We start from the raw sequence: 57,671 nt of genomic DNA, 5'->3' as shown, positions 1-57,671 counted from the left end.
TGAAGCGCTGCAGATCGCGTTGATGAGAAAACTCAACGATAATGTCAGCGCTACTCGTGTTGCTCATGGTGGCGTTGCTCGCACCACTGGCTTCGGCAATACGCTCGAGGAGTGGGGTTACCTGTCGACGCCGCTTCGCAAGCCGAGTGTGAAACGCCTTGGTGCTTTTCCGGACGGTGCCATCAGTCAGTAGGTGCGCGATCGCGTGTTGGGTAACTGTCGATACCGGCATTCCTAGCACTTCCCGGGTCTCTTGCACCGAGGAAAACGTATCCGGTGTGGTGACGATGTAGCCGGCGGAAAGCTGCTTGTGCAGCAGCGTTGTGAAAGTACCGAGCGTGAGCACGCTGCCTGAGTTCGGTAGAGCGCTCAGTGTCGGTTGGGGAGCGGTTCGGTAGCGCAGTTCTGTGTTGAAGTCATCCTCGATGAGCAACGTACCCGTTGCCGATGCCCATTCGAGTAACTCAACGCGTCGGCGTACTGTCATGACACCGCCAAACGGCGGCACGTGGGCTGGCGTGATGAGCAGTGCGTCGATGTCGCACGGAAGCTGCGAGACTAAGACGCCTTCGTCGTCACATTGGCAGGGCACCGTCGCATGGCCTGCGAGAGCGATCACGGAACGAAGCCCGCTGGACTCCGAAGTTTCAACACCAACTCGGACGCTGTTGCCAATAGACATCAGCGTGAGCAGCAGTCCTTCGCGGGTCCCCCCGGTGACGATGACCTCCTCCGGAGCAACGTGAAGCCCACGAGCTACTCGCAGGTGCTCGGCGATTGCAGTCCGTAGTTTCGGCTCGCCTTGTGGGTCGGCCTGTTTCGGCACGCAATATGAGGCTTCGCGCCATGCACGGTGCCAGGCTGCTGGCCGGATCATGCCGTCGATACCTGATGTTGGGACCAGCGAAAGTACTGCAGGTGTTGACGCCTCGTTGGATGCTCTTTGCCTCTGTTGTATCGACTGCTTCGGTACTCGGAGCTCAGGATGAATCCTTGTTGGTGCTCCCTGCGTGGTATCCAGATAGCCTTCGCTGATGAGCTGATCGAACGCGCTGACCACGGTCCCACGCGATACGCCGAGTTGGGTAGCAAGCTCGCGGGTAGATGCGATGGTGTCTCCGGGTCGCAGTGTGCCTTCGGCAACCGCGGTTCGGATTTGCGCTGCGATTTGAGCAGGAAGTGAAAGTGATGCGTTACGCGAGACTGGAAAGAACATATTCACCAACTGGTACAAAATATTGCCATAAAACTGGACCTCGTAATCGTCCAGATCGTACCGCATGATGGAACCCATGACTGATTTTTCGAAACATGCAGAGTTGACCAACAGCTTGCGCGGCGGCGTCATCATGGACGTCGTGACCGCAGAGCAGGCGAAGATTGCGGAGAATGCCGGCGCCGTTGCCGTCATGGCACTTGAGCGAGTCCCGGCAGACATCCGTGCCCAGGGAGGGGTGGCGCGTATGTCCGACCCCGACCTCATCGAAGAGATCCTCGACGCGGTGGAAATCCCAGTCATGGCAAAGGCCCGCATCGGACACACGGTCGAGGCCGCGATCTTGGAGCATCTCAAAATCGATTACATCGATGAGTCCGAGGTGCTCAGCCCAGCTGACTATGTCAACCACATCGATAAGAACGCGTTCAACACCCCCTTCGTGTGCGGTGCGACAAACTTGGGTGAAGCACTTCGCCGCATCAATGAAGGCGCGTCCATGATTCGTTCCAAAGGCGAGGCTGGTACTGGTGATGTCTCCGAGGCCACGAAACATATCCGCACTATCAAAGCCCAAATCGCACAGCTGCAGGCTACGGTAGCGTCTAACCCAGATGAGCTCTACGTCGCGGCGAAAGAGCTGCAAGCCCCATATGATCTGGTGAAGTACGTTGCTGAACACGGCGAGCTTCCCGTTGCCCTGTTCACCGCTGGTGGCGTTGCAACACCGGCTGACGCAGCTCTGATGATGCAGCTTGGCGCTGACGGCGTCTTCGTCGGCTCGGGCATCTTTAAGTCCGAGCATCCAGAGAAGCGCGCGGAAGCTGTCGTTCGTGCAACCCGCAACTGGCAAGACATCGCCGAAGTCACAGCAGCTTCACGCGGCCTTGGCGAGGCAATGGTTGGCATTAACGTCAGCGATCTGCCTGCGCCGCATCGCTTGGCTGAGCGCGGCTGGTAAATGCCAGCACGGGAGGTAGCGTCGCGGTACAGTCGTGAGCCATGGGACGTTTCATGGGAACAGAAACTGAGTATGGCATCACGACTCCGAGCGACCCGACGCTCAGCCCGCTCATAACCTCGACGCATGCCGTCGTGGCGTACGCTGCGATGCATACGAGTGCTCGAAGCCGATGGGACTACGCAGAGGAACACCCGCTGAAGGATACTCGCGGATACGACCTCCAACGCTATCGGACGGTTCCTGTTGTCGACCCAAACGCGATTGGCGTGGCTAATGTGGTGACTACTAACGGTGCTCGGTATTACGTCGACCACGGCCATCCTGAATACTCCTCCCCGGAAGTTGATAACGCCTGGGACGCCATGCTGTACGACGCCGCTGGTGATCTCTACTTGCGGCAGTCCATGGACGACATCCGCGATCTCTGGGACGAAGGTATTTCGGTGCTTGACGGCGCTGCACCATGCCCACCCATTAAGTTCTACAAGAACAACGTCGATGGCAAGGGCCAGTCGTACGGCAGTCACGAAAACTACCAGTACTCACGCCATACTGACTTCGCAGCGGTGGTAGAGGGGCTCATTCCGTTCTTCGTCACTCGGCAGGTCATCATTGGCGCCGGACGAGTTGGCATCGGGCGCGAAAGTGAACATGCCGGTTTCCAGATTTCACAGCGCGCAGACTACTTCGAGCAGGAAATCTCACTCGAAACGACACTGAACCGAGGCATCATCAACACGCGCGACGAACCACACGCTGACGCTACACAGTTTCGACGCCTCCACGTCATCATCGGTGACGCCAACATGAGCCAGTACTCCAACTTCTTGAAGATGGGCATGACCAAACTCGTGCTCGACGCAATCGAAGCTGGAGTGGACTTCTCGGACCTCACCATCCAGGACCCGGTTGCTGAGCTGCAACGCATCTCCCACGACCCAACGTGCACACACAAACTACTTCTTGCCAACGGTAGGCGCTGCACAGCAATCGAGGTGCTTCGGGAAATCCGAGATCGGGTGCAGGGGCTGCCAAACGAAGGGGACGTCGATAAGCGAGTGCTCGCTCTTTGGGCTGAAGTGCTCGATGATCTCGCAGTCGACCCACTGCGCACCGCGGATCGCCTTGATTGGACGGCCAAGTGGGCGCTTGTGCGCTCGTTCATGGACCGAGGAGTAGCCGCGGACGACCCAAAGTTGAAAATGATCGACATCCAGTACGCTGACATAGATCCTGCGAAATCGCTGTATAACGCACTCGTCCGAAAAGGATCGATACGGACGCTAGTAGGCGATGAGGAGATTGCTCACGCAGCAAAGAACCCGCCGAGAAACTCCCGCGCGTACTTCCGTGGCAAGGTAACCGAAAAGTTTGGGGAAGAGATCGCGGCATCGAGTTGGCAGTCCATCGTTTTCAGGATTGAGGATCGAATGGTCCGCGTGCCGCTCGACGATGTCAATGGCTGGACGTATGAGCAAACTGCCCAAATCATCAACCGCGCTACAACGGCATCGGAGCTGCTAAACGCGCTAGGGTATAAGCATGTCTAAGCAGCAACAAATGTTCGGTGGAGGAGACACCCCGGAACCGCAGAATGAAGAAGGCAACAGCGCCCAAGCCCAGGTCAAGGTGACAGGCACTGACGATTTACTCGATGAGATTGATGCCTTGCTTGACACGAACGCTGAGGAGTTTGTGCGCTCATTCGTTCAAAAAGGTGGCCAATGAGTTCCGAACACCCTGCGCTGTATGCGCGCCGAATCATGGGGGTAGAGACGGAGTTTGGGCTCGCCGCCTACGCACATGGGCAATCCATCCTTGGCCCGGAAGAGCTTTCGCGCTACTTGTTCCGGCCGGTAGTTTCGCGCTATCGGTCGTCGAATATCTTCACCCAGAATGGCTCTCGGCTCTATCTCGACGTAGGTGCGCACCCTGAAATCGCGACGCCAGAGTGCGACTCACTGATGCAGCTCTTGCAATACGACAAGGCTGGCGAGATGCTCTACCACCAGCTTGCGCTGCATGCAGAGGAAGCCCTTGCACAGGAGGGGACTCCGGCCCAGGTGTACCTGTTTAAGAACAACGTCGACTCACAGGGCAACTCTTACGGTGCACACGAGAATTATCTAGTGAGTCGAGAAATCGTCCTGAAGTCATTCAGCAAGCAGCTCCTGCCTTTTTTGATTACGAGACAGCTAATATGCGGCGCAGGAATGATCAATAAGGGCAAGTTTGTGCTGTCCCAGCGCGCCGACCAGGTGTGGGAAGGGGTTTCATCTGCCACCACGCGCACGCGTCCCATTATTAACACTCGAGATGAGCCACACGGAGATTCTCATCGATTCCGCCGAATGCACGTCATCGTCGGTGACTCCAACATGTCGGAAACTACGTTCGCGCTCAAGGTAGGCGCGACGCAGCTGGTCATTGAGATGCTCGAGGCTGGCTTCCCGATGCCGAACGTGGAGCTCGAAGATCCGATCAAGCATATTCGAGCGATTGCGCTCGACCCGACTGGCCAAACGCTCCTTACTTGTAAAGATGGTTCAACTGTTACAGCACTCGCGGTGCAGCAACAGATTCTTGACGCCGCCACAAAATGGCTGACACAACGGCCAGACGAGGGAACCTCAAACGAGGAACTCGGTCGGGTAGTGGAGCTATGGCAAAGAGTGCTGACTGCAATCGAGACGCAGGATTTCTCTGCGGTTGACACAGAGATCGACTGGGTGATCAAACACAAGCTCTTAGAGCAAGTTCGTGAAAAACTAGACACGGACTGGTCACATCCGAAATTGGCACAGATTGATTTGACCTATCACGACATCAACCCGGAGCGTGGTCTGTTCTACCTGCTGCAACGCAAAGGCCTCGCGGCGCGTTGGACTACCCACGCGGACATTCGAATGGCTGCTGAGCAGCCTCCTGCCACGACTCGCGCCGCGCTGCGGGGCAGGTTCCTCTCAGCTGCTCGGGACTACAACGCGGAGCACAACGTCGACTGGGTGCACCTGAAAGTAAACCGTCCAGAGCCTCGAACGCTCAAGCTTCTCGATCCCTTCGAAACCGAGAACGCTGACGTCGACGCCTTGATCCAATACATCGTGGACAACCACCAACAGGAGCATCATGACGCGTAGTGATGTAATGACTTCCCGGCAGCTGAACTTGGCGTTCGCGTTACTGGGGTCACCGCGTCCGAGGACACAGCAGTGGATTGCCAAGCACGTCGACGGATACGCTGATCGAACTCCAGAGGCCCTGGAAAAACTGATTAAGCGCGACGTCGACGACCTTCGCCGTGTTGGCGTGCCCGCAGAAACTCGAGCAGGCGAGGCATGGATCGAACACGATAAATATGAACTCGAGCCGCTCAACCTCACTGTTGAGGAGGCAACGGCGCTCGGCCTAGTAGTTGATCTCAGCCAGGCGGGACGCCTAGGCGCGTTTGCGCGATCCGGTTGGACAAAGATCGCGGCATCTGGCGTTACCAGGATGTTTGATAGTCCAACCATTGCGTTCGTCGACAACGACATCATCAACCTCGACCCTGATGTACTCAAGGCGGCCTTGGCTTGCGCACGCACCAAGACCCGCATGACGTTCGATTTTCAGCCAGCTCCAGGTGCGTCGATCCAGCGCCGAACGTTCGACCCTTGGAGCGTCGTACCTCTCAATAACAAGACTTACCTTGTTGGTTGGGACTGCGATCGCGGCCAGGAGCGCGTCTTCAGACTGATGAAGGTGAGCAACATCAGGAAGTCGAAGAATCAGACATCGTTTCACGACGCCACCAAGGACCCGCGTGACGTACTTCAGAACGTACTTCGTGGCCCGCTTGTCGATGCCGTGGTGGAAATTTCAGCTGGTGTAGGCGAGGAGCTATCACTGCAAGGAGAGCGCTCAGAAGGCTCTGCAGCGGGTCTGGACCGGATAGCTGTCAGTGGGGTCGAACGCGACTGGCTCGTGCGCACTCTCGCGAGCCTTGCTCCGCATGTGCGCTCAATTACGCCGCCCGATATCCACGAAGAGGTATCTGCGCTCTTGCGCAAACAGCTTCGAGGACAGGAACGAGTTGAAGCATGAAGCAAAACACTGCAGTCGAACGCCAGGTGCGTCTGGCACGGCTTTTAAACCTGTTGTCATACCTGTCGCAGCACCCAGATCGTTCACCAATGGAAATAGCGCGGGACATCGGAACTGACGCGGAACAGGTGAAAAGCGACTTGGCGATGCTCCATTTGTCGGGAGTTGGCAATGGCCCCGGGGAGATGATTGATCTCAAACATTCGTGGACCGAGGTGACCGTCATTGACGACCAAGGTTTGAGTCGGCCCTTGCGTCTCACACCAACCGAGGCAAACACATTGTTACTACTGCTCGACTCATTCGAGACCATGCCAGGCCTGCTCGACCAAGCGGCGCTGAGTTCTGCAGCAGAGAAGTTGCGAGCTGTAGTTGGCAGTACCTCCGTGCTTGACGCGGATGGGGAACAAAGCGATCAAGAATCCATCCTGGGGATACTTCAAAGTGGTTTGCAGCAGGGCGTCCAAGTGCAGGTGACATACTTTTCGCCTTCCTCCGATACGCTTCGTGAGCGCCAGTTGACCGGTATTCGGTTCTTTCACCAAGGTGGTCACACCTATTTCACGGCGCTGGATGAAGGAGAGGAGAAGAGCTTCCGAACTGACCGTATTCGTGAAGCTCAGTTGACCGAAGTTCCAGCCGACCGTTCTGCGGTAGGCAAAACGTTCGACGGCTCCGACCCATTTGGCTTCGACTCTGAAAACATCGCTAACCTACTCGTATCTTCCGATGCGACATGGCTTGCGGACTACTGGGAAATCGAAATCGGTGATGCCTATGATGACGGACGGATTGAGGCAACCATGGTCTACGGGTCCGCGGACTGGCTTATCCGTTTCTGCCTTAGCCAAGGAGACCGCATCGAACTCATCGGTCCGCCAGAGCTGGCTGATGAGGCACGCCGTCGTGCGTTTTCCGGCTTAGAGGCATTAGAATAGCGGAGGACTCTACCCAAGCAGTGTGAAAGGAATCCAATGCCGAATTTAGGTTGGATGGAAATCCTCATTATTTTGGCCATCGTGCTGTTATTGTTCGGGGCAAACAAGCTTCCCGACTTGGCACGTTCGATGGGTCGCTCCGCCCGTATCTTCAAGTCTGAAGTCAAGGAGCTGCGCAACGACGACGAGACGCAAGCTACTCCGCAGCAGCCTGCGCAGAGCCAGGAACCTAAAGAAATCGCTCCTCCATCGAATCCACAGCAGCAAACAGGCCCTAACGCTCAGCAAAGCTTTTGGGACGCGCCTGAGAACCAGCACCGCCAGTAGCGTTTGTTGTTAAGGAATTCTTGGAGGTCGTAGTTCAGTGGGGCAACAGCAAGTTCCGCCTGCACAAAAGGCAGGTCGTCGATTTCGTCGGAAGCCAAAGAATGCTACCGGCGAGATGACGCTCGTTGAACACCTGAAAGAGCTACGACGCCGCGTCATCGTCTCGCTCGTCGCAGTGTGCGTCGGCACCGTTGTGGGATTCATTTGGTATCAGTCTGCGCCTTTTCACTGGTACCCACTCGGCGAAATCATTCGAGGCCCGTACTGCAACCTCCCGACTGAGCTTCGAGCAGACTTCACAGGTGATGGCAATTGTCGTCTCTTAGCGACGGGCCCCTTCGAAATGTTCATGCTGCGGCTGAAGGTAGGCGCGCTCGCTGGGCTCGTCATGGCATCACCAGTGTGGCTGACCCAAATTTGGCGATTCATCACGCCGGGGCTCCACAAGAATGAAAAACAGTACACATTCACGTTTGTGACGCTTGCGGTACTGCTCTTCGTGGCCGGGGCGATGCTTGCGTACTTTGTTTTGGACAAAGGACTGTACTTCCTGATGACGATGGGCAGCGAGGTGCAGATTGGCGCACTGTCTGGTGGAAGCTACTATAACTTTTTGCTCGGGCTCATCGTCGTCTTTGGTGTGAGCTTCGAAGTCCCCCTCATCATCGTGATGCTCAACGTCGCGGGCATCATTCGTTATGAACAGGTAAAGGATAAGCGCCGGATCATCATCGTTGGGATCTTTATCTTTGCGGCGTTTATGACACCCGGCCAGGACCCGTTCTCGATGGTCGCGCTGGCGCTCTCCATCACACTCCTCGTCGAGTGCGCATTCCAGTTCTGCAGGATCAATGACAAGCGCCACGCCAGGAACAGACCGGACTGGCTCGACTTCGACGACGACGAGTCCTCAGGACCTATCGACGCAGCTTCGCCCATCGAAAAGGCAGCACCGATTGGTAACGTAGCGGCCGTAGAGAAGCCAAAGCCCGTGCACACGTTTACCGAGGATCCCTTCAACGACGTACTGTAGGGGCATGTCCGCTTCCTCTGACTCGTTTCTCGCACAGTTTCAAGCCTCGAAGGATTTTCCGCTCGACCCATTCCAAATTGAAGCTTGCCAGGCACTCGAAGACGATCGGGGCGTGCTCGTCTGCGCCCCAACGGGATCCGGGAAAACCGTAGTCGGTGAGTTCGCCGTTGCGCTGGCGCTCTCGCGAGGCACAAAGTGCTTTTACACCACACCAATTAAGGCGCTGAGCAATCAGAAGTACCACGACTTCGTCGCTGCATACGGCGAAGAATCCGTTGGACTGCTGACAGGCGACGTGAGCATCAACGGTTCGGCGGACATCGTCGTGATGACGACAGAGGTACTCCGAAACATGGTGTACGCGGAAGCACCTCGCCTGGACCGACTAACCCACGTGGTAATGGATGAAATCCACTTCCTCGCAGACCCGGAACGTGGACCTGTTTGGGAGGAGATCATTCTCAACTTGGACGACTCCGTCCAGATCGTTGGGCTTTCGGCGACTGTGTCGAACTCGGAAGAGTTCGGTGAATGGCTCAACACTGTTCGTGGCGATACGACCGTGATTGTTTCCGAAGACCGTCCGGTTCCGTTAAGTCAGTACATGATGGTTGGCAAGAAGGTCCTTCCATTGTTCGAACCTGCCAACCCATCCTCCGAGCCCGAACTTAACAGGGCTTTGGCGCATCAGATCGCCCGTATCGAGTCTCGAACGACGGAAGAAGGCGCGGACGACTTTCATGAAGGTCGCGGGTTCCGTGCCCGCTCGAGTGGACGTCGCCATGGGAGGACGCGCCAACAAGACCGCTACCGTCCGGTTGGGCGGCCGGAAGTTGTCGAGGTGCTCGATGGGCTAGAGATGCTTCCGGCAATTGTGTTCATCTTCTCTCGAGCGGGATGCGATGGCGCTCTCTACCAATGCCTCCGTTCGCGGAAGGAACTCACGACAGAAGAGGAACGTGCACGTGCCGCCGAGATCATCGACGCGGGTGTTGAAGGCATCCCGGAAGAGGATCTCAAAGTACTGAACTACCGGCAGCTTCGCAGCGCGTGGCTGAGGGGGTTCGCATCGCACCACGCAGGGCTATTACCCGCGTTCAAGCACATCGTCGAGCAGTTATTTGTGGAAGGGCTCGTCCGGGTGGTCTTTGCGACCGAAACGCTGGCCCTGGGCATCAACATGCCGGCCCGAACCGTCGTGCTGGAGAAGTTAGTCAAGTTCAACGGCGAGGGCCACGTAGACCTCACACCAGGGCAGTACACCCAGCTCACGGGGCGCGCCGGTCGGCGAGGGATCGATGTGCTCGGCAACGCTGTTGTGCAGTGGGCGCCAGCGATGGACCCGCAGTATGTAGCTGGATTGGCGTCGACAAGAACGTATCCACTCATTTCACCATTTGCTCCCGGCTACAACATGGCTATCAACATGCTTGCCATGAATGGTTTCGACGACTCCATTCGACTTATCGAGCAGTCATTTGCTCAGTTCCAAACCGACCGATCCGTGGTTGGCGAGGTGAGGGACCTAGAGCGGCTGGAAGGCAAAGTTGCTCGACTTCGCGCCCAATTATCCCGCGATATCTCTTCGTACGCGCCACCATCAGATCACGCGATTGAGGACCTGTTGGAGTACTTGGACATCCGACATGCTCTCAGCGTGGAGGAGAAGAAAGCACGCAGAGACGTGCTCGACAACCGGCACACCGAGGTCGCCCGCGTGCTGGCCCGACTGGAAGTCGGCGAGATCATCGCGCTTCCTGGTAAACGTCAACCGGAGCTCGCGGTCGTGGTTCAGCCCGCCGGCAGACACGACGATCCGCGCCCCTGGGTCACCACCGAGCGTGGCTGGTCGAGCCGCATCAACGCTGATTTTTTCAAGAACACTCCACTCGTCGTAGGGCGAATGAAAGTTCCACGGCATACGCGGGACCAACCACGCAAATTTGCGAAAAAGATCGCAAGCCAGCTCCGCCACGCTCCGGTGCATGCACCAAAGCGACTGCGTGAGAAGGCCCGGTATCGAACTCCAAAATCCGTCACCAAACTTCGCGAGCAACTTCATGCGCACCCCGTCCACTCATGGCCGGCCACGGACCGCGAAATGCTGGCCCGAGTAGGCGAGAAGCTTGCCCGTGAGCAGCGCGCACTTGACCGGCTGAGCAGGCAAGTAGACAACGCCACCGACACACTTGGCAGAACATTCGAGCGCCTGATCGGGCTGCTGCAAGAACTCGACTACGTGGAGCTCGTGGAAGGAGAATTCCAAGTCACTGATGAGGGCGAGCGTTTAGCAAAGCTGCACAATGTTTCGGACCTCCTCGTTGCGCAGTGCCTAAAACGCGGGATCTGGGACGAGTTGGACCCCGCCGAGCTCGCCGGTGTCGCGTCGATGGTCGTGTTTGAGAACCGCCGTACCACGGGAGGCTCCCCGGAGGCCGCTACAGAGCCAATGGCCCACGCAATGAATGAAACGATGCGTGTGTACGGCGAACTCGTTTCCGATGAGCAGCGCCACAATCTTCCACTCACCAGAATGCCAGACCCACATTTCTCACTCGCGTTGCACCAATGGACCGCCGGCGCACCGCTTGGGTACGCGCTTGCAGCCGCGGCAGAATCTGGCGCGGAACTGACCGCGGGCGACTTTGTCCGATGGTGCCGGCAGGTGATCGACCTGCTAGAACAGGTGAAGAAGGTCGGCTACAGCGATGAGATTCGCAACAATGCGAACCGCGCGATAGAAGCTATTCGACGCGGTGTAGTGGCAATCGGGAACTAGTGCGAGTACTAGTGCGCCTACGATGGGCGTATGACTTTCTTCGGAAGCGATACATTTGAACGTCGACGCGCAGCAGCCTGCAAATTTCTTGTGGCAAATCACCTGCGCGCCGTGATCATCGGCCCTGGTCCGGAATTTGAATACCTGACCGGTACACAAATCGATACGCACGAGAGGCTCTCCGCTATCGTGCTCACCGATGAAGGAAACGCTACCGTTGTCCTCCCCAGCACCGACGCTGGCTCCTTCCCCTCAGACGACCCGGCGCTCATCCCCATTGGGTGGCGCGATGGCGAAGACCCCTATGAAATAGTTTATAAACTCATCGCATCGCCTGCCGACAGCGCAACGCCTCCGATCGTTGGCCTGGGCAGCACGCTCACCGCGGATCACGTGCTGGCTTTGCAGCGATACCCATTCAAGACCTGTCTTGCGCAGGACGCATTGTCTAGTCTGTTTATGGTCAAGGATGATGACGAGATTGCGCAATTGGCTCAGGCCGCCGAAGCAATCGACCGCGTTCATGCCCTCGTTCCCTCGCTACTTACCCCAGGTATTACCGAGCGCACTGTGGCCGACGCACTGCACACGGCGATCCTGGAGGAGCACACTGCAGTAGACTTCATCATCGTTGGTTCTGGCCCCAACGGCGCAAACCCTCATCACGACTTCTCCGATCGAATCATTGAAGCAGGGGACATCGTCGTCGTCGATATCGGAGGGACGATCGCGAGCGGCTACCACTCCGACTGCACGCGAACGTATCTTGTCGAAGGAGCACCGGGTAGCCAAGAGCAGCTCGATGCCTACGAAGTGCTTTTGCAAGCGCAACAGGCAGCTTGCGACGCCGCTCGGCCTGGAATGCGAGCAGAAGAGCTCGACGCGGTTGCGAGGAACATTATCTCCGAGCACGGATACGGCGAGTGGTTTACGCACCGAATCGGGCACGGCATTGGGTTGGCTGGCCACGAACCGCCGTTCCTGGTCACCGGCAATGATCTCGTCCTAGATGAAGGAATGGTCTTTTCCATCGAACCAGGAATTTACAAACCAGACAGCTGGGGAATGCGTATCGAGGACATAGTGCATCTTCAGGCAGACGGTGCACACGCTCTGAACACCAGGCCAAAGACCTTGCAGCCCCACCCGCGAGACACTCCGAGGATCTAGGAAAGCACGTACATGGAGTTCGGCTTAACTCTTCGCACACTGCTGCCGCTTAGCGTTGACCTCACGCATTCACATCCGCTCACAGATGCGGAGTACGGCAAAGCAACTTGGGCAGTCGGCGCTCGTCCTGGCACACTGCTGCAAGCAACGCCGATTCGTCCTATAGGGCTGCAGTACAGGCTCAATCGTGCCAACGCATTCAGAATTGAATACACCACGACCGACGAGCGGGAACGCGTGATGTCTGCTACCGGCGCGGTGTTCCTCAGCAAGCGTCCCTGGCACGGCAATGGACAGCGTCCAACCGTCGCGTTCGCCCCGTCCACCCAAGGCGTTGCCCCGGCATGTGACCCTTCTTACTCCTGCACTGTGGGACTTCGACTTCGACGTAAACCACTGGACCTTATCGCTGCCTACGAGCAGCCTGCGATCAACATGTTGCTCGCCGCGGGAGCGAATGTCGTGTTGACGGACTATCCACGAGATCCCGAAGACAATGTGCAGCTCTATTGCTTCCACCGCGCAGCAGCCCACGCACTCGCCGATGCAGTTCGCGCCAGCGTAGGCCTAGGCTGCAGCGTCGAAAAGCTTGGTCTCTGGGGTTTTTCTCAGGGCGGGGGCGCCGCAGCTTCATGGTTAGAGCAACCCGAGTACGCGCCAGAACTACATCTGCGCGCCGCAGTCGTCGGAGCACCACCTGCAGATCTACTTGCGATGCTCGACCGCATCGATGGGACGCTTCCGTCCATCATGATTCTTTACGCAGTCGCCGCCCTTCTAGCATCCGACCCAGAGATCACGGAAGAACTGATGCCCCACCTCAGCCCCGTTGGTATGTCCGCTGTCATCCTCGACGCGAACATCTGCGCAGTGGGCGCGGTCCTCCGCCATGCTTGGGCAAGCACCGTACACTGGACGGCCGCAGGTATCCCAATGTCGACGCTCCTCGAGGATCTTCCGAAAACAGCCGCAGCGCTCGACGATCACGCATTAGGAACTCGTACACCACTCGATATCCCACTCAGACTGTGGGGCAGTAAGCACGACGACATCGTCCCGTGGCAAGTGGTCGCCGAACTAGGGGAGAAGTGGGGTAGACCGGTTCAAAAGCGTAAACTTCCAAAGCTTCCGGGAAGAACTGGCATCAATCACTTCGCCCCATACTTCCAGCACCTCCGAAAGGACGTCCTGTGGCTATTAAGCCAGCTAGAATCCTCAGGCAAGTAACCGTGTAGTCCGGCTAAGATGGTCGGCATGCCAATCTACATTTTGACGTATTTCCTCGTAGAAGCGCTGGCGTTTTTCCTTGTCGCGAAGTCAATCGGCGTTGGCTGGGCTTTGCTGGCAATCTTCGCGCTGATGGTGCTAGGCGGTGCACTGGCGACGCTCACGCTCCGCGGCGAACTCGCAAAGGCGGCACGTGGCAAAACATCTGTAGGGAAGCTAGCAGGCGACTCTGCGCTTCTCATGGTTGGCTGGGCTTTTTGCATTATCCCGGGCTTCGTTTCTTCAATCCTGGGGTTCTTCTTGGTCTTCAGCCCTACTCGCTCGATACTCCGAAACCACCTTTCACGCTCTCTGCGGCAACGCGTGGAAAATGTTGGAATCAGGATGTACGAATCGACGCCGATGTCCCGAAACTCCGCTTCCTACGGCTCGTTCACGCGGCCAACTCCTGAGCGTGGGGCCAGCGACGATGAGCACCCCGTCATTGACACGGATGAAATTGAAGACTGGCTCTACGAAGAGCACAAACGCCGATCAGAAGGTGGGGAAGAGGGACCACGGTCGTGAATGCGTCACTCCGACTTGTCCTCGCGGTACTTTCCGGCGTTGCGGTTGCGTTCTCCTATGAGCCGTTCGGGTACTGGTTCCTCGCAGTACTCGGCGTTGGTGCGTTCTACCTCGCTCTGATGCCGTGGCAACGTTTTGCTACAGCAGTGAAGCCATCGCCAAGTACAGCATTTGGCTGCTTGCTCGGGTTTGCCCATGCCGCCACGTGCTACTTGATCCTCCTGCCCTGGATCGGAGCATTCGTCGGCGCGATGCCCTACGTGGCGCTCGCTATCACGCTGGCGCTCTCAGCGCTTATCACTGGCGCGGTTGGCGTCCGCATTGCCCGTTGTCAGTATGGGTTCCTTGCTTTTCCATTTGTGTATATCGCGGTGGAGTTCCTCCGCTCGTCGCTTCCATTCGGCGGATTTTCCTGGGTCCGGCTGGCATGGGGGCAGGTCAATGGGCCTCTGGTGTGGCTATCTTCAATTGGTGGTCCAGCGCTAGTTTCTCTCGCCGCCTGTCTCGCTGGTGTAAGCCTCGTGACGTTTCTCATCACGCGTGGGAGAACCCGCAGGGTAGCTGCGTTAGGTTTCGCGCTCCCGATCGGGCTCGGAGGACTTATCAGCCCGAGTTTCGATGGCGAGGGGACAGAGGCTCAGACGGCACAGGGCAACTCCGTACTGGTCGCAGCGATTCAAGGCAATGTGCCGCGCCTCGGGCTTGACTTCAACGCTCAGCGCAGAGCCGTGTTACAAAATCACGTCGATGAAACTGTTCGCGCAGCGAATGATGCCCAAAAACAAGGTGAAAAGCTTGACCTCGTTATTTGGCCGGAGAACTCGTCGGACGTGAACCCGTTTCAAGATCCTTTGGCGGCGTCGTCAATCGAACGCGCTGTGAGCGCAGTAGAGGCACCGGTGCTGGTGGGGACGCTGACTCGCGACGAGGTCGGTGCGCGCAACACGATGGTCGTGTTTGACCCGGAAACAGGGCCAGGCGAGACGCATCATAAACGCTTTTTGCAGCCGTTTGGCGAGTACATGCCAATGCGCGACTTCTTCCGGAAAATCACGGACCTCGTGGACCTCGCCAGCGATTTCAAGCCCGGCAATGGCCCAGGTGTCGTCCACATGGGAGGCATCCCTGTTGGGGTTGCCACATGCTATGAAGTGGCAGAAGACCCGGCGTACCGGATGGCAATTAATAATGGTGCGCAAATTCTCGCTACACCGACGAACAACGCGACTTTCGGGTTTAGCGATATGACCTATCAGCAGCTGGCGATGAGCAGGCTGCGTGCCATTGAAACGGATAGGGCAGTAGTTGTTGCAGCTACTTCAGGTGTGTCAGCAATCGTGCACCCTGATGGAACGGTGAGCCAAGAAACTTCTATATTTGAAGCTAACCACCTGATTGAACGCCTGCCACTACATACAACGCGGACATTTGCTGTGCGTTTTGGGGACTACCTCGAGGCTGCGTTCGTTTGGCTTGGGTTCATGCTCATACTCGGTGCAGCAGTCCGCCGACCCAGGGAGTATGCTAGACAACATTTGAACAACGGCGAGAAACGTTGCTGGAAAAGGAGCAGCCACCGTGGCGAATTCGACATTAGTGATCATCCCGACGTACGACGAGATTGAGAATCTTCCCCTCATTGTTGGCCGGGTTTTCGATGCAAACGATGATGTAGACATCCTTATTGTCGACGACAATTCTCCTGACGGAACGGGGCAGAAGGCAGACGAACTGGCAGAAACGAACGATCGCCTGCACGTCCTGCACCGTGCTGGCAAGGAAGGGCTACTCGCCGCGTACCGCGACGGTTTCAACTGGGGACTCGAGCGTGACTATGAGGTTATCTGCCAGATGGACGCCGATGGCTCGCATGCACCTGAGGAGCTTCACCGCTTGTTGGAGGAGATCGAAAGCGGCGCAGACGTCGTAATCGGTTCGCGGTATGTGGACGGCGGGGAGGTTAAAAATTGGCCGAAGCAGCGCTACTTGCTTTCCAAGCTGGGAAACGCCTATGTTTCCCTTGCGCTGGGTGGCGATGTTCGCGACATGACCGCAGGTTACCGCGCTTTTCGACGCGAAGTCCTCGAGACCATCGATCTCCAGGAGTTGTCCAACAAGGGCTATATTTTCCAGGTCGATATGGCACACAAGGCCGAGCTTGCCGGTTTCGACGTTCGCGAAGTACCGATTACATTCGAGGACCGCACGTTGGGCGAATCTAAGCTAGACGCAAGCTTCGCGACAACTTCTCTCTGGGAAGTCACCAAGTGGGGTGCCACCGAAAAGTTTGGCACCGCACGGGAGATGGCGAAAGAGGGATTCCGAATGCTCAGCTACGAGGCCAAGCGCTCTAAAGCAAACGAGCTGCTGAGCAAGGCGAACGACCTGCCTCAGCTCGCGGGCAACGTCGTAGAGGTTGCCAAGGAATTCATCGCTTCGAAGCGTAAGTAACTTCGCGTTGACAGTTAGACGAAAGGCGAGAAGCTACAGAATATGTGGCCTCTCGCCTTCGGGCTATAACTAGCTCTTACTTCTTGTTTTCTGCTGCTTGTTCTTTCGCCAAGCGCGCAGCAGCGCGACGACGTTTCCGCAGCTGTTCAAGGCGCTCTTCAAGCAGCACGTCGAGCTCTTCGATAGTACGGCGTTCGCGAAGCATATCCCAGTGAGTACGGGGTGGCTTCGTCGGCTTCGACTCGACGCCTTCGCCTTCCATAAGGGTGCCGAGCTGGCCGTTCTTGCACATCCATTCCTCTGGAATCTCTGCATCATCTGCGAACGGCACTTCGAAAATCTCGCCGTTCGGAGTGCGGTATCGCGCTTGCTGCCGAGGCGCGAGATCATGGTCTCGGTCCGTCTCGTAGCTCACAGCGCCCATTCGACTTCCGCGAAGAACACGATCAGCCATACTCAATTGTCCCTTCTAAACACATTTAAATGCAGTCGCCCTATTATAACGTTCACCTTTTAGATTTTGTTCCCGCAGTATTGAACCGGACATGCATTCCGTTCAAGGTGTGTATTAGGCTGACCCGTATGCCAGAAAGTGATGTGTACGCGAAGAGCGAATCGCCTACGTGTCAGTGGTGTGGCAAAGAAATGGCTCGTCAGCAGGGAAGAGGACGCCGCCGAAAATATTGCAGCCAGTCATGTAAGCAGCGCGCGTATGAACAGCGTAACTTTGTAGCCGGCACTGCGATTGATGAAGGGGCAGCCATCCTTAAACCGGAAACTGTGTCGATGCTCCGCGACAACCTTTTCGTTTTGCGTTGTACAGCGGAAGATATCCGGACAGCGGTGGATGAAGGTGCAAACCCGGATGAATTACGTAACATGTGTGACGAATTAATTGAATTAGCGCGAACAGTTGAGAAGTTGAGGTAAGTACCCATGAAGGAAGTGCAAGCTCCCAGCGACCGCAAGAAGAAGCTCTTGATGGTCATGGTTGCGGGAATTGCGGTGCTCGCGGTCCTAATCGCGATGATCCCATTGCTGCTCAACATGTTTGGTGGCGGTGGAGTCAAGACAGAAGGAATTGATACAGACCGACTTAAACCGGCGGACACTGACATCAACGGCGTTTGGAAAATCCAAAAGCGTCCTGGCGTCAACTCGACGTCCGTTGGGTTCACGTTCGATGAAGTTCTTCCTGGTGAAGCAAAAACAACCTCAGGATCGACGACAGGCGTTGAAGGCGAAGTACATATTGAGTCGGGTGTACTGCAATCTGGCGAAATCGTAGTCGACATGACGAATTTGACTACAGACAGCGATGTTCGAGACAACAACGTACGCCGGAAGATTCTTCACACGGATCAATACCCGACGTCAAGCTTCACGATCACCGAGCCGATTGATCTATCCAAGGTTCCATCAGACGGTTCCGCTGGAACCGTGAACGTGGTCGGAGACTTGACCATCCATGGCGAGACGAATCGCGTCACAGCACCTTTTGACGTAGCCCTGTCTGGCAGCCATCTCATCGTCGCGGGCGATGTACCGTTTGATAGAGCTGACTACGGCGTTGAGACGCCTGAATTTGTCGCAGCGAAGATTGCCGAGAGCGGGCTACTGAATATTCGCCTCAATATGACCAAGTAGACTGTCCAGAATTACCCGCCCAATTACGTCACGTTGCGTTATTGGGCGGGCTCGCTATCTATATGCAAAGTTGTGGAAATGTCCGATAATGTACATTATGTCAACTAAGGCACTTGACCCTTGCTTCTTATCGGCGCCCACCCCGGTGCTTCCGTACCAATACCGCCTGTGCCAGATCCAAGCCCCCTACTGATGCAACTGCTTCGCGAACCGCAAACTGCCAGAGCCATAGTCGGCGAAATACTTCGTCATAGCCATCGGCCGCAGCTTCACGGAGCCGCCCTTCAAACATTTGACGCTGCAAACGAATCGACAACCGAAGATGTTCCGGCGCACGGCTAATACTGATCGCTTGGAGATGCGTTTGCTGTTCAACTAGCTTCAGAAAATCGACTTCATATTGATACTCCATACCTGGCCATACATACGCACCAAGCACTTGAAGCGCACTCCGACACGCTCGGTTCACGGTTTTTGATTGCACGCGACGTGCCATCACCGATTGCACACCGATACGCCCGCCTGGAAGTAGCATGCGGTCCATCGCGCGAAGGTACTGCACTTTATCGCGTTTCGGGCATGATTCAAGCTGACTAAATGAAACGATTGCATCATACGGCCCATGCTGCTGGGCCCATTGGGCGTCACCAAGTTTGCCCACGGCAACGCGCACATCGTTCGCAGCGCCATTAAGAATGAGGTATTCCCGAAGATGAGCGGCACTGTCATGGCTAATTGCGAGAGTATCAACCACCACTCCGCGCCCTATCGCGGCCAGAGCCACAGCACCTCCCGAGTTCGGATACTCGAGCATTCTCGTACCGCGCCCTGCACCGACTAGGCCCAGCAACTGCTGAGCGCTCCGCGCCTGTATATCGCCCAAGTCGGCTCGATCCGCATCGAGCGGTGCTTCGTAGGTGGTCACATCGATATAGCGGCGCTTCGCGCCACGCTGTTTGGCACGCTGCTCCGGGTAGGACTTGGTCAGTTTGCGCTCGGTAGTTGCGACACCTGTAGCGAAATGACCCTGGAAAGCACTCACACGATCGCCCGAAAAGTGCTGTACGAGAGAACTCGGCAGCATCGCTCCAACAGTTTCCGGCCGTGGCTTCCACGATGTACGACGGGGTACGTAGCCCTGCCCCAGCAGCTTCGCAATGACTTCAACAAGTACATCCGATGAGGTCACTGACCACTCGCCTGCCATGTACCCCTCTGCCAGGCCTGTCCAGCCAGCAGCCGCGATTCGTTCAAAAAGCCGCTCATGGTTCACGAGAATGTCAGCGTCGTCACCAGAAAGCGTTACACCCGCGGCGTCACAGGCTCGAGCAAACTCGGCCTCGGCAAGCCTGGCGCGAGTTTTCAGAGCAAACCCATCCAACGGCTGCACTAGCCGTGGCCACTTTGTGGCGTCAACAGTGTGTAAATGCGTTGGTACTGGTTCAGGAATCGGCACGCTTCCCCACCTTACTTGGTCAAACTTTCAGCGGAGTTTTCGACGCTTCATCTCCAAAACCATACCGTTCTAACATTATGGGCGTACTATAAAGGGAAGAAAATTCAAACAGCTTTCCCAAGGAGCGACACTTTTATGACTCAGACACCATACCGCCCCGCTGGAAACCGCCATCACGTCGTGATCGTAGGTGCGGGGTTTGGTGGCATTAACGCTGCTCATGCACTCGCGGATGCAGACGTAGACATTACGATTATTAACCGCACAAACCACTTCATCTTCGCCCCTCTGCTCTATCAGGTAGCGACCGGTCTTCTGTCTGTCGGCGAAATTGCCTCTTCGGTTCGCCAGATTTTGGCAAGCCAGGACAACGTTCGCGTTGTGCGCGGCAATGTTGACGAGATCGATACCGCGAATCAGATCGTCACTGCTTCCGATGATGGTGCGTCGTCACAGTATGCCTACGACTCATTGATCCTCGCAGCGGGTGCAGGCCAGTCCTACTTCGGCAACGATCACTTTGCGGAGTTCGCACCTGGTTTGAAAACAGCCGATGACGCGCTCGAGGTGCGCGCGCGCATTCTTGATGCCTTCGAGAAAGCTGAGCTAGCTACTTCCGCTGAAGAACGCGAACGGCTGCTCACTTTTGTGCTCGTCGGCGCCGGTCCAACTGGTGTTGAGCTCGCTGGACAGATCGCCGAGTTGGCGCACCGCGCATTTGCTGGAGGCCAGTACTCGTTCTCACCAGATCAGACCAAGATCCTTCTTATCGACGGCATGCCACAGGTTCTGCCACCATTTGGAAAGCGTCTTGGCCGGAAGGCGCAGCGCGAGTTGGAGAAGGCAGGCGTTACTGTCATCTTGAATGCCATTGTGACTAACGTCGACGCTGAGAGCGTCACGTACAAGAACACCAAGACCGACGAAGAGACCACTGTCTACACTCCAACGAAGATTTGGTCTGCTGGTGTCCAGGCTTCCCCGCTGGGCAAGCAGGTCGCCGAGCAAGCTGGTGTAGAGGCTGAACGTAACGGCAAGGTGCCGGTGAACGCTGACCTGTCCGTTGGCGAACTGTCGAATGTATTCATCGTGGGCGACATGATGAGCCGCGACCGCTTGCCAGGCGTCGCTCAGGTTGCAATCCAGTCCGGTGAATATGTCGGAAAGATTTTGAAGGCACAGGTTGAAGACGAGATTACGCCGGAACAGCGCGAGCCATTCTCTTACTTTGACAAGGGATCGATGGCTATCGTCACTCGCTTTAACGCTGTCGTGAAGATGGGCAAGGTCGAAATCGCTGGATTCTTGGGTTGGTTGATGTGGCTCTACGTCCACGTCTCGTTCCTTACTGGATTGCGCAACCGGACTGTTACAGCGTTGACGTGGGTTTACAACGCTTTGAGCTCGAAGCGATACAACCTTCCGACTACACCAGGCCAACGCCACGCGAGCTCCGAAAACGCAGAGAACTAGGTGACTCTGCTGACGCGCCTCTCCCCTTTGTATGAGGTTGGAGAGGCGCGTTCGTGTTCCGTTCTCGAAGGGCGTAGTATCTCGAGCGTTGTTGTATCCCTCGCCCTTGATTGGCGCGACGCAGGTAGTAAAGGGGGCCACTATGCCACCAAGGATCCCGTTGTCGAGGAAGTCGTCGAAAAACACGCTTCAACCATCGCGCATACCGGTGAAGGTCCCTCTGGAACGCTCGATCGACTTTTGCAAAGTATTTGTCGACGGCAAGCGCGTCCCTGGCAACTATCGGATTCCACAGGCGCTGCAGGTCGCGCGGGAGCACGATAACGCGTTTGTGTGGGTCTCGTTGAAAGGTCCGACAGATGAGCAGATGACGAAGATCTCGTCGTTTTTCGACATTGACGATCTGATCGTTGACGACGTAGTCGATGCCCACCAGAGGCCAAAGGTTGAGCGCTACGATGAGCAGCTGTTCATGGTCGTGCGCTCGGTGTATTACCGCGACGATGAGGAGGTTGCGGATGCCCGTGAAATCATTTCCACTGGTGAAGTCCAAATTGTGACCGGTCCGAACTTTGCGATCACAATCCGGCACGGCGCACCACTGCCTGATTTGACTGGCAAACTAGAGAGCGAGGAGGAGCTTGCGGTGCTTGGCCCAAGTGCCGTCGCATGGGTGGTGTCCGACTACATCGTCGATAACTATTTGAAGGTCGCAGACAACCTGAGCCGCGACGTCGATGAGCTGGAAAACGAAGTGTTTACGCCTCGGCGAGACATTAACATTGACAAGATTTACAACTACAAACGTGAGATCTTGGAGATGCGCCACGCGATCGACCCACTTGCACCGGCGTTAAAGAATGGTTTGACCAACAACCGTGATCTGATGCGGAAAGCGCTCAGATCTTACTTCCGTGACGTGCAGGACAACGCGACGATCGTGAGTGACCACCTCTCAGGCTTCGATGAACGCCTTTCTTCTCTGCTTGACGCCTCGGTTGCGAAGGTTTCGATGCAACAGAACTCCGATATGCGTACGATATCTGCAGTAGTTGGTATGGCTGCGGCCCCGACCATGATTGCCGGTGTCTATGGCATGAATTTCGAGAACATGCCGGAATTGGCTTGGAAGTACTCCTACCCGGTGGTGCTCGGCATCATGATCCTGACCATGGCACTGATGTATTGGTGGTTCAGGAAGAACCGCTGGCTTTAGGGTACGAGGAGCTTCAGATTGGTCAGGGCCACTAACTTGCCTTCGTGATGCATTTCGATGCGCCAGAGGTGGGTTCGCCGCCCGACATGAACTGGGCGCGCGGATGCTTCGATTCGCCCGTCACGGACGCTTCGTAGGAGGTCGGTGTTGTTGTTCATGCCGACAGCAGGTCTGCCAGCTGTCGCCATCGCTGCAACGGAACCTACCGTTTCTGCGAGACCGGCATAGACTCCCCCGTTGACGATCCCAGCAGGCTGAAGATGCTGGGGTCCGACGTCTATATGTGCAGTTACGCACTCTGGGCTACACGCCGTGATCACCATGCCGATCGTGTTGGCGTAACCGTTGTTGTATTCGTTGAGGGTCCGCAATTCTTCCTCGTTGAGCTCGCGATCAACTTTTTCGAATAGAAAACTCATTCCGTTCTTTCCTCTCAGCAGCGTAGTATTGTCTGCATGACTACCACCGAGCATGATACGAATCAGTCCCAGACTCATCTCGCCCAGATCGGCGTTGTCGGTATGGCGGTGATGGGTTCGAACCTAGCACGTAATTTCGCCCGCAACGGACATACGGTTGCTATCTACAACCGGTCCCCTGAGAAGACTCGCGCCGTAATGGCCGAGCACGGGGATGAGGGCTCGTTTATCCCATCTGAAACGATTGAGGACTTTGTTGCCTCGCTGGAGCGTCCACGCCGTGCTGTCATCATGGTCCAGGCTGGCAAGGCTACGGATGCCGTGATCAATCAGCTCGTCGAAGCGATGGATGAGGGCGATATCATCATCGATGGCGGTAACTCGTTGTTCACCGATACGATCCGCCGTGAGAAAGAAGTCGCTGAAAAGGGGCGCCACTTCGTCGGCGCAGGTATCTCTGGCGGCGAGGAAGGTGCACTGCTTGGTCCTTCGATCATGCCTGGTGGTCCTGTCGAGTCATGGGAGGCGCTTGGCCCACTGCTTGAGGATATTGCCGCGAAAATCGACGGCGTTCCGTGCGTGACCCACATTGGCCCAAATGGTGCCGGACACTTCGTCAAGATGGTGCATAACGGCATCGAGTACGCCGACATGCAGGTCATCGGCGAGGCATACCATTTGCTTCGCTACGCAGCTGGGTTGGAGCCGGCGGAGATCGCTGAAATCTTCTCCGAGTGGAATGAGGGTGACCTGGATTCCTACCTGATCGAGATCACCGCTGAGGTACTGAAGCAAGTCGATGAGCAAACAGGCAAACCGTTTGTCGACGTCGTTGTGGACGCGGCTGGCCAGAAGGGCACGGGTCGCTGGACTGTGAAGGAGGCCCTAGACTTGGGCGTCCCAGTCACTGGCATCGGCGAAGCAGTGTTTGCTCGTGCGCTTTCTTCTTCTACTGCGCAACGCACCGCGGCCTTGGAAGCCAACCTCCCTAGTGGCGTAGAAGCTTCGTTCGCTGACCTTGGTCTGGACAAGGCGCAGTTCGTCGAGGATGTCCGACGTGCTCTGTACGCCTCAAAGCTCGTTGCGTACGCGCAAGGCTTTGATGAAATTGCTGCGGGTTCCGAGGAGTACGACTGGGGTCTGAAGCCTGGTGAGCTGGCGAAGATTTGGCGTGGTGGCTGCATTATCCGCGCGAAGTTCCTCGACCGCATCACGGAGGCGTATGAGAAAAACCCAGAGCTGCCATCACTGTTGCTCGACCCTTACTTCCGCAATGAGCTGGAGGGCGGCGTCATTGATGCGTGGCGTCGCGTCGTCATAACGGCTACGCAGCTCGGGCTTCCGGTTCCGGTATTCGCGTCCTCGCTCTCCTACTACGATTCCTTGCGCGCAGACCGCTTGCCTGCGGCGCTGATTCAGGGACAGCGTGATTTCTTCGGTGCGCACACCTACAAGCGCGTCGATATGGACGGCACGTTCCATATCGCGTGGTCTGGCGACCGCAAGGAGCTTCGTTACTAAGCGTGGCGATAGCACCTGACCGCAAAAAGGCACTAGGGTGTTTGCAATGAAAAGTTTTGCCGATCTCGGCCTTCCCCACCCCCTGGTGCGCGCGCTCAACGCAGAAGGAATTACTCGGCCGTTTCCAATTCAGGAAGCGGCTATTCCTGATGTCCTAGCAGGCAGAGACGTGCTTGGGCGTGGCCCGACCGGCTCCGGCAAGACTTTTACGTTTGGTTTGCCGATGTTGGCGCGTCTTAGTGGTGCGCCAAGTCAGCCTGGACGGCCCCGTGGACTTGTGCTCGCACCGACGCGTGAATTGGCAAGCCAGATTCAACAGCGATTGAACAGCCCTGCGAGCGCACAAGGCCTTCGCGTGCTGGATGTAGTTGGTGGCGTCAATATCAATACGCAGATCCGCGCTTTGGCGGCACCAGTCGACCTCTTGGTGGCGACACCGGGCCGTGCAGAGGATCTATTGCAGCGTGGCGTACTCGACTTTCGGGCTCTGGAAATCGTCACGCTTGATGAAGCCGACCAGATGGCCGACATGGGCTTCATGCCTCAAGTCATCAAGCTTGTCGACCGAGCGCCAAAGGATTCCCAGAAGTTACTGTTTTCTGCAACGCTCGATGGCGATGTACAGAGAATCGTTGACAGGTACATGCATAATCCGGTTACGCACTCCACAGCTCCAGCGAAGTCAGCTGTAAAGACCATGAAACACTTCGTCCTGTTGTGTGGCAGCCGCGAGTCGCGCAATGCTCGAGTGCTGGAAATCGCCGCACGCGAAGGCAAGACGATCATGTTTATGCGCACGAAGCATGGTGTGGACAGGCAGGTGAAGAAGCTTCGTCGCGCCGGAGTTCACGCGCAGGGAATTCACGGTGACAAAGGTCAAGGTGCTCGAACTCGCGCACTAGAGGGTTTCGCTGATGGTTCAACTCCAGTCTTAGTTGCGACGGACATCGCAGCACGCGGAATCGACGTTTCGGGAGTCTCACTCGTTGTCCACATCGACCCGCCTGCAGAACACAAGGCATACTTGCACCGCGCGGGGCGTACAGCGCGTGCGGGCACTGAGGGCAACGTTGTTACGTTGGTCATGGATGAACAGCGTAAGGAGGTTCGCTCGCTTCTCAACAAAGCTGGAGTGCGAGCGACCGAAGTCCGGGCGCAGGAGCTCACACCTGAGGTCGTTGAGATCACCGGAGCTCGGCAGCCGTCTGGGAAGCCCCTGCCACCGCCTGGTGGCCAGCCACCACATCAGCGAAAGAACCACAACGCAACCAGGCGTTCGAAACGCCCCAGTGCCAATGCTCAACGACGACGGTCGACGGGAAGGAGCGGTAGGCGTCGGACGCCTCGGTCATAGTCGATGGATATAGTCATTTCAATCTTTGCTCTTTTGGGCTTCATCTTGTTGACGGCCTCAACGGGCCTGTTCGTTGCAATCGAGTTTGCAATGACAGGACTCGAGCGCTCAACTATCGATGAGCACGTCCGGGAGGTCGGCGACCGCACGGCGAAAGCCGTCGCTCGAGACCACGCGAACCTTTCGTTCGTGTTGTCAGGCGCGCAACTCGGGATTACCGTGACGACGCTCGCAGCTGGCTTCCTCGCCGAGCCGGTGTTGGGCAAGTTCTTCACCCCCCTGCTTGAGCTCGTTGGTCTGAGTGAAGCGGCCTCAACGACAGTAGCGCTGATCCTTGCGTTGGCGATTGCGACATTGCTTTCGATGGTTTTTGGCGAACTTGTTCCAAAGAACATGGCGATTACGGATCCGCTGAAGACTGCCCGGGTCGTGGTACCTCCTGTGAATGCGTTTAATACCGCAGCTGGTTGGTTTATTAAGTGGCTCAATTCTTCGGCGAACTGGGTTGTGCGAAAACTCGGGATTGAGCCAGCAGATGAGCTAGCCTCCGCTCGTTCTGGCCAAGAGCTGGGTGCGGTGGTCCGAAACTCGATGGAGTCTGGAGACCTTGACGCAGATACCGCAGCGGTGATCGACAGATCGCTGCAGTTCGGAGAGACCACCGCCGAAGCCGTGATGACGCCACGTTCAACCATTAATGCGCTTGACGCTGAGGACACCGTAGCGGATTTGATTGCGTTTGCACGTGAGACAGGCCATTCGCGCTTCCCCGTCCGCCGTGGTGACTTGGACGACACAATAGGCGTGGTCCACATCAAAGACGCCTTTTCGGTAGATAAGAAGCAGCGTGCAACCACCAAGCTGTCAACGCTGGCCAAGCCAGTTCCGTTTATCCCCGGGACGCTTGACGGCGATGCGGTGCTCAACAGGGTTCGTTCCGCGGGCTCACAGGTAGTGCTGGTTGCGGATGAGTTCGGCGGAACGCAAGGTCTGGTCACGATTGAGGACGTAGTCGAGGAGATCCTCGGTGAGGTGTACGACGAGTACGACGACCGCGAATCCGAGCGGGACTTTTTACACGTCGGAACGTCGTGGGAGATTTCTGGTTTGGTGCGGCTCGATGAACTGCAGGAGGAGCTCGGTTATGTTGCACCCGAGGGGCCTTACGAAACTCTTGGAGGACTGATTATGTCAGCACTTGGACATATCCCGACAGTTGGCGACAAAGTAGTGCTCCCCTCCGGTACAGCTGATTTCCAGGAACAGTTTGAAACGGGCAGCGCTGGCCACTGGCTCGCAAGGGTTTCCACAATGGATGATCGCAGGATCGACAGGGCAATTTTGAGTCCGATTTCTCCAGAGGAAGCAATCGAGTTTCAGAGGAGGTCAGCACAGTGAATATTTGGGTAGCCTTCCTTCTCATTTTGGTCCTGCTGGCGCTCAACGCGTTCTTCGTTGCGTCCGAGTTCGCACTCGTGTCCTCCAGGCGCGATCGATTGGAGTCAATGCAGGCACAAGGCAAGACAAATGTTGCTGGCGTGCTGTACGCGACAGAACACCTCTCGATTTACCTCGCAGGTGCCCAACTGGGCATCACCATCGCGTCACTCGTGCTCGGTAAGGTCGCTGAGCCTGCCGTTGCACATTATGTTGAAGTTCCGTTTCTCGCGATGGGGTTGCCGGGTGAGTGGCTGCATCCTGTTTCCTTCGTGATTGCGCTGGCGTTCATCTCCTTCTTGCATATCTTGTTCGGCGAGATGGTGCCGAAGAACATTGCGATTGCCGGACCAGAGTCAACTGCTGTTTGGCTTACCCCCGCTATGACGCTTTGGATGAAGGCCACGGGGCCGTTTATTCGCTTCTTGAACTGGGTAGCGCGTAAGACGCTGGCTCTGTTTGGTATTGAACAGCGCGATGAGCTTTCATCCACTGTGGACCAGAAACAGCTGGCGAACATGATTCGTGAATCACGCGAAGAGGGTCTTCTTGACGCTGAGGAAACAGCTCGCCTTTCAAAGGCGCTGCGCTCTGAGTCGAGGAACCTCAAAGAGGTAATGATCCCGCTCGATCGTCTGACAACCATCCCCTTTTACCCTGAGGGCGTCGCGCTTTCGATAATCGAGCAAGCTGTACGTGAAACCGGATATTCGCGCTTCCCCGTTGCTAGGCCTTCCGGCATTCTCGTTGGATATATTCACGTGAAGGACATTTTGGACCTGATGGAGTCCGATGAGGATGATCCACTGGTACCGGTGAGCCGCATCCGCCCATTGATGGTGATTGATGGCTCTGAGTCGCTGGATAGTGCGCTGACGTCGCTGCACCGTCGCTCTGCACACATGGCTCAGGTCCGCGATCAAGGTCGCCTCGTTGGCGTACTTGCTCTTGAGGACGTCATTGAGGAGTACGTGGGCACGGTCGCAGACTGGACCCACGAGAATTCATGATTCGCACGTTCCTGGAGTCAGCCGAATACGAGGCTCGAATCGCGTCGCATGAGGAACGTGCGGCCGGATTCGTCGAGCCACACCTAGCTCGCCGTCGTCGCGCACAGAAGCACCCGGTGTGGGACTTCCTGTTCGACTACTACAGGTTCCGCCCCACACACCTTAAGAAGTGGCATCCTGGCGCAAATACAGTGCTTCTCGACGCCTCTACGCTTCCTCAAGCCTCATGGCGCAACTACCAAGTTGTAGACAGCAGGCACGTGTGTGCAGACATCGCGTCGTTTCTTGCGCACCGTGAACAAGACGTTCGGGAAATTGACGAACTACTTCGCGCGACAGCCTCTCGTTCGGCGCACTTTGACTGCTTCGGTTTGCATGAATGGGCAATGTTGTATCTCGAGGAACACCCTCGCCATGATCTTCCGCTTCGTCTCGGAGCAGACGGCACGAACTCAGTGGTTGAATCTCATCAGCTTCGATGCAGCCACTTCGACGCGTTTCGTTTCTTTACTCCCCCAGCTCGCCCCCTCAACGTTGTGGCGTTGCGGAGGGAAGACCAGGTATCGAGGGAACAACCAGGCTGTGTGCACGCCACCATGGATCTGTTTAAGTGGGCTTTGAAACTTGGCCCATTGGTCCCTGGCGAGCTCCTCCTTGACTGTTTCGAATTGGCCAAGGACGCGCGTCGCCTCGATATGGAGGCATCCCCGTACGACTGCCGGGAACTCGGCTTCGACATCGTTCCTGTGGAGACTACTGAGGGAAAAGCCATGTACGTGCAGCGCCAACGAGCGCTCAGCGCACGTGGAGAAGAATTACGCTCCCGGCTCGTCGCTCTCCTCGACGTAGTTCTAGGGCGATAGACTGTTTGACAACGCTAGACGGGTTGTACACGAAGTAAGGACGGTATTGGCATGGGCCGACATTCTGATGGCAAGAGTAACTATCGCTTGTCCGGTGGAGCGATCCTGGTCATTCTGGTCGCGCTCGCTGTGATTTTGAGTGCCATTTTGATGATGAAGCTGAAGCCAGAACAGTCCGATGATGCTTCTGAAGCACAGTGCGTGTCTGGAGAACTCTCACTGCCAGTAGCGTCTACGGAACGATCGGTCGGTGAAGCGATCGTAGCCGCGTACAACGAGTCGCACCGTGTTGTGCGGGACTACTGTATGCAGGCAGAGCTCGTCGATAAGGTCGAGGACGCAGCTATCCTTCTCGCTCCGGAAACCGCGAACCCAGACGCCGTACTTAGGAACGCAAAACGCTCGGCGGCGGTACCTGACCCACAGATTGTTTACGCGGCGCCTCTCGGCGTGGAGGGGCAAACTTCTACTGATCCAGCGACACTTAAGCTGGAGTCAGTGCGATTTGTGTTGCCTGAACGCTCGGATGCCTCTGTTGCTGTTGCGTCATTGCTTGCCAAAGATGAGGCAGGCGCCGTAGATGTCCTACAACAGCAGGCAGTGGAAGATATAGAGTCAATCCAAGATGAACAGAGTCTATACGCAGCAGCTATTGAACAAGCATCCGGTGACCGGGTTTTCACATCGCTAGATGCAGTTTTGAACTACGTCGGTATACCGCTGAACAGTACTGATAACGTCGATGAGAATAAGTCTCGCGCCGGGCAGGACCTCATGAAGTACGCGGCGTCAACGTTGAAAACTGATAGCAAATCACAGGTGGTTGATGTCCCTGATCAGGTTTGGTCCCAGGTGGCAGAAATTCCGGTCGATGAAACAGAAAAGGAACAGAAAGAAGTTGGTTCCGAAAACCAACAGCAAGCTCTGGACACGTTATTCCTGTACGATACGTCAGATGCGATGCAGCCTTTCAAGCCAGCAGTCGACACCGCGATACGCGATGCTGCATACCGTGTCACCGAATCTGGCCATCAAGTAGCGCTTTGGAACTACTCTTCCCCACTGAACCCTGGTGTAACGAAGGGTTGGCGCAGCAACATTGCTATGACCAGTGATGCCGAGGACGTCGCATACACCGCCAGCTTGCTTGGCACCGGTGGTGCTCCGCAGACTCGTGAAGCGCTCTTCGCTGCTGCCGATGCCATGCGTGAGCTCGATCGCGATATTCGCATCGTGTTGATTACCACCGGCACCGCCGATGATGATGGTTCACCACAGGCGGCAGCAGCACTGCAGGACCGGCTCGGTGAGCGAATCAAGCTTGACGTCGTTCGTGTAGGCGATAGCCCTGCAGATACGGCTGTGACAGATGTCGCATCCGTGGTGAAAGAGGCTCCATCCGCTGAGCAGGTCAGTGCCGCTCTGACCGCCGTTGTGGACTAACCACTTGCGCTAGACCCACAGCAGTACGAAAGGCTGCAGCCCCGCCGGGGAGTAAACGGCGGGGCTGCAGCCTTTCAGAACTCTCTAGGAAGACTTACGACGGCGACGATCTGCGAGTTCATCAAACCCGGCAGGCTGAGGGTCGTTGAGTTCGGGGTTGATGGTTTCTGCTGGGAAGTCAGCAATTGTGCCAGTCAGATCCTTCATAATCTGCGGGACCGCGATACCAAAGACACCCTGGCCGCCGCCGAGAAGGTCAATGACCTCCTCGTTGCTGCGGCACTCGTACACCGTTGCGCCATCAGAGACCAACGTGATCTCGGCGATGTCATTCACACCCCGGTTACGGAGCTTATCCACGGCTAGGCGAATGTTTTGCAGTGAGATCCCGGTATCCAAGAGACCTTTCACGATTTTCAGAACCAGAATGTCCTTGAAGGAGTAGAGGCGCTGGGAGCCGGAGCCCTTTGCGCCACGGATTGAAGGCTTCACCAAGTCAGTGCGCGCCCAGTAATCGAGCTGGCGGTACGTGATGCCTGCTACCTGGCATGCAATCGGAACTCGGTACCCCACTTCGTCAGAAGGCCCGATATCAAACAGCGTTTCCTGAACAGGCCCTTCCACTGCGGAAAGTTCAAGCTCTTGTTGCAGATCGCTCATTTTCCATACTCCCGTTTTCTATTGTCTCGGCTAACAGTATTTGTACTGATAGCTTAGGCATTTGACTCTATCAGCTCGGGCCGACACGCCGAAGTCTCAACCTTTACTTTACATTGAGGGAGGTTTAGTTGGCAGCCCCGTCTCCATCTTCATCATCGGAAGTAAAAAGATCATCCGCGCCAAGGCTCTTCATCAGCTGCTCAAAATCGCGGTCTGCTTCTGGGTCACCGCTTGCGGAAACACTTCCGTCTTCAGCGTCCCCTTCGACAACGGGAAGATCAAGGTCAAAGATACCTTTCGCATCTGCCGCGGAAATCCGTATGCCGGCTTGCCGCAAAACCTGAGGGTCAACCTCGAGAGCAATATCCCCTGTCCAAGCCAAAAGCAGCGCGTCGGACATGCTCGTGTCTACTTTGCTGCCAGTACTCAGCAACACCTCGGCATGAAACACGCCTTCGTAATAGCTCGCAATGCGCACGGCCTGCACTTGAGCGCCGAGATCCTTTAGCGTTTCCAAATACGTTTCGTAAATACTCGGGTTCAGGGGGCCTACATCATCAATGAGCGCGGCCAGTTTGCCTCCAGAAAATGGCGAAAGCCAAATTGGCAGGAATAGATTCTGCTCTGGTGCGTGCAGCAACGCGCACAGAAAGTGTTCCGGGCCGACCGGGTAGACCCCGAGCAAATTCAGCGACTGCATCTCAGCGCCCGGAATTTCGCAGCTCATTCTTGAGCAGCGAAGCATGCAGTGATACGACCAGGGCAGAAAGCTGCTGTCCAAGTTCTTCCGCCTGCTGTGCTGAGTTTTCCTTACCGGACTTCGCAACGGGTTCCGTTACTTGAGAGATGAGATCAGCCTGGCGACGAGCCATAGTCCGCAGCGTCTTGAGGTGGCGAGAATCCAAACCGAATTCCGCTAGCGCCATGGCTGCAGTAACCACGCGGACGTCGTCGGCGGTGAAATGACCAGCCACATCAGGAACGATCAATCCATCACGCACGAACTCATCGACAAGTTCTTGGTCTGCTTGAGCCTGCTCGGCAACGTCTCGGTCGCTCAAGTGCGTCGAAGTTGGTGCGCGGAAGCTATCTGGAGAAACTAGTGGATCAGCTTCGCTCGCGCTCATGATCGCGGTAACCTGACCGGAATCCATGGCCTCGAGCTGCTCGCGGATCACCTTTAATGGAAGGTAATTGTCTCGCTGGGTCACCAAGATATAGCGAAGTCGCTCGACATCATCACTTGTAAAGCGCCGGTATCCGGACGCAGTGCGCTGTGGAGTGATCAGGCCTTCGGACTCAAGAAAGCGAATCTTCGACACAGTCACATCAGGGAACTCTTCCCGCAACTGTTTCAGGACAACACCAATAGACATGGTCTTTGTCCCTGACGGGGCGACGGTGGCTCCCATTTGCTCTGTAGCAGCTCGACGTATTGCACTCACGGTGATGATTAATCTCTTCTAATGGACAGGGGCAGACAAACGGACAATACTATTTTTCGTCGGCGATAAAGACCAGGCGGAATTTACCAATCTGAATCTCATCCCCGGAGGAGAGCACCTGCGAGTCCTTTGGCTCTCGGTTCACATAAGTGCCGTTCAGTGATCCCACGTCAACGACTTCGAAAGAGTCACCATCGCGGCGGAACTCAGCGTGACGGCGGGACACCGTGACGTCATCAAGGAAAATGTCGGCCTCAGGATGGCGACCTGCGGTGGTTGCATCCTGGTCCAACAGGAACCTTGCACCAGCGTTCGGTCCGCGCTTCACCACGAGCAACGCAACACCATCCGGCAAATTCTCCGTGCTGGTGACGTTATCGTTGGCTGCAGCAGCGCCGTTCTCCATCTCCTTCAAAAGGTCAGCGCGAAAGACGGAGGTCGTTTCGACCTGGACGATGTCTGCATCTTTGTTTTCGGCCATTCCAAACTCCTGACGGTGTTTTTGAAAGTCAATAAATTCTAAATCGCAATATTACCCAATTGTGGGTCAACGTGCTGTTGCGGTTCTAGTGTAACGCTCTGAACCTCAACATGAGGATTAACGGAAAATATTTCCAATCCCGGAGATCACCGAGTTCCCCGAACCCGCCAACGGATTATCCGACACCATGTAGGTCCACGTCGCACTCGGACGCTTCCAACCAGCATCTTCGAGGTGCGCTCCATCGTTATCAATCACAACTTTCCTGAAAGTATCGACGGCCTGATCTACGGCACGATTCGCTAGTTCTTTAAATTCACGAATGGCGATTCGATGGTATTCGTCGATTGGCGTTTCACGGGCGATGGCGCGCAGGTGGATAGATTCGCGAACATCGTCCATGAGCGCGAGATACTCAGACCACTCATAGTCCAGGTGGTAGAGCATTATCTCCCGAGCTGCCTGCCGTAGTTTGTCAGCATCGATGGCATCCAGCTCGGTGGCGCGCTCCGGTGCTCGTTCGCTAAGCTCACGCCACGCCGCGTCGGTATCGAGCAATGACGCTCGCCGCTCATCAAGGATTGTACGGTGATCCGAGATGAGCTTGTTGTATTTCCACGTTTGCGAGTGAATTTCTAGCAGCTGGCCCTCTGTAACGCGCTGGCAGTGGTCAACAAACTGCTGTGCACGCGAGGATTCGATCCGTCCCGACGCGTCGGGATGTACGGTGATGCGCTCATCCTCTCCCCCGGTAACAATAATGTCATCTTCCAGGGAAACAAAGAACAGGCTCAGGCCAGGGTCGCCCTGACGCCCTGCACGTCCGCGCAATTGATTGTCGAGCCGCGCTGTGCGATGGCGTGCTGTACCGATAACGGCGAGACCACCCAGCTTCGCAACCTTGTCGTGATCTCCTTCGTCAGCGCCACCTAGACGAATATCGGTACCGCGGCCTGCCATTTGTGTAGACACGGTCACCCGCCCTAAATCTCCAGCCTCAGCCACAATGCGTGCTTCCTCAGCGTCATTCTTCGCATTGAGCACGTTCACGCTGATCCCACGCTCGTTCAATGCCTCTGCGAGAGCCTCAGACTCTGCAACGTCATGAGTCCCTACAAGAACAGGTTGACCATTCGTGTGAAGCAGCGCGATCTCTTCGACGATCGCTTGGTTCTTCTCCTCCATCGTTGCGTAGATCCGGTCGGCTTCATCAAATCGCTGCAACGGATTTGCGCGGTCAATAACAGATACGTGCAGGTCGTAAAATGAACGCAGTTGATCGGTGGCTTCTACGGCGGTTCCAGTCATGCCACAGACCGTCGGATAGCGACGCATAAGTGCTTGCAGCGTGATCGAGTCGAGAATTCGGCCCCCCTCGGAGACCTTCAGCCCCTCTTTTGCCTCGACTGCTGCCTGCAATCCGTCAGGCCAACGCTGCAGTTCAGCGACGCGGCCGCGGGAGGCGTCGACAAGTGCCACCTTGCCGTCCTCAACGATGTAGTGCACGTCGCGGATCAGCAGTGCTCGAGCGTGTAATGCAAGGTTGACCCGGACAAGCGTAGTGCCAATGTGTTCATCGGAATAGAGCGAGTCGATGCCGAGCAAATGTTCAACTTTCTTCGCCCCCTCCTCGGTAAGGAAGACATTGCGACCATCGGCATCAGTTTCGTAGTCCTTCTCCTCGTCAAGGTGCGAGACCGCTTCGGTGATCTTGCCTGTGGGCTGCTGCGTACCTTCAGAACCAGCCAGGACGAGCGGGACGAGGGCTTCGTCGACAAGGACGCTATCGGCCTCATCGACAAGAGCGACCTCGGCTGGTAGCTGAACGGTTTGAGAGCGGTGCGTGATCTGATTGTCACGAAGGTGATCAAAGCCGATCTCGGTCACCGGGGCATAGACGACGTCGCATCGGTATGCCTCTACGCGCTGTTCACGTGGCGTCGATTCCGTTACAGCGGCAACGCTGAGCCCAAAGAACTCGACAAGCGGCCGCATCCACGTGGCATCGCGCTCAGCGAGATAGTTATTCACGGTGATGAGGTGCACCCGCTTACCAGTGAGCGCAAAACCGGTCGCAGCGATAGCTCCAACGAGCGTTTTGCCCTCGCCGGTGGCCATCTGAATTACATCGCCTTCGAGTAGGCGCAAAACCGCCTGGTTTTGAACGTCGAACGGGGTCATCCCAAGGGTTCGAGTGGCGGCAACCGACAGAATTGCGAGGAAGCGAGGTTTGTCGACGACCTCTCCGTCACGCACGGTGTCACGCACAGCGGCGCTCAGCGCGGCGTCGTCAAGAGCTTCGAACTCGGCGATGAGCTCGTGAGCTTTCGCCACGATCCCCTTCGACTTCTTGTTGTTGCGTTCGGACGTTGCACCCATTGCTTTCCAAAACCAGCCAAATGCAGCCATTCCTCATACGACCTTTCGTCACGGCAAAAGTGGCCTTTTGCCTCTCGCACTACCTGGCCTACATGGTAAGTGCTTTTCACTCGTTCACGTCAATGTACTCTATCCTTGTTCAAGCAAAGTCCACCGAATGCGTCCCCGTTCTCAGGAGGAAAGCCCACATGTTATCGCTGAACGTGAAGGTGCCGTCGTCGACGGGCAAGATGATGGCCGGAACGATTGACCGGCCTGACGGGCCGGCGAAAGCCTACGCGATTTTCGCACACTGTTTTGCGGGGTCCAGACATACTCCTGGTGCTTCGCGAATCTCCAAGCGGTTAACAGAGTTCGGCATTGCAACGCTCAGATTTGATTTTCCTGGTCTCGGACAATCTGAGGGTGAATTCGCCGATACTTCGTTCTCACAAAACGTTGACGATATCGTGGCTGCAGCAAAGTGGTTAGCCAAAGAGTTCAAAGCGCCACAGCTCATCATGGGCCACTCGCTCGGAGGCGCTGCAGCACTGAAAGCGGCGACCCATCCCGATCTCAAAAAGACGCTCAAAGCCGTAGCGACAGTCGGTGCGCCGTTCGACCCTGCACACTCGGTGTTGCACTATGCGGATAAGATTGGTGACGCGGACCGCGACGGCTATGTCCCCGTCATCCTCGGCGGCAGGGAGCTCATCATTTCACGCGACTTCCTTGAGGATCTCGCCGACACGAACCCCGAAGAATACCTGCCGAAACTGCGCAAGCCACTATTGCTGGTCCACTCGCCTATCGATGTGACGGTAGGCATTGATAACGCCCAGTCAATTTTTAGCCTCACCCGCTACCCGAAGTCACTCATGGCGCTGGACAAGGCCGATCATTTATTGACGCGCCAAGGCACCGCACAGCGTGCGGCCGACATTATCGGCTCGTGGGTCATGCAATACATCACCCCCGAATTTGTCCCGGATGCCACCGGCGACTCCAACGCAGTCTCCTACTCCGCCCGCGGGACGAAGTATGGCGACGTAGTTCGCACCTCCAATCGTGCGATCGCAACTGACCGGGCTAAGAATGCTGGCGGCAAGGGCCAGGGCGTGACGTCGACAGGCTTGTACATGTCCGCGTTGGCAGTATCTTGTTCCCAGGCAATTCGTTCCGCCGCGAAAGGACTTGCGCTCAACGACGTGCGCGTGGAGGTCACACATCTCGGCGAGGGGCACTTCACACGTGACATCACGTTATTCGGCGACCTCAGCGACGCCGAGGCCCAGACGCTCATGGAGGCCGGCAAACGCTCAACCGTCGACGGCTACGTTCACAGCGCCTCGGTGCAGACAACCATCGACGTGGTGCGCTGACGTGAAACGCTGCCCATGTGGCCTCGATCGCCCATACCCCCTGTGCTGCGGCGCCCTGCACGCAGGCAAACCTGCTCCCACAGCAGAATCGCTCATGCGGGCACGCTACAGTGCGTTCGTCGTCGGCGATGCGGATTACTTGCTGCGCACCTGGGCTTCGAGCACACGACCGGCATCGTTGGAGCTTCCACCAGGTGGCGAACCATATATTGCGCTGCGAGTTCTCCACTCCGAACAAGGTGGCCCAACGGATACCTACGGAGAGGTCCGCTTCGAGGCCCTTCACCCGAGTGGCACCCAGCGAGAACATTCCCGTTTCATTCGCGAGGGCGACGCATGGGTGTACCTCAACGGCACTGCCTTCTAACAGCTGGTTTCATAGTTGAAGTAACTGTGCGCTAAACTATCGGAGCTGTTCCGGTATTCGCCGGATGAAGGCAACGGGCTGTGGCGCAGTTTGGTAGCGCACCACACTGGGGGTGTGGGGGTCGCAGGTTCAAATCCTGTCAGTCCGACAACTATCAACAAAAACCCCGCTTGAACAGGCGAAACTCCTGATTGAGCGGGGTTTTAGTTTTCGTAAGCTACTCAGTTGCGGGTTAAGCGACAAAATGTGTGCTTTTCTCGGCGTGTCGACTTAAGCGACAATATGTGTGCTTTTTCGGGGCTCGGGAAGCGGGGAGCCTCGGCAGATTCCAGGAGTGAACTTCGTCGGTCGCGTAAGCGAGGAGGAAAAGGCGAGATTGCTGGGGGCGTCGGATATATTTGTCGCTCCGAACACTGGGGGCGAATCGTTTGGCATCATTCTCGTGGAAGCGATGGCTGCGGGCTGCGCCGTTGTGGCCAGTGATCTAGAGGCCTTTTCGCTGGTATGTGATGCAGAATCATCTGACCCTGCCGGGATTCTTTTTCCTGTAGGTGATGTTGCCGAGTTGACAAAGGCGTTACAGGCTTTGATTGACGACGCTGCTTTGCGCCTGGAGATGGGCAGAAGAGGGCAACTGCGAGCCGCGCAGTATGACTGGTCGACAGTGACTGCTCAGATTATGGCTGTATACGAAGCAGTAAGTGTTGGTGAGAAGGTGACACTCGCATGACAACTATTGCCCTAGTGGTGTTCGCAGCGGTAATCACGTTGCTGTTTGCCTGGGCATATTTCACTGCGCAACGGCTACACCGCCTCCATATCCGTCTCGACCGTTCACGCGACGCACTTCAAGCTGCGCTCGACCAACGCTGTGCTGTCATTGCCGCACTGTATCCGGAAATGCGCGAGGAGTGCCGGATCATCGAATCATTGCGTTTGACTCCAGTTGACGTAGAGGAACGACTTCAGTCCGAACAAGAAATGCGGAAACACATCGAGAGACAAGGGACGATGCTTCCCGCTGATATTGACGCTGCAGATACTCGTGTGGCAATTGCACTGCGGTTTTATAACGACGCTGTCAGGGATGTTCGTTCGCTACGGCTACGGCCCGCCGTAAGGCTTCTTCGATTGGGTGGGACCGCAGCCCTGCCAGCCTTCGCTTCGCTTTCCCTTTAGCGGCTGAACCTTGCTCGCGGTTCTGCAGCTCAACCTGTTCGGGCGTATAGTAGGTTGACGTTCAATTACCAATAGTCAACCGTTTTAAGCGAAGGGATACCGGATGTCTGGCCACTCAAAGTGGGCTACTACTAAACATAAGAAGGCCGCGAACGACGCAAAGCGTTCCAAGCTCTGGGCGAAACTGATCAAAGATATCGAGGTTGCAGCTCGCACTGGTGGCGGCGATCCAGCAGGAAACCCGACGCTTGATGACATGATCAAGAAGGCGAAGAAGGCGTCGGTCCCGAACGACAACATCGAACGTGCGCGTAAGCGTGGATCGGGCGAGGAAGCCGGCGGCTCTGACTGGGAGTCGGTGATGTACGAGGGGTACGGCCCGAACGGTGTCGCTCTGTTGATCGAGTGCCTGACGGATAACCGTAATCGAGCAGCGACTGAGGTTCGTACGGCAATGACCAGGAACGGTGGCAATCTTGGTGAAACCGGTTCTGTGGGCTACATGTTCAATCGCGTCGGTGTCGTCACGGTGGCGAAAGGGGAGCTCACCGAGGACGATGTGTTGATGGCGGTACTTGACGCTGGTGCAGAAGAAGTTAACGATCTTGGCGAAGAGTTTGAAGTTACCTGTCAGCCGACCGACCTTGCCGCAGTCCGCGAGGCGTTAGTGGAGGCCGGTATCGAGGTTGAGGGCTCTGAGCAGGACTTCCGTGCTGACGTGGAAGTTGAACTGGATGCATCTGCAGCTGAAAAGAATCTGAAGCTGATTGATGCCCTCGAAGACTCTGATGATGTACAGAATGTGTACTCGAACATGTCTATTCCTGACGAGATCGCAGCCGAGCTCGACTTGTAAGGCGTAGTCTGTTTTTCAACCACCATTCGTTGCAGCGAGTGGTGGTTCTTTTTCAGACTATGGTAGAACATATGTGCCAGTACAATATTCGGCGGAAGGAAGCGCGGTGAACCTCCAAGGTCTGAGGGTAATGGGCATAGATCCTGGTTTGACCCGATGCGGCCTTTCGGTAGTTCAAGCGGGGAGAGGACGTCAGGTCATACCGATTGCCGTCGGTGTAGCGCGCACTCCTTCCGATGTGGAACTATCGGAGCGTTTATTGCGGATCTCGAAGTCGGTAAGCGACTGGATGGATGAGTATAAGCCCGACGTGGTTGCGATGGAGCGAATTTTCGAACGCAGTAACGTATCTACCGTGATGCATACTGCCCACGCCGTCGGGGTAATGGTCCTCGCCGCTGCAGAGCGCGATATACCAGTGCACATGTATACGCCCTCAGAGGTAAAAAAGTCGGTTTCTGGTAATGGGCGCGCTGATAAGAAACAGATGACTACGATGATTACACGTATTCTTGGTCTGAGCGAGCCACCAAAGCCAGCAGATGCTGCAGACGCGTTGGCCATCGCTGTTTGCCATTGCTGGCGAGCCCCGTTGCTTGCCCGAGCTTCCGCTATTGAAAAACTGAGAAAGAACTAGTTCATGATTGATTCCCTCCACGGTGACGTCCTTTCGATTGGCCTCGATCATGCTGTTATCGGCTGCGGGGGCGTTGGCTATCGCTTCTTGGCGACGCCACCAACGCTCAGTCGCCTAACTCGTGGTGAGCATGCGGATGTAGTCACCAGTCTGGTGGTCCGCGATGACGGTATGACCTTGTATGGGTTCGCGGATGAGGACTCGCGGACTATGTTTCACAAGCTTCAAACCGTGAGTGGGCTAGGGCCAAAGCTGGCGATGGCAGCACTGGCAGTCTTTGGGCCTGGGGAACTGGCCGAATTGATTTCCAGTGGTGACGCGAAGAAGATTCAAACGATTCCTGGCGTCGGTAAGAAGATGGCAGAACGAATCGTGTTGGAGCTGAAAGATAAGGTTGTCGGCTTGTTTGAAACGGGCAGCGAAGCGAGCCACGGTGCAACGGCTCCGGCTGCTTCAGGCTCAGGTATCAGTGAGCAGATTGTAGAAGCACTGGTTGGGCTTGGATTCACCGGGCGTAGTGCGCGGACTGTCGTCGAACCTCTCGTTGCGGAACAACCGGATACTGATCCATCGAATCTGTTGCGCGAAGCGCTGAAGACGCTATCGAAAAAGTAGGTGGGGTTCATGTCAGACGTTGAAAAAACCGTATTCCAGTTGCCGGATGATCTTTCACGTCCCGATGGGGCTCCCGTCAGTGTCAATGCGCATAGTGATGAACACGATATTGAGAGGTCTCTTCGTCCGAAGTCGCTTGATGAGTTCATCGGACAGCCGAAAGTGCGTGAGCAGCTCAGTCTTGTACTTGCGGGTGCTAGTCAACGCAGCGTCACACCGGACCACATCTTGCTTTCCGGTCCGCCAGGGCTAGGAAAGACAACGATGGCGATGATCATCGCGCAGGAACTCGGAACTTCCTTGCGGATGACCTCTGGGCCTGCGCTTGAACGTGCTGGTGACCTCGCTGCGATGCTTTCGAATCTTATGGAAGGCGATGTCCTCTTTATCGATGAGATTCACCGTATTGCGCGGCCTGCGGAGGAAATGCTGTATATGGCAATGGAGGACTTCCGTATTGACGTCATTGTTGGAAAGGGGCCCGGGGCGACGTCAATTCCACTTGAGATTCCACCGTTCACCCTGGTCGGTGCAACGACTCGCGCTGGTATGCTCACTGGTCCGTTGCGGGATCGTTTCGGTTTTACGGCACAGATGGAGTTTTACGAGGTTACTGACTTGAGGCACGTGGTCGAACGTGCTGCGGAGATCTTGCAAGTTGAGATCGACAAGGACGCAGCAGTCGAAATCGCTTCACGTTCACGGGGAACTCCGCGTATTGCGAATAGATTGCTGCGACGTGTTCGTGATTGGGCAGATGTGCATGGCAGCGGACGAATCGATATTCAAGCGGCGCGTGCTGCGCTGGAGGTGTTTGACGTTGACGACCTCGGGCTTGATCGGCTCGACAGAGCGGTCCTGAATTCGCTCATTCGTGGCCACGGTGGGGGACCTGTTGGCGTCAATACACTGGCAATTGCTGTAGGGGAGGAACCGTCTACAGTCGAAGAAGTATGCGAGCCTTACCTGGTGCGAGCAGGATTGATGGCACGAACTGGTCGTGGCCGCGTTGCTACGGCGGCTGCCTGGCAGCACCTTGGAATTGATCCGCCACCGGATGCTCCAGGACAGGCACTCGTTTCAACATAATTGGGAGTATGTCAATATAGAGCTATGGAAATCATCCTTATTTTGCTCGTCCTATTGGTGTTCATGCTTCCGTCAATCTTGATGATGCGAAGCCAGAAGAAGCGTCAGCAACAGGTACAGGAGATGCAGTCCTCCATTCAGCCCGGTGACCATGTTGTGACGGTTTCTGGCCTTCATGGAGACGTTGTTGACGCAGATAACGCTACGCTTCGAATTGAAATTGCCCCTGGTGTTGTCGTCAAGATGGAGACCGCCGGAATTATGAAGCGAGAGGCAGTCGAGTCCGCGGTTCAGGAACCTACAGCAGACGATTCGGAACAACGTCCGGAATAGTCCATCTCAGCGTTACGGCAAATGCTGTCTAGCTGTCTTTACCGATATGACAGTTGATGACGTACGATAAATCGATGTGCACCACACCCCGCTTTACCCAAAGTTTCGGGCAAAGCGGGGTGTGGCAGTGAAATAACGTAGAAATAGAGGAGTTAGCTCGGTGTCCAAGAACACTCAGCGTTCCGGCGAGTTGAGATCAAAGCGGAAGTGGCCTGCGCGCGCGCTGGCGCTTTTTGCGCTCATCGTCATTGGCGTGTACTCATTAGTATTTTTCACGGGCGATAAGTCCGCAACCCCGAAGCTTGGTATCGACCTGCAGGGCGGTACTCGCGTGACCCTCGTTCCGCAGGGAGACGAGCCAACTCGCGAACAGCTCGACGAAGCGCGAAACATTCTTGAGAAGCGTGTGAACGGCATGGGTGTTTCCGGCGCGACTGTCGTCGTTGACGGCAATACCCTAGTGATCACTGCCGCGGGCGACGACACATCGGAAGTACGTAATATTGGGCAGACTTCGCAGCTGCTGTTCCGTCCGGTAATGCAACCGCCTGCACCTTCCGCAGATTCGATTGGTGAGGTCTTCGCAAAGACCGCGAACGATTGGATCCGGTATGGGGTTTTGACCGCGGATCAAGCCAAGGCGATTGGCGATCAGGTGAAGAAGCAGGTTGCCGAACAGGGGCAAACCGTTGAGATTCCTGCTATTGATGCGAAACCGTTGCCTGAGCCGAATGGTCCTGTGGAGTCCTCGGAGCGCAGGGCTGACCAGGCTGAGATGCTCAAGGCAACTCGTCAGTCTGAAGACCCTACCCAGCAATTCGTTGCTATGTCGATGCTGAGCGCGTTGTGTGCCGTGCAACCTACTGATCCATTGGCCGGGACCGATGACGAAGCAGCACCACTTGTAGCCTGTGACCCTTCATCTGGCCAGGTACTGCTCCTCGGCGAGGTGCCATTGCTCGCAGGTGTTACTGATACGGACGGCCCGCGTCTCACCGGTGAACAGATCGACACTGGTCGCTCGATCACTGGTGGATTCAACCCGCAGTCGAGCCAGATGGAGATCAACTTCGCTTTCAGCCAGGCAGGCGAGTTTAATGGCTCGTCTACCTGGGCGCAGCTGACGAGTGAGATGATCGGGCAGCAGATCGCGATCACACTGGACTCACAAATTATCTCCGCACCTGTCATTCAGGGCGCAACCCCAGTCGGTTCCGCAACCTCTATTACAGGCAACTTCACTCAGGAGGAAGCTGAGAGCCTCGCAAACAACCTGCGTTACGGTGCGTTGCCGCTTTCTTTCGCGGGTGAGAATGGCGAACCTGGTGGTACAGCGATGACAGTGCCGCCGTCACTTGGTCTGGCATCCTTGCAGGCTGGCTTCTATGCAGGCATTGTCGGTCTGATTTTGGTCGCAATTTTCGTGTTCTTCTACTACCGGCTCTATGGTCTTATTTCCCTGGCTACGCTTTTCTTTGCGGGTCTTCTCGTTTACGGCTCGCTAGTTCTGTTGGGGCGCTGGATCGGCTACTCGCTGGACCTCTCCGGCGTCGCCGGTTTGATCATTGGTATTGGTACTACTGCGGACTCCTTCGTTGTCATCTACGAACGCATCAAGGACGAAGTTCGTAAGGGCAAGACTTTCCGCTCTGCATCTGCCTCCGGCTGGGATCGAGCGAAAGATACAATTATTACCGGTAACATGGTGACCCTGATCGGCGCGGTCATTATTTACTTCCTTGCGGTTGGCGATGTGAAGGGCTTCGCATTCACGATGGGCCTTACGACCGTATTTGACCTGCTAGTGACGTTCTTGGTCACTGCTCCGCTCATGGTGTTCGCTTCCCGGTCCCGGTTCTGGTCGAAGCCAGCTGTCAACGGTATGACCAAAGTGTTTGCTGCAGCGCAGCATGACAAGGACGTGAGCGAGGAAGCTCATCAAGGCGTGGCTGCAGAAGCCGCGTCGGAAAGTATTGAGGTGAAGTAGCAATGTCGTCATCGCAAATTGAAACCGTTGCTTCCGTCGTACCAACTGTCGAGGAGCCCGGCCGTTGGGAGCGTCTGTACACGGGCGATGCGGCGATCGATTTCGTCGGTCGCCGTAAGCTCTGGTACGGGATCACCATGGCACTGGTAGTTATCTCGCTGCTTGCGATGCTGGTCCGTGGATTCAACCTTGGTATCGACTTCGAAGGCGGTACCAAACTCTCGATGCCGGCCGATGATCTCGTTGCCGAAGAAGTCGAGGAAACATTTATTGACGCGACCGGCGTCACTCCTGAACTGACTCAGATTATTGGTGCTGGTGATGCCCGGACGCTTGAGATTAATGCTGAGCATCTGAGCCAGGAACAAATCGACCAAGCGCGGCAGGCGATCTTTGAGAAGCATCACACCAAGAATGCTGAAGGGGAAGTGTCTGCCGACGCAATTGGTGATTCGACTGTTTCCGAATCGTGGGGTGACACAATCACGAAGCGGATGTTGATGGCGATGCTGGTCTTCCTCGTCGCTGCAGCCGTGTACGTGGCTGTCCGCCTGCAACGAGAGATGGCCATCGCGGCGATGGGTGCATTGATCATTGACGGCATATTGATCGTAGGGTTCTATGCACTCTTCGGGCTGGAAATTACCCCAGCGATGATTATCGGTCTGCTTACCGTTTTGACGTTCTCCATTTATGACACCGTGATCGTCTTCGACAAGGTGAAGGAGAACACTAGCGGTGTATTGGACTCGCGTCGTTCGACTTATGCTGAAGAAGCGAACTTGGCAGTGAATCAAACGGTCATGCGCTCGATTTCAACTTCCGTCATTTCTGCACTCCCGATCGTCGCGCTGATGATTGTTGCAGTTTGGATGCTCGGTGTGGGTACACTCCGGGATCTCGCCTTGATCCAGCTGATCGGCGTCATCGAAGGTATCTTCTCCTCGCTATTCCTCGCGACTCCGCTGCTGGTAACGCTTATGGAGCGCAAGCGCGTTTACAAGGAACACAACGTTGAAGTAGAGAAATACCGCGCCGGTGAGATCGTCGACCACGACGATGAAGCCACTGTAAAGCCAAAGCGCACCGTTGATACACCGGTTCGTAGTGCTGTGGAAGGCAGCGATGGAGACGAATCGCCGGCAATGAGCACTTGGCGGCCGTCGACACGCTAGGTAAACCAAGTATGAGTAGCGTATTTTCACGCGCCGTTGCTGCATGTTCTGTCGTGTTTTTAGCAACGGCGTGTTCCGACGGTGGTCCAGCGTCGAACTCTAATAGCGAAGAGTTTGGCTATCAGGTACAAGCACCACTGGTCACAGTGAACGCGGGTAGCGCTGAGGGGCACTCGACGTTGGCGCAAGAACTATCTGGTCGTTTGTACCCCGGAGTTTATGTTCCGGGCCCCAACGGGCAAATGATCCCTAATACCGACTTAGTAGAGACACAAGTGCTGCCCGGCGACAGGCGTCAGGTGATTTACACCATCTCCGATGCTGCAGTGTTCTCCGACAATACCCCAGTAACGTGTAATGACTACCTGTTGACGTTCACAGCTGGGAAGCTACCAGAGCTCTTCGGTTCATGGATGCCTCTTTTCGACGACGCTGATACATTGGCATGTCAACCCGGATCAAAAACTTTCACTCTCACAATGAAGGAGAACCGTGGCGCCCGTTGGCGCGACCTTTTTGAACCCGGAACAGTTTTGCCGTCACACGCAGTTGCAGCGCGTGTCGGAATGCCGGCGGAAGAGCTCGTTGATGTGCTTACTGTGCGTGACCCAATGAGCCTTCGAAGCATTGCAGATATTTGGCGTCACGGTTTTGACCTGAAGCAGTACGATCCTGAACTTCAAGTATCTTTCGGACCGTACAAGATTGAGAGTGTTGGTAAAGAAGGCGAAGTAGTCCTCGTCGCTAATGATTCCTATTACGGTGATGCTCCAGCGCTGCAGAAGATCGTGGTCTGGCCGGGGAATGCAGATTCCGGTGAACTAGTTGCCTCCGGCGGATTGAAAATCGGCAACCTCGAAGAACCAGCACCAGACTGGTACGACGTAAACGCAGAGAGAGAACCAGTTGATGTGACCAGCGTTGTGGGGGAACTGACTGACGCGTTGGTCATGGCCAAGTCAGGCCCCTGGGCAGAACCAGAACGGCGCAGGGCGCTTGCTCACTGTGTGAATCCGTCTGAAGTCGCACAAACTTCCTCGAAGATGTCGGGCCTAGAGGTTGCAGCTGCTCCAGTGCAAGTAGTTGCGCATAGTGACCCGCTGGCGTCGAAAATTGAAAGTGTCGGTGAGACGGCAACTGAGTATGACGTCGAAAAGGCACGTGCTGCAAGTGGCAGTGTTCTACGGATCTCGACGCCGATGCGGTCGGCACGGATCTCCGCAATGATTCAGACGATCCGAGCACAGTGCGAACCGGCGGGTATTGAAGTTCTCGACCAGTCGGAGAATCTAGCGACGTTGGCCGAGTTGCCGGGTTATGCCATGGACGAACAAGGCCAGATCGTAGAGAAAGAGGGCACCGTCGATGCGCTTTTGATGCCAATCGATTCTCAAGTTGAGTACCCAGCTGCGAACAATCGGGTGCAGGAAGTCGACGCATTGCGGAGTCAAGAGAATTGGCTTTGGCGGGAGATTCCGATTCTGCCACTTTCAGCACAGCCTCGCTCGTTCGCGATTGATCAGCGAGTTGAAAACGTTGTTATGTACACAGGCTTGTCGGGAATTGGCTGGAATATGGATCGATGGTCCGTTGATGAGTAAAGAAATAAAGCTATCCAAGGAGAAACCCATGGGCGATTCGAAGGACACGTTTGAAAGCGCAAAGGAAGCGCTTCGAGAAAAGATCCGTAAAGTACCAGATTTTCCCGAAAAGGGCGTGTTGTTTGAAGACCTCACACCGGTGCTTGCAGATGCGCATGCCTTGCGGGTTGTTATCAAAGAAATGGCGCGTGTATCTGAGAATCTTGGAGCAGACCTTGTTGGCGGGCTGGATGCCCGTGGTTTTCTCCTGGGCTCAGCTGTTGCATACGAGATGGGCGTAGGCATCCTCGCCATCCGTAAGAAGGGGAAGCTCCCTCCGCCGGTGATTACACAGGAATACAAAACCGAGTACAGCACTGCAGCTTTGGAAATCCCGGCGTCGGGAATTGACCTGGACGGTAAGAAGGTTGTTCTCGTTGACGATGTGCTTGCTACTGGCGGAACTCTTTCCGCAGCAACCGATTTAATCCAACGCGCAGGTGGTAGCGTTGTTGGATACGTAGTAATGCTCGAGGTACAAGGACTGGACGGTAGAAGCCGCTTAGGAGATGTTCCCGTGGTAGTGCTCGACCAATAGGAGAGTTTGGAGGCGGACTGTGACTCAAGAGAAAGCACCGAAGAGGAATACACCCTCGATGCGAAGTGTGTCCGCAATACTTGCTCGTTCGCTCACTGGCGGTGTGCGGGTCCGTAGCAATCCGGTCCTGGACCCGCTGTTATCGATTCATCGACGGCACCATCCGAAGTGCGACGTCGCATTATTGAATCGTGCCTATGAGACGGCTGAGCAGCTACACGATGGCGTGTTCCGGAAATCAGGCGACCCATATATTACGCACCCGCTTGCCGTAGCCACGATCTGTGGTGAAATTGGTATGGACACCACAACGTTGGTGGCAGCACTGTTGCATGACACCGTTGAGGACACTGACTACACCCTGGATGAACTTACGGCCGATTTCGGGCCTGAGGTGGCACGAATCGTCGATGGCGTAACGAAGTTAGACAAGGTTGCGCTTGGGGCGTCGGCAGAGGCAGAAACGATCCGGAAAATGATCGTTGCCATGGCGGAGGATCCCCGGGTACTTGTGATTAAGGTTGCGGATAGGCTCCACAACATGCGCACGATGCGCTTTCTTCCTCCTGAGAAGCAAGCGAAGAAGGCGCGCGAAACCCTTGATGTGATTGCACCGCTTGCACACCGCCTCGGGATGGCGACTGTGAAATGGGAGCTTGAAGATCTCGCGTTCGCGATCCTCTACCCGAAGAAATACGAAGAGATCGTGAGGTTAGTTGCTGACCGAGCGCCCTCGCGGGACAGAGCTCTTGCAGAGATTATTCGTGAGTTGCAAACCGAACTGAAGAAAAACGGGATCGACGCAGAGGTGATGGGGAGGCCGAAGCACTATTGGTCCATCTACCAAAAAATGGTTGTTCGAGGCCACGAGTTCGACGAAATCTTCGACCTCGTTGGCGTTCGCGTGCTCGTCGATAATCTCCACGACTGTTACGCAGCGGTCGGCGTCGTCCATGCTATGTATTCTGCAATGCCGGGCCGATTTAAGGACTATATTTCGAATCCGCGATTCGGTGTGTATCAGTCGCTGCACACGACGGTGATGACGAACAGCGGGCGAGCTCTCGAAGTACAGGTACGTACGCACGAGATGCACTACAACGCCGAGTTCGGTGTTGCAGCTCACTGGCGGTACAAAGAGACGAAAGGATCGCATAAGGGAGATCAGGCTGAAGTAGATCAGATGGCGTGGATGCGCCAACTGCTTGACTGGCAAAAGGAAGCTTCAGACCCAAATGAGTTTCTTGATTCACTGCGCTACGACCTGACAAGCAAGCAGATTTTCGTCTTCACGCCACACGGCGATGTTATCAACCTTCCTGCCGGTTCGACGCCTGTGGACTTTGCCTACGCGGTGCACACTGAGGTAGGCCACCGATGCGTGGGGGCAAAAGTTAACGGCAAACTGGTTGCTCTGGAGTCACAGCTGCAAAATGGTGACCGCGTCGAGATTTTTACCTCGAAGGACCCGAATGCCGGGCCTTCTCGTGACTGGCAAGACTTTATTGTTTCACCGCGTGCGAAAACAAAGGTGCGTCAGTGGTTCGCGAAAGAACGGCGCGAGGAACACCTCGAAGTCGGACGCGATGCGCTGGCAGCGGAAGTACAGCGGAGCGGACTTCCACTTCACCGGCTATTTACGCCTGAGTCAATGCGCGATATTGCACGCAGGCTGCGTTACTCCGATGTAGATGCCCTGTACACGGCTATCGGCGCTGGGAATGTTTCGTCCCGGCATGTTGCAAAAATGCTGGTCGACCAGTTTGGTGACGTCGAAGACGCCGCAGATCTTCTGGCGGATCGGACGCCCCATTCAAAGATCATCCGACCAGAACCCTCGGGCGATGGCCCTGTAGTCTTGGTGCAGGGCAGCCCGGATGTAATGGCCAAATTTGCTAACTGTTGCCAGCCGGTTCCTGGCGACGATATCTTCGGGTTCGTAACCCGCGGTGGAGGGGTTTCGGTGCACCGCACAGATTGCACCAACGCGAACAAGCTCAGGCAAGAGCCAGAGCGGTTGATCGAGGTTTCGTGGTCCGGCGCTGGCGGCTCTGCGGGTACCTCTATCGTGACCGTTCAGGTGGAAGCTCTTGACCGGCACGGCCTCCTCGCGGAACTCACGGGGGTAATGTCTGAACAAAAATTGGCGATTCTATCGCTTTCCTCACAAGCTAAGGAAGACCGTATTGCCACGATTCGATTCAGCTTCCAGGTTTCGGATACGAAGCAGCTCGCTTCTGTGATGAATCTGATCCGGAATGTTGAAGGGGTATTCGACGTCTACCGCGTCGGTGTATAGAAAAAGTGGGGTAACCCGATCACGGGTTACCCCACTTGGGTGCGCTAGTGGGAGATGCCAGTGTGGCACCTAGCCAGCGGTCTACTTGCGCAGGTACTTGTCCAGGAATGCGAACAGGGTACCGAGCGCACCGATGACGGCGGTGAACACTGCGATCCAGTCACGGATTTCAGATGGGGACATGTCCTTGACGGAGGAGCCCTCGTCGCTCGACTGATCCTTAGGAGCCTGCTTCGTGGTGGACTTCTTGGAGGTGGTGTTCTTCACCGTCGGGGCCTTCTCAGTCTTGGTGTTCGAAGCTGGCTTGGCCGTGGTGGTTGGGGTGGTGCTTTCTGCAGCCTCAGCAGCAGCAACGCCAGAAGTTGCGACAGCTACAGCAGTGGCTGCTGCAAGAATACTTTTACGGAAGTTCATGAATTTTCCAATCTGACGGGATTGACAAATGTACGAGTGCAAACTCTAGTTGGCTATCAGACGTTTTGCAAGACTTTGAATAGACTGAAAACTGCTCCTGTGCAGCTGAGAGGCAACTGTGTAGTTACTTTACGGTTGCCGATTTGATGCGTACCTCTTCGGCTGGTGCGCCGTCTCGGCCGCCGCCTTCGACGCCCTTTTCAGCAATCTTGTCAAGGGTGTTCAAACCTTCTTCAGAGATTTGACCGAAGTAGGTGTACAGCGGAGGCAGCACTGAATCACCGTAGTTCAGGAAGAACTGGGACCCATTGGTATCCAAACCGGCGTTCGCCATAGCGATGGTGCCGCGCGCGTACTTCTGAGGGTTCTGCTGGAGCTCCATCTGCTTCATTTGCTCTGCTTCCTCGGGGGACACTCCGTCAGGAGCAGGCGCGTCCTTGAGCGCCTTGAGCGCTTCGTCAGTCGGGAACTCATTTGCGAACTGGAAGCCAGGACCACCGCTGCCTACGCCGGTCGGGTCACCGCACTGCAGTACTTTAAGGCCGTCGCCATCGGTGAGCCGGTGACAGACGGTATCGTTGAAGTAGCCAGCAGAGGCGAGGTGTTCGATCGCATTCACAGTGCACGGCGAGACAGAGCGGTCGAGCTCCATACCAATCGGCCCTGTACTGGTGTCGAGCTCGACGTTGACGGTCCCTGTCGTAGAGACGTTGTCGGTCTTCGGCAGGTCTGCTTTCTTGTCACCCTGTGCTGTATCGGGGGTGTATTCACACGAGACTGAGGCAGGGAGTGCTTCGGCACGCTTCGTCGCGATTGCCTCGTAGTTGTTGGCGTCGAACTCGCTTGGGGCGGTGGTTTCTTCAGCCGAGCTTTGTGCTTCGCTGGTGCTGTCGCCGTCCTGGTTCGCCAGGAAGTAGATGCCGCCGCCTAGCGCCACGATTACAACTGCGGAAAGCGCCGCGATCGACCAGGGTTTTGAGTTCTGCTTTCGATCGCGTGAATTCAATTCACGCTCCAGATGTTTAAGGGCTTCTTGACCGCGCTCTTTATTGCTCACCGTAGTACCTCTATTCTGACTAGTTGACTGGGAAATATTAGCAGGTGTAACTGTACCCGTCGTATTTTGCTGTGTTTTGTGCGACTGCTCGCTTCCGATAGTTCATGTAGGGTCGTGGACATGGCAAAGGTATTTTTTCAAGGTAATGAATCGCAAACATCTGGATCTCTTCCGAAGGTAGGCGACACCCTTCCTGACGCCGTGCTAGTCGCAGGCGATCTTTCGGAAAAGAAGTTGACCGATTACGAGGGGAAGCGCCTGGTACTGAACGTTTTCCCATCGCTAGACACTGACGTGTGCGCAAAGTCTGTGCGGGCGTTTAATGAGCTTGCGGGATCTGCAGAAAACACTGCAGTGCTTTGTATCTCGAAGGACTTGCCGTTTGCTCAGCAGCGTTTCTGCGCGGCAGAGGGCATCGAGAATGTAGAGGCCCTCTCTGCATTCCGCTCTGATTTCGGCACGGCGTTCGGCCTCACGCTTGACGGAACGCCACTCAAGGGATTGCTTGCACGCGCGGTCATCGTGACTGACGCCGATCATCGCGTGGTGCACGTCGAGCTGGTCGAGGAGATCACCAACGAGCCCAACTACTCGGCTGCCGAGGCTGCCCTTTCCTAGTCGGAGAGGTTTAGGTAGACAGCGAGGTAGGCATTGCGAATCTTAGGTTTTACGTCGGGACCGTTTCAGACGAACTGCTACGTCATCATCGATGATTCTGCGAAGCTAGCCTGCCTCGTCGATGCCGGCATGGGAACGCATCAGGTCGTTTCTGCGTTTCTCAAGGAAGAGGGGCTGCAACTTGTGGCCATCTTTCTTACCCACGGCCATATTGACCATACGAGAGATGTTGCGCGGTACCAGGTTCCCGTATTTATTCACGCAGCTGACGCGTTCATGCTTGATCATGGACGCGGTCTTCCTGCCTCAACACTCGAGCTTTTCGACGCCGCTTCGATGGAGGCCGTATCGGACCTCCGCACGTTTGACGCAGATGGGCCACTTGAAATCGCCAGTTTTAGGGTTGATGTAACTCATACTCCAGGCCATTCTCCCGGCAGTGTCCTCTATCAGATGGGCGACGTCATGTTTTCAGGCGACGTGCTGTTCGCGGGGTCCGTCGGCCGGACTGACCTGCCACACTCCGATCCAGGGGCAATGAAAACCTCTTTGTGTGGACCGGTTTGGGCGATTCCTGACGAGACAACGTTGTTGCCTGGACACGGGCCCGGTACAACCATGGCGCACGAACGAACCACGAACCCGTTTCTCCTTGAGGCTCGTAATCAGTAGCCATGGCTGCGGTAGCGACTGAGAACAGCTAGACTCAGTCCCCGTGAGTGATACGAAGAAACCCCAAAAAGAAAAGTTCAAGGCACTGAGCGCTCCAAAGGGAGTGCAGGAGTACGTGCCCCCGGCGTCGTCGAAGTTCCTTTATGTCCGCGATGAGTTCGTGCGACAGGCGCATGTTGCGGGTTTCCAACACATCGAGCTTCCGGTTTTCGAAGACACAACTCTTTTCGCCCGTGGTGTCGGTGAATCTACCGATGTTGTGTCGAAGGAAATGTACACGTTTGCCGACCGTGGCGGGCGTTCTGTGACCTTGCGTCCAGAGGGGACTGCAGGCGTCATGCGTGCAGTGATCCAACACAACCTTGACAGGGGTTATCTGCCGGTGAAACTGAACTACGCCGGTCCGTTTTTCAGATACGAGCGTCCGCAAGCTGGCAGGTACCGCCAGTTGCAGCAAGTTGGTGTCGAGGCAATTGGCGTCGACGACCCCTTGCTTGATGCGGAGATTATCGCACTTGCGGATCGTTGCTACCGGAGTGTTGGGTTGAAAGGCTTTCGCCTCGAGCTGACAAGCCTTGGCGATCACACCTGCAGGCCCGCATACCGGGAAAAGCTCCAAGCTTTCCTCAAGAAGCTCCCGTTAGACGAGGAGACGCAGCACCGCGTGGAAATCAATCCGCTTCGTGTTCTGGACGACAAGCGTCCGGAGGTACAGGAGCTTCTAGCCGATGCGCCGTTGATGCTGGACCACCTCTCAGATGCGTCTCGCGAGCACTTCGAGACTGTTACCGGGACGCTGAAGGATATGGGGGTTCCGTTTGTGATTAACCCGCGGATGGTGCGAGGCCTTGACTACTACACAAAGACTACTTTCGAGTTTGTGCACGATGGTCTTGGGGCTCAGTCGGGAATTGGCGGAGGTGGACGTTACGATGGCTTGATGGCCCAGATCGGTGGCCAAGATCTGTCAGGCATCGGATTCGGACTTGGCGTTGATAGGACAGTGCTCGCGCTGGAGGCTGAGGAGGTGGCGCTCCCGAATATGGATCGTCGCGTTGAGGTGTTCGGCGTAGCAATCGGTGAGGAGGCTCGCCGCAAGATGAGCTCGCTTATCGACGAGCTCCGTGCCGCAGGAATTTCAGCGGACATGGCGTACGGTGGTCGCGGTTTGAAAGGCGCAATGAAAGGCGCTGACCGGGCGGGCGCGCGTTTTGCTCTCGTGCTCGGGGACCAGGAGCTGGCGAACGGGGAAGTGGCGGTCAAGAATCTGGAGAGCCACGAACAAGTTGCCGTTCCGCTTCAGGCTACGGCTATTATTCAGGCAGTGAGCTAGCCTGATTTAGCACTCTGTGATGTTGACCGGGAGGCCAAGCTGTACAGCGAGGCCTCCCATTGACGTCTCTTTGTACTTGCTCATCATGTCGTGGCCTGTCGCTGCCATCGTTTCTACTACATCATCGAGCGTGACTTTATTGGTTCCATCACCAAGCTTGGCTAGGCGGGCCGCGTTGATTGATTTCACCGCTCCGATGGCATTTCGTTCTATGCAAGGAATCTGCACAAGGCCAGCCACTGGATCGCATGTGAGTCCGAGGTTGTGCTCGAGGCCAATCTCAGCAGCGTTCTCTATCTGCTGCGGAGTGCCGCCCAGAATTGCGCACATACCGGCTGCGGCCATGGACGATGCGGACCCTACCTCGCCCTGACACCCGACTTCGGCACCGGAAATGGAAGCGTTCGTCTTAATGATGGCGCCGATCGCTCCAGCGGTCAGCAGGAACTGATGCGCAGCATCCCGGTCGAAGTCGTCGGTAAAATCCCGGCAGTAGTGCATGACAGCCGGGATAATCCCCGCCGCACCATTCGTCGGGGCGGTCACGATGCGCCCGTGCGCGGCGTTTTCCTCATTGACAGCGAGAGCGTACAAGTTGACCCATTCCATCGCGTCAAGGCCGCGAGATGCGGAGGCCTCGTATTCGGCCGTCAATAAGCGATGTAGCCGAGGAGCGCGGCGACGAACTGATAGTCCACCTGGAAGCTCGCCTTCCGTTTTTAGGCCGTGGGCGACGCACTCTTGCATGGTGTCCCAGACCGCGTCGAGGTGAGCATCCAGGACGTCCTTGCCGTGTATCGCTTCTTCGTTCGCACGCATGAGTTCTGCGATAGATAGCTGATGAGTTTCGCACTGGCGCATTAGGGACGCACCATCGGAAAATGGGTAGGGGACGTTAACCGCATCGCGTACGGTGGCGACGCCCGCCTGGTCGCGGTTTGCTTCCATCTGCGTGCGGTCGAGGATAAAACCACCGCCAACGGAGTAGTACTCTTTACGGGAAGCGATGCGCACGCCCTCGGCGTTCCACGCATCGAAAATCAGGCAGTTTGGGTGCTTAGCGACGGGCACCGGGTTCATCGCGACTTCATAGTCGAGTTCACGCTCTGGACCTTGGATGTGCCCTCGTTCTGGAATGAGCTCACCAGGAAGCGGCCGGGTGTCCGCAGAAGTAGTAAGTGGGGTATAACCGACAAGTCCCAGTAGCACAGCTCGGTCGGTTCCGTGGCCCACACCCGTTGCCGCCAAGGAGCCTCGCAGCTCAACCTTGACTGCGGCGGGCGCTTCACTCAAATCCTCGATAAATGCAAGCGCGGCACGCATAGGGCCCACCGTATGAGAAGACGATGGGCCGATTCCGATGCTGAACAAATCAACGACGCTGACTGCATTGTGTGACATGCGCGCGATGTTACATCACCAGAAAGATTTAGCCCTTGTAGACGCCACGGTTGAGAGTGTCGCAGGCGGACATTTTGCCGGTCCTGTACCCGGACATAAACGCGGTCTTTCGCTGCTCAGAAGAACCATGTGTCCAGGTATCGGGGTTGACGTCACCGCCCGAGCGGCGTTGGATGTTGTCATCTCCGATAGCCTGTGCGGTCTCAATTGCAGCGAGGACGTCGTCTTCAGTTAGCGGCTCAAGCAATGCGTTGTCACCCTTGTCCGCGTAATGTGCCCAGATACCCGCGTAGCAGTCGGCCTGTATTTCGATGGCTACGGCAGCAGAATGCTCACCAGGATCGTTATAGTTGCTGAGACCGAGGGTGCCCTCAATCTGCTGTACGTGGTGTCCAAACTCGTGAGCCGTCACATACATTTGCGTGAACGGTGCGTCGTTCCCGCCGAGTGCATTGAGCTGCTCAAAAAACGTGGTGTCAAAGTACGCTGTTTGGTCGGCGGGGCAATAGAAAGGACCGGTAGCTGAGGAAGCATAGCCGCAGCCAGTCTGCGTCGCGTCCCGGAACAAGGTGAGGCCTGGTTCGGTGTAGTCAAGGCCAGCTTGCTCTGGCAAAAGGGTTTTCCAAACACCGTTGACGGATACGCCGGCTGCCTCGACCCGGCAGTCGTCGTATTTGTTTGCAGCGTTGTCCTCGTTGCAATGCTCCAAGGAGTAACTCGAATCCGGCTCTGTGCCGGATGGAGATTGCTCGATGAGATCAGCCGGATTTCCGCCCAGTGCAATAAAGAGAACTATGAGTACAAGTCCACCAATACCACCGCCTGTGGCGATTGGGACGCCACGCCGCCCACCTGAACCAGTCTTTGCGTAGCCACTTCCGCGCTGATAGTTGCTGTTAAACGTCATGGGACAAGCATGCCATAGACGCAGGCGTTTATGGGGAATTGGTACGGTCTTCGGACCCGTCCCTTCGCATGCGAGACAAAGGGGGTACACTTTCAACAGTTAATGTTGTACCTCACGTGGAAGGACGTGGAACAGACTGTGCTGCGCACTCATCTCGCGGGCGAGCTCCGCAAAGACCTTGAAGGACAAACCGTCACGCTGGCAGGTTGGGTAGGCCGTAGGCGCGACCACGGTGGCGTTATTTTTATCGACTTGCGTGACCGCTCTGGCTACGCGCAGGTGGTTTTTAGGGATTCGGAAGTCGCTGAAGCTGCGCACGATTTGCGTAGCGAGTACTGCATTCAGGTAACTGGTGTTGTTGAACCACGCCCAGAGGGCTCGGCTAACCCGAACCTGGCGTCGGGTGAGATCGAGGTCAACGTTTCTGAGCTGAAGGTGCTCAACAAGGCTGCTGCGCTGCCGTTCCAGATTGAGGACGCCTCTTCGAACGAGGTAGGCGAAGAGACTCGCTTGAAGTACCGCTACCTTGACCTTCGTCGCGAGCGACAGGCCGCAGCACTTCGCCTCCGCGCAGCGGCGAATCGCGCAGCACGTAAGGTGTTGGATGCGAATGATTTCACGGAAATTGAAACGCCAACGTTGACCCGTTCTACCCCTGAAGGTGCGCGTGATTTCCTGGTGCCGGCCCGTTTGCGCCCTGGTACCTGGTACGCATTGCCGCAGTCGCCACAGCTGTTCAAACAGCTTTTGATGGTCAGCGGCATGGAACGCTACTACCAGATCGCGCGCTGCTACCGCGACGAAGACTTCCGTGCGGACCGCCAGCCGGAGTTCACACAGCTCGATATCGAGGCCAGCTTTATCGACCAGGATGACATCATCGCTCTCGCGGAGCAGATCGTTGTTGAGTTGTGGAAGCTGATCGGCTACGAGGTCTCAACTCCGATCCCGCGCATGACATACAAAGACGCGATGGAGAAGTACGGCTCGGACAAGCCGGACCTTCGTTTCGATATTCAGCTAGTGGACTGCACTGAGTTTTTCAAAGACACGACTTTCCGCGTCTTCCAGAATGACTACGTTGGTGCCGTTGTCATGGATGGTGGCGCTTCTCAGCCCCGCCGTCAGCTTGATGCCTGGCAGGATTGGGCAAAGCAGCGCGGCGCGAAGGGCCTGGCGTACATCTTGGTGCAGGAGGATGGCGAGCTCGGTGGTCCTGTTGCGAAGAACATCACTGAGGAAGAGAAGGCCGGCATTGCAGCACACGTCGGTGCGAAGCCTGGTGACTGCATCTTCTTTGCAGCAGGTGACGCGAAGAGTGCCCGTGCATTGCTCGGCGCAGCGCGAGGGGAAATCGCTCGCAAGCTTGGCCTGATTAAGGAAGGCGATTGGGCGTTTACTTGGGTGGTTGATGCTCCGATGTTCGAGCCGTCCGCTGACGCTACTGCCTCCGGAGACGTTGCGCTTGGCCACTCGAAGTGGACCGCTGTGCACCACGCGTTTACCTCGCCGAAGCCAGAATTCAAGGCAGACTTCGAGAAGAACCCAGGCGAAGCTCTGGCATACGCATACGACATTGTCTGCAACGGCAACGAAATCGGTGGCGGATCCATTCGTATTCACGAGAGAGA

At 56.1% G+C, this 57,671-nt stretch carries 54 protein-coding genes, 1 tRNA gene and 1 pseudogene (2 of these 56 cut by a window edge); 43 read left to right on the top strand and 13 right to left on the bottom strand.

Annotation, left to right across the window (positions count from 1 at the left end; genetic code table 11):
• Window positions 1-1,282: the 5' portion of a MocR-like pyridoxine biosynthesis transcription factor PdxR gene (gene pdxR, locus ACXIUA_RS07985; protein ID WP_252930886.1), read on the bottom strand. 152 nt of this gene lie to the left of the window's left edge; only the first 1,282 of its 1,434 coding nucleotides appear in the window; the start codon lies at window positions 1,280-1,282; its stop codon lies off the left edge, out of view.
• Between the two features lie 10 nt (window positions 1,283-1,292).
• On the opposite strand from pdxR, the gene pdxS reads away from it, so the two are divergent.
• From pdxS to ACXIUA_RS07915, 14 genes are all read left to right on the top strand, one after another.
• Complete coding sequence (gene pdxS, locus ACXIUA_RS07980; RefSeq protein WP_369822168.1) at window positions 1,293-2,177, top strand: pyridoxal 5'-phosphate synthase lyase subunit PdxS; 885 nt, start codon at window positions 1,293-1,295, stop codon at window positions 2,175-2,177.
• Window positions 2,178-2,218: 41 nt separating this feature from the next.
• The gene (gene dop, locus ACXIUA_RS07975) at window positions 2,219-3,730 is read left to right on the top strand and encodes a depupylase/deamidase Dop (protein WP_457976524.1); all 1,512 of its coding nucleotides are present in this window, start codon (window positions 2,219-2,221) and stop codon (window positions 3,728-3,730) included.
• The gene (locus ACXIUA_RS07970) at window positions 3,723-3,908 is read left to right on the top strand and encodes a ubiquitin-like protein Pup (RefSeq protein ID WP_288791857.1); all 186 of its coding nucleotides are present in this window, start codon (window positions 3,723-3,725) and stop codon (window positions 3,906-3,908) included. The genes dop and ACXIUA_RS07970 overlap by 8 nt, the downstream gene beginning before the upstream one ends.
• Window positions 3,905-5,320, top strand: a complete 1,416-nt coding sequence (gene pafA / locus ACXIUA_RS07965; protein WP_457976523.1) for a Pup--protein ligase — start codon at window positions 3,905-3,907, stop codon at window positions 5,318-5,320. Before ACXIUA_RS07970 ends, pafA begins: the two co-directional genes overlap by 4 nt.
• Window positions 5,310-6,266, top strand: coding sequence for a helix-turn-helix transcriptional regulator (locus ACXIUA_RS07960; RefSeq protein ID WP_256008175.1), 957 nt, complete (start codon window positions 5,310-5,312; stop codon window positions 6,264-6,266). Before pafA ends, ACXIUA_RS07960 begins: the two co-directional genes overlap by 11 nt.
• Window positions 6,263-7,204, top strand: a complete 942-nt coding sequence (locus ACXIUA_RS07955) for a helix-turn-helix transcriptional regulator (RefSeq protein ID WP_256000183.1) — start codon at window positions 6,263-6,265, stop codon at window positions 7,202-7,204. Before ACXIUA_RS07960 ends, ACXIUA_RS07955 begins: the two co-directional genes overlap by 4 nt.
• A gap of 36 nt (window positions 7,205-7,240) precedes the next feature.
• Entirely contained in the window at window positions 7,241-7,531 is a 291-nt protein-coding gene (gene tatA / locus ACXIUA_RS07950; protein WP_070362472.1) for a Sec-independent protein translocase subunit TatA, read from the top strand.
• A 115-nt stretch (window positions 7,532-7,646) separates the two neighbouring features.
• Window positions 7,647-8,564, top strand: a complete 918-nt coding sequence (gene tatC / locus ACXIUA_RS07945) for a twin-arginine translocase subunit TatC (protein ID WP_457976522.1) — start codon at window positions 7,647-7,649, stop codon at window positions 8,562-8,564.
• Between the two features lie 4 nt (window positions 8,565-8,568).
• A complete protein-coding gene (locus ACXIUA_RS07940) occupies window positions 8,569-11,343 on the top strand; it encodes a DEAD/DEAH box helicase (protein WP_457976521.1) in 2,775 nt (924 codons plus the stop codon).
• A gap of 30 nt (window positions 11,344-11,373) precedes the next feature.
• The gene (locus ACXIUA_RS07935) at window positions 11,374-12,513 is read left to right on the top strand and encodes a M24 family metallopeptidase (RefSeq protein WP_457976520.1); all 1,140 of its coding nucleotides are present in this window, start codon (window positions 11,374-11,376) and stop codon (window positions 12,511-12,513) included.
• A 12-nt stretch (window positions 12,514-12,525) separates the two neighbouring features.
• Window positions 12,526-13,740, top strand: coding sequence for a lipase family protein (locus ACXIUA_RS07930; protein WP_457976519.1), 1,215 nt, complete (start codon window positions 12,526-12,528; stop codon window positions 13,738-13,740).
• Between the two features lie 27 nt (window positions 13,741-13,767).
• Window positions 13,768-14,307 (top strand): FxsA family protein, encoded by a 540-nt coding sequence (locus tag ACXIUA_RS07925; protein ID WP_070363522.1) that lies wholly within the window; start codon window positions 13,768-13,770, stop codon window positions 14,305-14,307.
• Entirely contained in the window at window positions 14,304-15,932 is a 1,629-nt protein-coding gene (lnt, locus tag ACXIUA_RS07920; RefSeq protein ID WP_457976518.1) for an apolipoprotein N-acyltransferase, read from the top strand. Before ACXIUA_RS07925 ends, lnt begins: the two co-directional genes overlap by 4 nt.
• Complete coding sequence (locus ACXIUA_RS07915) at window positions 15,886-16,758, top strand: polyprenol monophosphomannose synthase (RefSeq protein ID WP_457976517.1); 873 nt, start codon at window positions 15,886-15,888, stop codon at window positions 16,756-16,758. The genes lnt and ACXIUA_RS07915 overlap by 47 nt, the downstream gene beginning before the upstream one ends.
• Before the next feature lie 76 nt (window positions 16,759-16,834).
• Here the strand turns inward: ACXIUA_RS07915 and ACXIUA_RS07910 are convergent, their stop codons facing one another.
• The gene (locus tag ACXIUA_RS07910; protein ID WP_070477143.1) at window positions 16,835-17,212 is read right to left on the bottom strand and encodes an RNA polymerase-binding protein RbpA; all 378 of its coding nucleotides are present in this window, start codon (window positions 17,210-17,212) and stop codon (window positions 16,835-16,837) included.
• Window positions 17,213-17,340: 128 nt separating this feature from the next.
• Between ACXIUA_RS07910 and ACXIUA_RS07905 the strand changes: the two genes are divergently transcribed.
• Both ACXIUA_RS07905 and ACXIUA_RS07900 read left to right on the top strand, forming a co-directional pair.
• Window positions 17,341-17,688, top strand: a complete 348-nt coding sequence (locus ACXIUA_RS07905) for a hypothetical protein (protein ID WP_071572633.1) — start codon at window positions 17,341-17,343, stop codon at window positions 17,686-17,688.
• Between the two features lie 6 nt (window positions 17,689-17,694).
• Entirely contained in the window at window positions 17,695-18,405 is a 711-nt protein-coding gene (locus tag ACXIUA_RS07900; RefSeq protein WP_457976516.1) for a YceI family protein, read from the top strand.
• A 127-nt stretch (window positions 18,406-18,532) separates the two neighbouring features.
• Here ACXIUA_RS07900 and ACXIUA_RS07895 read toward each other — a convergent pair whose 3' ends face one another.
• Window positions 18,533-19,795: a class I SAM-dependent methyltransferase gene (locus ACXIUA_RS07895; protein WP_457976515.1), complete on the bottom strand. Its 1,263-nt coding sequence runs from the start codon at window positions 19,793-19,795 to the stop codon at window positions 18,533-18,535.
• Window positions 19,796-19,996: 201 nt separating this feature from the next.
• On the opposite strand from ACXIUA_RS07895, the gene ACXIUA_RS07890 reads away from it, so the two are divergent.
• Both ACXIUA_RS07890 and ACXIUA_RS07885 read left to right on the top strand, forming a co-directional pair.
• On the top strand, window positions 19,997-21,334 hold the full coding sequence (locus ACXIUA_RS07890; protein ID WP_256000175.1) for an NAD(P)/FAD-dependent oxidoreductase: 1,338 nt from the start codon (window positions 19,997-19,999) through the stop codon (window positions 21,332-21,334).
• Between the two features lie 142 nt (window positions 21,335-21,476).
• Entirely contained in the window at window positions 21,477-22,550 is a 1,074-nt protein-coding gene (locus tag ACXIUA_RS07885) for a magnesium and cobalt transport protein CorA (protein ID WP_457976514.1), read from the top strand.
• Here the strand turns inward: ACXIUA_RS07885 and ACXIUA_RS07880 are convergent.
• On the bottom strand, window positions 22,547-22,969 hold the full coding sequence (locus tag ACXIUA_RS07880; protein ID WP_070362482.1) for a PaaI family thioesterase: 423 nt from the start codon (window positions 22,967-22,969) through the stop codon (window positions 22,547-22,549). The genes ACXIUA_RS07885 and ACXIUA_RS07880 overlap by 4 nt on opposite strands.
• Window positions 22,970-23,005: 36 nt before the next feature.
• Between ACXIUA_RS07880 and gndA the strand changes: the two genes are divergently transcribed.
• From gndA to ACXIUA_RS07850, 6 genes are read left to right on the top strand one after another with little or no spacing between them, the layout of a single operon-like run.
• Window positions 23,006-24,490: an NADP-dependent phosphogluconate dehydrogenase gene (gndA, locus tag ACXIUA_RS07875; RefSeq protein WP_457976513.1), complete on the top strand. Its 1,485-nt coding sequence runs from the start codon at window positions 23,006-23,008 to the stop codon at window positions 24,488-24,490.
• Between the two features lie 46 nt (window positions 24,491-24,536).
• The gene (locus tag ACXIUA_RS07870; protein ID WP_457976512.1) at window positions 24,537-25,844 is read left to right on the top strand and encodes a DEAD/DEAH box helicase; all 1,308 of its coding nucleotides are present in this window, start codon (window positions 24,537-24,539) and stop codon (window positions 25,842-25,844) included.
• 3 nt (window positions 25,845-25,847) lie between these two features.
• Entirely contained in the window at window positions 25,848-27,242 is a 1,395-nt protein-coding gene (locus ACXIUA_RS07865) for a hemolysin family protein (protein ID WP_070477150.1), read from the top strand.
• A complete protein-coding gene (locus ACXIUA_RS07860; protein ID WP_070362486.1) occupies window positions 27,239-28,291 on the top strand; it encodes a hemolysin family protein in 1,053 nt (350 codons plus the stop codon). Before ACXIUA_RS07865 ends, ACXIUA_RS07860 begins: the two co-directional genes overlap by 4 nt.
• The gene (locus tag ACXIUA_RS07855) at window positions 28,288-29,154 is read left to right on the top strand and encodes a 3-methyladenine DNA glycosylase (protein WP_457976511.1); all 867 of its coding nucleotides are present in this window, start codon (window positions 28,288-28,290) and stop codon (window positions 29,152-29,154) included. Before ACXIUA_RS07860 ends, ACXIUA_RS07855 begins: the two co-directional genes overlap by 4 nt.
• A gap of 51 nt (window positions 29,155-29,205) precedes the next feature.
• Complete coding sequence (locus tag ACXIUA_RS07850; protein WP_070477156.1) at window positions 29,206-30,597, top strand: hypothetical protein; 1,392 nt, start codon at window positions 29,206-29,208, stop codon at window positions 30,595-30,597.
• An 84-nt stretch (window positions 30,598-30,681) separates the two neighbouring features.
• On the opposite strand, the gene ACXIUA_RS07845 is transcribed toward ACXIUA_RS07850, so the two are convergent.
• From ACXIUA_RS07845 to secA2, 5 genes are all read right to left on the bottom strand, one after another.
• Window positions 30,682-31,257, bottom strand: a complete 576-nt coding sequence (locus ACXIUA_RS07845; RefSeq protein WP_070362489.1) for a MerR family transcriptional regulator — start codon at window positions 31,255-31,257, stop codon at window positions 30,682-30,684.
• A gap of 124 nt (window positions 31,258-31,381) precedes the next feature.
• Window positions 31,382-31,957 (bottom strand): bifunctional nuclease domain-containing protein, encoded by a 576-nt coding sequence (locus ACXIUA_RS07840; RefSeq protein WP_457976510.1) that lies wholly within the window; start codon window positions 31,955-31,957, stop codon window positions 31,382-31,384.
• A 1-nt stretch (window position 31,958) separates the two neighbouring features.
• Window positions 31,959-32,702, bottom strand: a complete 744-nt coding sequence (gene ftsR, locus ACXIUA_RS07835; RefSeq protein ID WP_083290782.1) for a transcriptional regulator FtsR — start codon at window positions 32,700-32,702, stop codon at window positions 31,959-31,961.
• A gap of 49 nt (window positions 32,703-32,751) precedes the next feature.
• Window positions 32,752-33,183: an oxoglutarate dehydrogenase inhibitor Odhl gene (gene odhI / locus ACXIUA_RS07830; RefSeq protein WP_070362492.1), complete on the bottom strand. Its 432-nt coding sequence runs from the start codon at window positions 33,181-33,183 to the stop codon at window positions 32,752-32,754.
• 117 nt (window positions 33,184-33,300) lie between these two features.
• The gene (gene secA2, locus ACXIUA_RS07825) at window positions 33,301-35,592 is read right to left on the bottom strand and encodes an accessory Sec system translocase SecA2 (protein WP_457976509.1); all 2,292 of its coding nucleotides are present in this window, start codon (window positions 35,590-35,592) and stop codon (window positions 33,301-33,303) included.
• A 158-nt stretch (window positions 35,593-35,750) separates the two neighbouring features.
• Here secA2 and ACXIUA_RS07820 point away from each other — a divergent pair, with 158 nt between their 5' ends.
• The 15 genes and pseudogenes from ACXIUA_RS07820 (at window position 35,751) to ACXIUA_RS07750 (ending at window position 49,638) form a co-directional block, all read left to right on the top strand.
• A complete protein-coding gene (locus tag ACXIUA_RS07820) occupies window positions 35,751-36,923 on the top strand; it encodes a bifunctional alpha/beta hydrolase/OsmC family protein (protein WP_070362494.1) in 1,173 nt (390 codons plus the stop codon).
• A gap of 1 nt (window position 36,924) precedes the next feature.
• Window positions 36,925-37,290 (top strand): YchJ family protein, encoded by a 366-nt coding sequence (locus tag ACXIUA_RS07815; protein ID WP_457976508.1) that lies wholly within the window; start codon window positions 36,925-36,927, stop codon window positions 37,288-37,290.
• A gap of 74 nt (window positions 37,291-37,364) precedes the next feature.
• Window positions 37,365-37,438 (top strand) — tRNA-Pro (locus ACXIUA_RS07810).
• 156 nt (window positions 37,439-37,594) lie between these two features.
• Window positions 37,595-38,020, top strand: a pseudogene (locus tag ACXIUA_RS07805) (glycosyltransferase family 4 protein); the annotation flags it as partial.
• Window positions 38,017-38,469: a hypothetical protein gene (locus ACXIUA_RS07800; RefSeq protein ID WP_070976797.1), complete on the top strand. Its 453-nt coding sequence runs from the start codon at window positions 38,017-38,019 to the stop codon at window positions 38,467-38,469. The pseudogene ACXIUA_RS07805 and the gene ACXIUA_RS07800, both read left to right, overlap by 4 nt.
• A gap of 103 nt (window positions 38,470-38,572) precedes the next feature.
• Window positions 38,573-39,325, top strand: a complete 753-nt coding sequence (locus ACXIUA_RS07795) for a YebC/PmpR family DNA-binding transcriptional regulator (RefSeq protein WP_070362373.1) — start codon at window positions 38,573-38,575, stop codon at window positions 39,323-39,325.
• A gap of 106 nt (window positions 39,326-39,431) precedes the next feature.
• On the top strand, window positions 39,432-39,962 hold the full coding sequence (ruvC, locus tag ACXIUA_RS07790; RefSeq protein ID WP_070362374.1) for a crossover junction endodeoxyribonuclease RuvC: 531 nt from the start codon (window positions 39,432-39,434) through the stop codon (window positions 39,960-39,962).
• A 3-nt stretch (window positions 39,963-39,965) separates the two neighbouring features.
• On the top strand, window positions 39,966-40,577 hold the full coding sequence (gene ruvA / locus ACXIUA_RS07785; protein WP_457976507.1) for a Holliday junction branch migration protein RuvA: 612 nt from the start codon (window positions 39,966-39,968) through the stop codon (window positions 40,575-40,577).
• Between the two features lie 9 nt (window positions 40,578-40,586).
• Complete coding sequence (gene ruvB, locus ACXIUA_RS07780) at window positions 40,587-41,666, top strand: Holliday junction branch migration DNA helicase RuvB (protein ID WP_070363504.1); 1,080 nt, start codon at window positions 40,587-40,589, stop codon at window positions 41,664-41,666.
• A 24-nt stretch (window positions 41,667-41,690) separates the two neighbouring features.
• Window positions 41,691-41,999, top strand: a complete 309-nt coding sequence (yajC, locus tag ACXIUA_RS07775; protein WP_070477017.1) for a preprotein translocase subunit YajC — start codon at window positions 41,691-41,693, stop codon at window positions 41,997-41,999.
• Between the two features lie 160 nt (window positions 42,000-42,159).
• A complete protein-coding gene (gene secD, locus ACXIUA_RS07770; protein ID WP_083290770.1) occupies window positions 42,160-43,986 on the top strand; it encodes a protein translocase subunit SecD in 1,827 nt (608 codons plus the stop codon).
• A gap of 2 nt (window positions 43,987-43,988) precedes the next feature.
• Window positions 43,989-45,161 (top strand): protein translocase subunit SecF, encoded by a 1,173-nt coding sequence (secF, locus tag ACXIUA_RS07765; protein WP_070477018.1) that lies wholly within the window; start codon window positions 43,989-43,991, stop codon window positions 45,159-45,161.
• An 11-nt stretch (window positions 45,162-45,172) separates the two neighbouring features.
• Window positions 45,173-46,762: an ABC transporter substrate-binding protein gene (locus ACXIUA_RS07760; protein ID WP_457976541.1), complete on the top strand. Its 1,590-nt coding sequence runs from the start codon at window positions 45,173-45,175 to the stop codon at window positions 46,760-46,762.
• A 28-nt stretch (window positions 46,763-46,790) separates the two neighbouring features.
• Window positions 46,791-47,339, top strand: coding sequence for an adenine phosphoribosyltransferase (locus tag ACXIUA_RS07755; RefSeq protein WP_070477021.1), 549 nt, complete (start codon window positions 46,791-46,793; stop codon window positions 47,337-47,339).
• A gap of 19 nt (window positions 47,340-47,358) precedes the next feature.
• Window positions 47,359-49,638: a RelA/SpoT family protein gene (locus tag ACXIUA_RS07750; RefSeq protein WP_083290771.1), complete on the top strand. Its 2,280-nt coding sequence runs from the start codon at window positions 47,359-47,361 to the stop codon at window positions 49,636-49,638.
• Window positions 49,639-49,719: 81 nt separating this feature from the next.
• On the opposite strand, the gene ACXIUA_RS07745 is transcribed toward ACXIUA_RS07750, so the two are convergent.
• The gene (locus ACXIUA_RS07745) at window positions 49,720-50,052 is read right to left on the bottom strand and encodes a hypothetical protein (RefSeq protein ID WP_070976807.1); all 333 of its coding nucleotides are present in this window, start codon (window positions 50,050-50,052) and stop codon (window positions 49,720-49,722) included.
• 124 nt (window positions 50,053-50,176) lie between these two features.
• Complete coding sequence (locus tag ACXIUA_RS07740) at window positions 50,177-51,109, bottom strand: peptidylprolyl isomerase (protein ID WP_457976506.1); 933 nt, start codon at window positions 51,107-51,109, stop codon at window positions 50,177-50,179.
• Window positions 51,110-51,229: 120 nt separating this feature from the next.
• Between ACXIUA_RS07740 and tpx the strand changes: the two genes are divergently transcribed.
• From tpx to hisS, 3 genes are read left to right on the top strand one after another with little or no spacing between them, the layout of a single operon-like run.
• The gene (gene tpx, locus ACXIUA_RS07735) at window positions 51,230-51,727 is read left to right on the top strand and encodes a thiol peroxidase (RefSeq protein ID WP_070477027.1); all 498 of its coding nucleotides are present in this window, start codon (window positions 51,230-51,232) and stop codon (window positions 51,725-51,727) included.
• A 33-nt stretch (window positions 51,728-51,760) separates the two neighbouring features.
• Window positions 51,761-52,399, top strand: coding sequence for an MBL fold metallo-hydrolase (locus ACXIUA_RS07730; protein ID WP_256020383.1), 639 nt, complete (start codon window positions 51,761-51,763; stop codon window positions 52,397-52,399).
• A gap of 43 nt (window positions 52,400-52,442) precedes the next feature.
• The gene (gene hisS, locus ACXIUA_RS07725; RefSeq protein ID WP_256000222.1) at window positions 52,443-53,732 is read left to right on the top strand and encodes a histidine--tRNA ligase; all 1,290 of its coding nucleotides are present in this window, start codon (window positions 52,443-52,445) and stop codon (window positions 53,730-53,732) included.
• Window positions 53,733-53,738: 6 nt separating this feature from the next.
• On the opposite strand, the gene ACXIUA_RS07720 is transcribed toward hisS, so the two are convergent.
• Both ACXIUA_RS07720 and ypfJ read right to left on the bottom strand, forming a co-directional pair.
• On the bottom strand, window positions 53,739-55,133 hold the full coding sequence (locus tag ACXIUA_RS07720; RefSeq protein ID WP_070362384.1) for an L-serine ammonia-lyase: 1,395 nt from the start codon (window positions 55,131-55,133) through the stop codon (window positions 53,739-53,741).
• 28 nt (window positions 55,134-55,161) lie between these two features.
• The gene (ypfJ, locus tag ACXIUA_RS07715; protein WP_457976540.1) at window positions 55,162-56,064 is read right to left on the bottom strand and encodes a KPN_02809 family neutral zinc metallopeptidase; all 903 of its coding nucleotides are present in this window, start codon (window positions 56,062-56,064) and stop codon (window positions 55,162-55,164) included.
• Between the two features lie 114 nt (window positions 56,065-56,178).
• Here ypfJ and aspS point away from each other — a divergent pair, with 114 nt between their 5' ends.
• A protein-coding gene (aspS, locus tag ACXIUA_RS07710) for an aspartate--tRNA ligase (RefSeq protein ID WP_070977190.1) crosses the window boundary here: on the top strand, window positions 56,179-57,671 show its 5' portion. Its footprint extends 283 nt past the window's final position; 1,493 of the gene's 1,776 nt are visible here — the first part of the coding sequence; it begins with the start codon at window positions 56,179-56,181; the stop codon falls past the right edge of the window.

The sequence above is a fragment of the Corynebacterium sp. UMB8791 genome, from assembly GCF_054166365.1.
This window is presented reverse-complemented; position numbering and strand designations above follow the sequence as displayed.

Coding starts and splice junctions, on each gene's coding strand:
- tatA (WP_070362472.1), top strand. CDS start 7,241: ATGCCGAATTTAGGTTGGATGGAAATCCTCATTATTTTGGCCATCGTG.
- ACXIUA_RS07800 (WP_070976797.1), top strand. CDS start 38,017: ATGACAACTATTGCCCTAGTGGTGTTCGCAGCGGTAATCACGTTGCTG.
- secA2 (WP_457976509.1), bottom strand. CDS start 35,592: ATGGCTGCATTTGGCTGGTTTTGGAAAGCAATGGGTGCAACGTCCGAA.
- ACXIUA_RS07940 (WP_457976521.1), top strand. CDS start 8,569: ATGTCCGCTTCCTCTGACTCGTTTCTCGCACAGTTTCAAGCCTCGAAG.
- yajC (WP_070477017.1), top strand. CDS start 41,691: ATGGAAATCATCCTTATTTTGCTCGTCCTATTGGTGTTCATGCTTCCG.
- ACXIUA_RS07890 (WP_256000175.1), top strand. CDS start 19,997: ATGACTCAGACACCATACCGCCCCGCTGGAAACCGCCATCACGTCGTG.
- ACXIUA_RS07925 (WP_070363522.1), top strand. CDS start 13,768: ATGCCAATCTACATTTTGACGTATTTCCTCGTAGAAGCGCTGGCGTTT.
- ACXIUA_RS07955 (WP_256000183.1), top strand. CDS start 6,263: ATGAAGCAAAACACTGCAGTCGAACGCCAGGTGCGTCTGGCACGGCTT.
- ACXIUA_RS07745 (WP_070976807.1), bottom strand. CDS start 50,052: ATGAACTTCCGTAAAAGTATTCTTGCAGCAGCCACTGCTGTAGCTGTC.
- ruvB (WP_070363504.1), top strand. CDS start 40,587: ATGTCAGACGTTGAAAAAACCGTATTCCAGTTGCCGGATGATCTTTCA.
- ACXIUA_RS07850 (WP_070477156.1), top strand. CDS start 29,206: ATGGGCCGACATTCTGATGGCAAGAGTAACTATCGCTTGTCCGGTGGA.
- dop (WP_457976524.1), top strand. CDS start 2,219: ATGGGACGTTTCATGGGAACAGAAACTGAGTATGGCATCACGACTCCG.
- odhI (WP_070362492.1), bottom strand. CDS start 33,183: ATGGCCGAAAACAAAGATGCAGACATCGTCCAGGTCGAAACGACCTCC.
- tatC (WP_457976522.1), top strand. CDS start 7,647: ATGACGCTCGTTGAACACCTGAAAGAGCTACGACGCCGCGTCATCGTC.
- ACXIUA_RS07845 (WP_070362489.1), bottom strand. CDS start 31,257: ATGAGCGATCTGCAACAAGAGCTTGAACTTTCCGCAGTGGAAGGGCCT.
- ACXIUA_RS07905 (WP_071572633.1), top strand. CDS start 17,341: ATGCCAGAAAGTGATGTGTACGCGAAGAGCGAATCGCCTACGTGTCAG.
- secF (WP_070477018.1), top strand. CDS start 43,989: ATGTCGTCATCGCAAATTGAAACCGTTGCTTCCGTCGTACCAACTGTC.
- ACXIUA_RS07880 (WP_070362482.1), bottom strand. CDS start 22,969: ATGAGTTTTCTATTCGAAAAAGTTGATCGCGAGCTCAACGAGGAAGAA.
- ACXIUA_RS07910 (WP_070477143.1), bottom strand. CDS start 17,212: ATGGCTGATCGTGTTCTTCGCGGAAGTCGAATGGGCGCTGTGAGCTAC.
- gndA (WP_457976513.1), top strand. CDS start 23,006: ATGACTACCACCGAGCATGATACGAATCAGTCCCAGACTCATCTCGCC.
- ACXIUA_RS07760 (WP_457976541.1), top strand. CDS start 45,173: ATGAGTAGCGTATTTTCACGCGCCGTTGCTGCATGTTCTGTCGTGTTT.
- ACXIUA_RS07755 (WP_070477021.1), top strand. CDS start 46,791: ATGGGCGATTCGAAGGACACGTTTGAAAGCGCAAAGGAAGCGCTTCGA.
- ACXIUA_RS07930 (WP_457976519.1), top strand. CDS start 12,526: ATGGAGTTCGGCTTAACTCTTCGCACACTGCTGCCGCTTAGCGTTGAC.
- ACXIUA_RS07855 (WP_457976511.1), top strand. CDS start 28,288: ATGATTCGCACGTTCCTGGAGTCAGCCGAATACGAGGCTCGAATCGCG.
- ACXIUA_RS07865 (WP_070477150.1), top strand. CDS start 25,848: ATGGATATAGTCATTTCAATCTTTGCTCTTTTGGGCTTCATCTTGTTG.
- pafA (WP_457976523.1), top strand. CDS start 3,905: ATGAGTTCCGAACACCCTGCGCTGTATGCGCGCCGAATCATGGGGGTA.
- ACXIUA_RS07870 (WP_457976512.1), top strand. CDS start 24,537: ATGAAAAGTTTTGCCGATCTCGGCCTTCCCCACCCCCTGGTGCGCGCG.
- ACXIUA_RS07720 (WP_070362384.1), bottom strand. CDS start 55,133: ATGTCACACAATGCAGTCAGCGTCGTTGATTTGTTCAGCATCGGAATC.
- ACXIUA_RS07960 (WP_256008175.1), top strand. CDS start 5,310: ATGACGCGTAGTGATGTAATGACTTCCCGGCAGCTGAACTTGGCGTTC.
- ACXIUA_RS07970 (WP_288791857.1), top strand. CDS start 3,723: ATGTCTAAGCAGCAACAAATGTTCGGTGGAGGAGACACCCCGGAACCG.
- tpx (WP_070477027.1), top strand. CDS start 51,230: ATGGCAAAGGTATTTTTTCAAGGTAATGAATCGCAAACATCTGGATCT.
- ACXIUA_RS07935 (WP_457976520.1), top strand. CDS start 11,374: ATGACTTTCTTCGGAAGCGATACATTTGAACGTCGACGCGCAGCAGCC.
- ACXIUA_RS07885 (WP_457976514.1), top strand. CDS start 21,477: ATGCCACCAAGGATCCCGTTGTCGAGGAAGTCGTCGAAAAACACGCTT.
- ACXIUA_RS07795 (WP_070362373.1), top strand. CDS start 38,573: ATGTCTGGCCACTCAAAGTGGGCTACTACTAAACATAAGAAGGCCGCG.
- ruvA (WP_457976507.1), top strand. CDS start 39,966: ATGATTGATTCCCTCCACGGTGACGTCCTTTCGATTGGCCTCGATCAT.
- ACXIUA_RS07840 (WP_457976510.1), bottom strand. CDS start 31,957: ATGCAGTCGCTGAATTTGCTCGGGGTCTACCCGGTCGGCCCGGAACAC.
- pdxS (WP_369822168.1), top strand. CDS start 1,293: ATGACTGATTTTTCGAAACATGCAGAGTTGACCAACAGCTTGCGCGGC.
- ACXIUA_RS07900 (WP_457976516.1), top strand. CDS start 17,695: ATGAAGGAAGTGCAAGCTCCCAGCGACCGCAAGAAGAAGCTCTTGATG.
- ACXIUA_RS07820 (WP_070362494.1), top strand. CDS start 35,751: ATGTTATCGCTGAACGTGAAGGTGCCGTCGTCGACGGGCAAGATGATG.